Raw genomic sequence first — 57671 nt, 5'->3', positions numbered from 1 at the left:
TTGTACTAGGCTTATATTTACATAAGCAACAAGCGTTTAGGTTGATAATAAAATTTTAAGGCAAGCAAAATGAGTAGCCTTACCTCCACGAGTTAGGGCTATATATCTGAAAGAAAAGCGCAACCGGTTGTATTTTTTAACACAACCGGTTGTGTTAGTTGCGCAACCGGTTGTCTAAAATAAGTTTGATTTTTTCGGAAAAGCAAAATATTAGATGAAATATTTTTCAGAAAGGAATCTTAAATATTAATTATCAAAAAAGATAATATTCAATATAAGTATCTTATATTTATAAATTAAACAAATTAAAAATGTGTTATACTTACAAATTGTCTGTATAAAGTTGATATTATTATAATTATTAAAAGCAATATAATCTTAAATATATGACATAAATATTTAATAGATAGGTGTAAAATCCTAAAATAACTTACTAAGTTTAAAACAACTGTTCAAATTTACTGGCAACGTATATCAATAATTAGCCAATTAGTATTAAAGCAAGTCATTGTTAAATTTAGCATGTGAACACCAATATTGTTATTTTAACAATAAATACTCAGAATAATAAATGGCAATCCTGCTCAGTTTTAAAAAAGCCTTTATTTGATTTAATTATATTGGGCAGGTACCTTTTTTACTGATTTTGGCAGAGTGTTGCCAAGGACTGTAGTTAAGATGATTAAACTTATAACTTTATGCTATTTAGCTTATGCAGAAGGGCAATTCGGGCAAATTCAAATATTGAATTAAATTATTTAAGGGCGGTTCCCTTAAAATATAGGGAGGCGTTTAAAAAAAGCTTAACATATTCAATACCTTCATGTTGCAAGAATCTTCTGACTTAAATAATCAGGAGGTTCTTGCAACATGAAGGATTTTGCATAAAGTGAAAAAGCCTTTCTTAACCGCAAATATTTAAAATATTACTCCAGCCAAACCGGTTGGGTAAAAGCGCCATTGGCCGCGGTATCCCAAACTTCCAGCCGCACCCATTTCCGGTTTTTTAAATCGGCCGAAAAATTAAACTGCTTACTGCCAAAAGCTTGGGTATCTTTTAGGTTAATGGTTTGGCGGTAAACCTGTTTGCCGTCGCCGGAAATTATTTCGGCAAAATTAAGCGGGAAGGTCCAGTTGGCGGTTAAGGAAATGGTGGCTTTGCCATTGCTTGGTAATTGAGCGGTTTCGCCGCTTTTTTGGTTATTTACGGTAAAAGCCGGCAACAACACCTCCCCCGTCGAGACAAAAAATTTACCTTTTTGCAGGGCATCTAACACCGGCTGCCAGCCATCTTTAAACTCCGGCATTTTGTCTAGTTGCAGGTAATTAATGTTCATATGGCCGTACAGTTCGTAATCCGGCTCAATTTTAAATAAATCGGCTTCGCCTAAGAGGTATTTTTTATCGCCAGCATTGGCCATATCGTCCAGCACATCCAGGGCGCGCTTGCCCAATCGGGGCTGCGATAAATCGGCGGGCAAATTTTTCCAGGCTGCACCAAAGAAAGTCTGGTTCTTATAAAAGTTTTCGGTCATGTATTTATCCGGAAACCCTACCGAGCCTTTGGTACGGGCGTGAGCGGTCCAGGCTATACCTTTTTCGGCTTCTAGTAACTGAAGCATATCGGCTTTACTGCCTACCCGGTAAACTTTTCCGTACTCCGGGTGCGGCTCTACAAAAGGCTGGTTTGGTTGCCGTGACTGAATCCAGTAAACCGGCTTGGGAAAAAAATTCATCCAGTGGCCGCCGTAATACACGTTGGCTTCTTCTCCGGGCAACAGCAAAAAATTACCGTTCGATAAGCGCGCGCATTCGTCAAACAACTTTTTAAACTCGGTTAACCGTCTGGGGCCTAAATCTTTGGGATTTCCTGCCAGGTGAAACTCGCCGGTAGCTACAATATTTACCCCGGTATTACGCAGCGCCTGCACAAAGCCCGGAAGTTCCGGTAAAGGTTTATGGGTTAATACATCATCAACGTGCTCCTGGTGAAAATGTGCGGCCAGGGTATAATGCCCATCAACCGCTTGGTAAGCATCGCCGTTGGTGAATTTCTTCACATCTTCCAGCACTTTTCCGTCTTTTTGGGTACTTAATAAACAAAAGAAATTTAACCGCTGCTGCGTTTTAGGCGGCGCATTAAACCATGGTACCCACCGCCGGTCGCCTAATAAATCGTGCCGGATGCCCAGTCCGTAGCCATCTACTAAATCCCGGTAACCGGTACCGTGCCAGACGTATTTTAAATTATAGACATTATCTAAAGGATAAAAATACTGATGCGGTGCCGGAAAAACAGCTAAACTACCGGCTTTTCCCTGCCCAATAATGGTGCGGTACTTAACAGCTAAATCCTGCGCGGCCTGGTTTGCGGCCAAAGCGCTCTGCACGTTGGTGGTTTTGGCATCGGCCCAGAAAACTTTTTCCCAGGTTTTATTTTTACTTACCAAACCCGCATCGTAAATAATAGCCGTAGAATCTGCTTCGGTAGCCAGCACGGCGGCAATATTTAACAAGGGGCTGCCATTATACAAAGTAATTTCCAGGTTACCCGTAAAATTGCCGGCGGTGGCCTGACCAATAATAATATTGGTTTGGCTGCCATCCGAAACTACTTGCACGTTTTTTTTGGTTAGCTTAACCGGAAAAGTTTGGTACGGCAAATAAGCCGTATTATCAAAAAATATATTCCAGCCGTTTTGCTTTACCAGGTCTCTTTTACCTACTGTTAGCAAAAACACCGGGTCTACTTCGGCGGCTATTTCTTTTACCTGCCCTTGTTGCTGTACCTGAATTTTCTGAAAAACCGGGGCATCCGGCTGCAGATTAAGCATTAAGCTACCTTTATCACCGTTACCAGTTGGCCAGGATACTTGCAGGGTATTATTTTGCTGCAGCACCTGCACGCCGCTTTTCTTATTAAACCTGGTGGTATTTACCGGTACCTGACCATAGGCGAAAACATAATTGTAGAGGCAAAAAACTAGTAACAAACAAAAGTGGCGTGGTGAGAGATGGATCATACGAAATATTCTTAAGTTATATGAAATAAGTGTGCGGTAATATATTTCGGTATTGGGCAGGCCTTAGAAGCGGCCCGGGGTTAATTTGGATAAATTATTTCGGCTTTGCTTCTGACCAGAATTGTTAAAAGGGCGTTTTGAGAAGCAAAGATTTTGCGGCAGTTTACTGGAATTGCCAAGATAATTTTCAGCAATAATAAAAGTATTTTCTATTTATAAGGTCAACGGCAGCAAATATTTTTTTTCAGCGTCTTTTTTCAGCAATAATTTTCCGGGCAAATAATTATTCGCATGCAACTGAACTTACCGCATCTATTATAAATTTATTCAGCTTTAATCGGCTTTAAAACGGCGTTATTCGTCAGGAGAAAAACATTTTCCTGAGTTCTGATTAGGTTACCTATTTTCAGACGGATGTTTTCGTTTTTGAGAAAATACCATTAACTATACGCCTCAATTCATTTAAGTACCGGCTGGCGAACCAGGTGAACCGGACAACTTACCAAATTAAAAGAACAAAAATTCATAAGTTTGAAATCGGCAAATTTTAGGAAACAGGAATAATATGGCTGCTACGGACCAATATATTTTAATGCTGGGCTGCTTCGACACCAAAGGCGAAGTTTTTGCTTACCTCCGCGAGTGCTTGCTGGCGCAGGGCGAACAGGTTATTACCCTAAACACCGGCGTAATGGGTACCACCAATTTATTTCCGGTTGATTATGAAGCAGAACAGGTGGCACTGGGTGCCGGCACCACCATTACCGAATTGCGCGAAAAGAAGGATCGGGGTTTTGCCGTGGAGGTGATGGGTAAAGGCGCTGCCCACATTGTAGCAACTTTAAGGCAAACCGGCAATATTAAAGCCATTATTGGTATGGGCGGCGGCGGCGGCACTTACATTGTGCTTTCGGCCATGCAGGCAATTCCGTTGGGCATTCCAAAACTTTGTTTAACCACACTAGCAACTAAAGATTTATCGCAACAAATAGGTATTAAAGATATTACTTTAATGCCCTCGGTGGTAGATTTGGCCGGCTTAAACAGTATGAGCCAGTTATTAATTAGCCAGGCGGCGGCAGCTGTTAGTGCCATGGCCAGGGTACCTGTTCCGTCGCGCAGCACCGCCGGCGGGGCCATAGCCATTAGCATGTTTGGCAATACCACACCATGCGTAGACCGCTGCAGTGCTTTGTTAAAAGAGCAAGGCTACGAGGTTTTCTCTTTTCATGCCACCGGAGTGGGCGGCCGCACCCTAGAAGCTTTAATCCGGGAAAATTATTTTAAAGCGGTGCTGGATATAACTACTACCGAACTGGCCGATGAGTTGTGCGGCGGAATTTTAAGTGCGGGTCCGGAGCGGTTAACCGCTGCCGCCGATATGGGTATTCCGCAAGTAGTGGTGCCGGGCTGTTTAGATATGGTAAATTTTGCCCAGCCAGATACCGTACCGGCGCATTACCAAACCCGAAAATTGTATAGCTGGGCACCCGATGTAACCCTGATGCGAACCAATGCCGAGGAAAACAGCCTATTGGGCGAAATGCTGGTACAAAAACTAAATAAATCTACTAATAAAGTTACCGTTGTTTTACCCTTAAAAGGAATTTCGCAGTTAGATGCCGCCGACGGCTTATTTTATGCACCAGAAGCCAACGAAGCTTTATTTAATTCTATAAAAGAGCACGCCCAGGAACCCATTAAAGTGCTGGAGGTAGATGCCCATATTAATGAAGATAAATTTGCAGAAATATTGGTAAAAGAACTGCTGGAAATACTGGAGAAAAATTCAGTAGCTACCAAATTAATAAATTAACAGAAAGCATGTATAACTGAGATTACGCAAAAAGTTTTTATTAGATAGTTTAAGAAACTCACATTTGTCATTCAGGAGGAAACTTGTTGGCTACTTACTAAATAGTTTCCTCCTGAATGACAGGTGTGAGTTCAAAATACCAAAGTTAGTATTACACATTGCTAAGTAACATCAATACTTAAATTTAAACAGGTAATTAAAACTACAAGCTAATATAATATTATGCCAAACCCATGGACCGGTAAGGGAAACCCTTACACCCGCCAAGAAGTAAGAGACCGTTTACAAGCAACTTTAAACCAGCAAAAAGCCATTATTGCAGCTGGCGCCGGAACTGGCATTAGCGCTAAATTTATTGAGAAAGGCGGCGCCGATTTAATTATTATTTACAACTCCGGTCGTTTCCGGATGGCCGGCCACGGCTCTACTGCCGGCTTAATGGCATACGGCGATGCCAATGCCGTGGCTATGGAAATTGGCGAGTTTGAAGTACTGCCCGTAGTAGAAGAAGTTCCGGTTATTTGCGGCGTACACGGCTCTGACCCCCGCCGCCGCATGTGGCACCATTTACTAAAAGTAAAAGAAATGGGCTTTTCCGGCATCAATAATTTTCCAACGCACTCCATTGTGGATGGGCACTTTCGTCAGGTACTAGAGGAGACCGGCATGGGCTTTATAAAGGAAGTAGAAATGGTGCAACTTGCTTCTAAAATGGATTTATTCTCGATTGTGTACGTAGCCAAACCTGAAGAAGCCCGGCAAATGGCCGAGGCTGGCGCGGATGCCATTATTGCGCACGTGGGTACTACCGTGGGCGGTTCTATTGGGGTGGTAGAGGCTACCTGTACCATGGATGATGCCGTGGAACGTACCCAAAAAATTATTGACGCTGCCGCAGAAGTAAACCCCAATACTTTCTTTCTGACGCACGGCGGCCCGGTTAATACTCCCGATGACGTGCGCGAAATATTAAGTAAAACCAGTGCGCATGGTTTTGTGGGCGCTTCTTCACTCGAACGCATGGGAGTAGAAGCTTCTTTAACCGAACTTACCGTAAAATTCAAATCAATTACTTTACCCGCTAGAAATTAAGAATAAGGTAACTGATACTATTATAAAACGGAACCTGCGCCTAAGTGTACATTATTGGTCATCCTGAGCCTGTCGAAGGATCTAATACAGTTATGGAAAAGGTAGAATTAGCTATTTCGACAAGCTCAACTGACCGCAATAACTTACGTGCCTTAACCAATTGATGATAGTATTATAACGGACTTGGCTAAAAAGCGTTTTTATGCTTTTTAGGTGGTGTTATAGGCAGTGGTTCTTTTTATAATGATTGTTTGTTTAGTTTTAAATACTTAACGTCAATTGCCCCACCGTTTTTGAATATCCTTGCTATTATATACTTCCCGCCTGCTTGTTGTTTGTCAAGAAAAGACCATTGTGCTGTCCGCATAAAAAATGGAATATTGTCACTGTTTGCGATTCCCTTGCCAGTTGTCTTTGCGTCAATAAAGTATTTTGTAGTCGTTAAGTCCTTTTCAAGAACTCTAAAATCATATTCAGATTTGTCTTCCCAAAGCACTCTATTTTCTCCAAATATTTGACAAAGCTGGTGATATAAAAACTCTTCTCCGATATTTCCTAATTCTTCATCAGGGTTGTCTTCTTGTTTGCTATTAAGCCATTCCATAAAATTAGATACTAACTTTGGGTTGTCAGCAATAATTTCTAAATCTTTATCTGACAATGAACTGTTGGCAAGTTTTGCTAATACTTCGCTTTTACCACTTATCTCAATATCAAAAGCATATTCTAATTCTTGTGGTGTTTTTGTATTAAGGTATAATTGCGATTTATTTAGTGAGAAGTATGGAAATAAGTTTATTAATGTTTCCTCTGAAATACCACAAGTAGTATACCAATTAAAAAGGTCTTTAAGTATTAGCAAAAAGTCTTCATCTTGAAAGTTTCCTTCATAATTTCTAAGTTCTTCATCTGTGTCCTTAGCCAATTTCTTAAATTCATAGATATCATCTTCGTCAACAAGGTTATCTATTTGTTCAAAGCCTTTATGAAGTAATACATCACGGCACTCCTTATTTGATAAGGAGTAGTAAATGTCTTTTAGTTTCTCATCATAGCCATCTTTAAGTCCTTTATGATCAATAACATCTAGTTGAATACCTTTTAGAAAGCAAAGTTGATTACTTTGATTTAATATTAGCTTATATTTATCAAGAAGTTTCTCTTCTTCTTGTGCTATAATCAATTTAATAAAATCAATAAGAAATTTAATTGCTTTTGTTTCATTCATTGAGTAGGCGGAGCAAAACTTTTCAAGCGAATCGACATCTTCACATATTTTTTTTGAGAGTTCTTCTAAGTCAAGTTTTTCTCCTGTGAATATTTCAAAATCTAAGGTTTCAAACCAACTTAGAGAATGTTCTCTTTTGGGCAACAAAGTTGGTATGGTTTTAAATGCAAAATTGTAAATATCTGTTGCCAATTCAGCATAATTTTTCGCCCTTTTATCTGCATAAGGAATATATACTTCGCTTAATGAAAGTCTTTTGTTTTCAATATTTAGGGCTTGATCTAATTCGACCATTTTAGTTTTATATAATCCTTCTTTAATTGGCTTGAAAATTGAATTTGTAAACCAATTCTTTATTGAATATTCATTAAATTTTGGATTGTTTAGAAAAGAAATATTAAAGGCATCTGTCCAGTCATATTCTTCAATTATTCCTAATAATCTCAAAAATGCGTCTTTAGCTTCTATTAACCTATCTCTGTTTTCTGTATCATAATCAGAAATTTCAATTCCATCTCGCTCTCTATTTGGTACAAACTTTTCACTGTGAATAACTACTGGGAAATTAAAATCGTCTGTGCCTACCATTGGGAATGCACAAAACAATAAAGGGCAGTTGTCAGGAAATGAAAGCAACTGAAATGTTTCTGCTTCTATGTGTTTGATTGGGAAAGCAATTTCAGTTTCTTCATCAATAATGTTTCCTATTAGTTTGTTTCCAATGTGTTTGCCGTTTTTATGGCAAATTGTTTGTATAATTATGAGGTCTTCAATATCATTTTCTACTTCCTCACGTTTGAACATTAGCTTAGTTGTTGTAGTCCTGTAGTCAATTACTTCAATTTCTGTCAATTGAGGTCTAAATGTCAAAACATATGGTATCAATTCCTTAAAACTTTCAATTCCATCATCAACAATTTCTTGTCCGTTTAAAGAAGAATAGGTATTGTCAACACTATAAGTAAATGAAGTTTGAAATTCATCTTCTGGAAGCTCATCAAGTTTTTCAAGGTTTTCCTTATACTCTGCTTCTGCGTCTTTTATTGATTGAATTAAAAAATCTTTATCGTTTCTTTGACGTCTGTCAAGGTGAAAGTTAAAACTGTAAAGTTGCTCGTCATCTTCAATTATGCCCTCAATTTTAATAATCTTGGAAAGTATATGAGTTGAAATAAAACCAGTTCCAAACTGTCCGATTACACTTTTTTTATGTGTTGCCTCATCATCTTTGGTCGAGTCGGGCATAATGAGATTATATGCTTCGTCCAATGAGAATGGTTTTCCATTGTGGCTGAATTTTAATTTGTCAGGAGTTATTTCAAACCTTGCTTTTACATTGTCGCCTAAATCACTTGCATTTTGAAGTAATTCCCACATCCATCTTTGTCGCAAGTCATTTGATTTGCTAAGGATAGGTTTTAAATGCTCCATTACCCTTTTGGCTGGAATACTATAACTCTTTTGGTCTTTAAGATTTTTGAGTTTATTCTGTATATTCATTTAGTGTAGTATCGTTTTACCATTGCCTATAGCTTTCCAATGGAACGCCACATGGCCAGCTCCTGGCTGAACCGGTTGTTTATTACCTCACATTTGGTATCAATGCGCATGGTGGGTCTGTTTTGCAGATTATAGGCCGGCCAGGCGGGTGCATTTTTCGCGGCGGGTTTACCGGTACGGGCAAAAGTAGTCCATAGCTCGGCAAAGTTACGCGAAGCCACAAATCTTTCGGGTTTATTACCGCCAAAGAAACTCTCTTTTGGTGCAGAACCACCGCGGGGCGGAATTTCATTGTTAAATTTAAAAGAAATATCCATGGCATGGGGCGTACCCATGGGGTAATCCGTGCCCGGAATCTTTTTCTCCGACTTATACCCAAAATTGTATAAATATACCGGCGCACCTTGTTGCTTCACCTTTTTTTCAGCAATCTCCACGGAACCTAATCCCATCATGGTAATAGAAGAAACCGCAATAAAAATATTGGCTGCCGTTGCGTTAGGCCTTGCTTTACGGTAAGTATCGATAATTTTTTTAGTATGCGGGCCGTATTGGGGTTCTAGTTTTTGCTGCAAACCCGCAAAATCAAGCGTAGCAAATTCGGTGTCTTTGCGCTCCCAGGCAAAAAAAGTGTATTCATCTTCGTTCCAGCCTACCAGCAAAGGTTTATTGCGCGATATTTGGGGTGCAGCGGGATCGAAAGGGTGGTGCGGTAATATTTTGCCATCTACCACCGGGCCAAAACCACCGTAGTTGCGGCGCATAAAACCCACACTCTTATTTTTTTCGATAAAAGGCGGCACAAACGGCAACTTGCTTTGCATATTTAATAAATCGGCCGCCGGTACAGCCAGCAATTTTCGCCAGTCTTTGGGGGCAATATTTAATTCTTTAAGCAGCATAGCCGTTGTTTCGGTGGCTATTTCCTTAGGGGTCATGCGTACACCGGGCCCGCTTTCAATAGATGCTTTGTTAAAATAAGGAGCCGCCGCGGGCATGGCATACAAACAAGCGGTTTTGGCTCCCCCACCCGACTCGCCCCAAATCATAACATTGTTGGGGTCGCCGCCAAATTGCGCTATGTTTTCCTGCACCCATTTTAAGCCCGCCACCATGTCCAGCAAACCCATATTACCCGAACCAGCATAATCGGCCCCGGCTATTTCGTCGAGGTACAGAAAGCCCAGTAAGCCTAACCGGTGATTGGTTTCAACCACTACCACATCAAAATTACGCGCCAGGTTGGTTCCATCCTGACTGGCTGAACCTCCCGAGCCAATCACAAAGCCACCGCCATGGTTGTAAAACATCACCGGACGCTTCTTGTTGTCGTTGGCCGGAGTCCAGACGTTCAGGAAAAGGCAATCCTCAGCCGGAGCGGGTTCATTTCGCCGGGGAGGCTGTATGGCAGGGGCGCCTAATTGTAAAGCTTCCCGTACACCCGTCCATGACTGGAGTGGTGCCGGCCGACGAAACCGATGGTCGCCGGAAACGCTGCCGGCATAAGGTATTCCTTTAAAAATATTCACACCCTCGCTCCTCAATCCACGAATTTTTCCGTGCGTAATTTCTACTTCTACAAAGTCGGCTGGCATGGACGATGCGGAAAAAGCATATTGCGGCAGGGAGAATGCGGCTGTAGCCAGCGTTAGTTGCGATAAAAAAGTTCTTCTGTTTATTGGGTTCATGGAACGAGCCTACTTAGCTTAATTTTGCAGCGCCGAAATGGATTATTTAAAAATAAATATACATGAATTTAAATGAGCTGCTTCATTAACCAGTAAAGTTTTTCTGCCGGCGTAATCCAATATATTTAATGGTCTACAATAGGATTTGAGTCTACAATAAGACTTGCATTTTAGGAATGAACCTTTTTAGCGTTCTAACCAATCTTACTTTGCTTCTTGCCCTGTTTACAGATTTTCCGCTCAATATTTCTGATTTCGGAGTGATAACAATAAAGAAAAATACAGCAATAATTTTAAGTAAGATAAAACAACCAGATTTTACTTGTATTAAGATTTAAAATTTTTAAATTTAAAATTTATATTTATATGTAAATTTTATATAAATGATACGGCTGCTCCTTTTGGTACCTATATTTTTATTGCTTTTAGCTTCTTGTCGGCCAATAGCTTTAACTACTTCTCCTGAAAAAGAGGCTTTAGTTATTGTGTTGCCAGAAAAAGCGCCGGTCAGAGTTGCCTTTGGGGCAAATAAATTAAAGGAAGCTTTGGCGAATGCAGGCTATCTGGTAGCAATAGTAACACCGGATAAGCCGCTAAAAAAAGGCTGGAAAATATTGGTGGCATATTCCAACGAAGCCACGCCAGTTAATGCTGCCGCTACCAATAACTTTAATGTTTCAGGCAAAGAAGGGTTTACCATTACTTCCACCGAAAACCTCCTGACCATAAAAGGAGCCGATGCTTCTGGTGCGCTATATGGCTGCCTGGAAGTAGCTGCTCAAGTGAAAAACAGCGGAAAACTTCCGGCAAACCTGCAACTAAGCGATCAGCCGCAGATGGTATTACGCGGCACGGCAATCGGTTTACAGAAACCCTATTACCTGCCCGGCCGCACCGTGTACGAGTACCCTTACACGCCAGAAACCTTCCCCTGGTTTTACGACAAAGCCTTGTGGGTGAAATATTTGGACATGTTAGTAGAAAATCGCTACAACTCGCTCTACCTCTGGAACGGCCACCCATTTGCCTCGCTGGTTAAGCTCCCGGATTACCCTTACGCGGTGGAAGTAGACGAAGCAACTTTTGCAAAGAACGAGGAAATGTTTCGCTTCCTGACCGAAGAAGCCGACAAGCGGGGAATTTGGGTAATTCAGATGTTTTATAATATTATTCTTTCCCAACCATTTGCCGAGAAGCACAACCTTAAAACGCAAGACCGGAATCGGCCTATTACGCACTTATTATCTGATTATACCCGCAAATCAATAGCAGCTTTTGTAGAAAAATACCCGAATGTAGGCTTGCTTATTACACTGGGGGAAGCCATGGAAGGAACCGGTCCGGATGATGTGGAATGGTTTACCAAAACGATTATACCGGGCGTGCAAGACGGATTAAAAGCCCGGGGGCAAACGGTAGAGCCACCCATTGTGCTGCGCGCCCACGATACCGATGCGCCCCGCGTGATGAAAGCCGCTATGCCAATTTATAAGAACTTGTACACCATGGCCAAATACAATGGCGAGGCGCTCACTACCTACACGCCCCGGGGCAAGTGGGCCGAACTGCACCGGAGCCTCAGCCGCATAGGAACTGTGCATTTGCAAAACGTGCATATTCTGGCAAACTTAGAGCCCTTCCGGTACAGTTCGCCGGACTTTATTCAGAAATCGGTTAAGGCCATGCACGAGGTATATGAATCAAACGGGTTGCACTTATTTCCGCAAGCCTCTTACTGGGATTGGCCATTTTCCGCCGATAAAACCCCGGTTCGGCTGTTGCAAATAAACCGCGACGGTATGTGGTACAAAGCCTGGGCGCGCTACGCCTGGAATTACAAAAGAAGCAGAACCGAGGAAGTAACTTATTGGAGCAACCTCTTAGCTGAAGAATTTGGTCTGCCAACCGATAAAGGAGCAGCGGTGCTGGAAGCCCAGGAACAAGCCGGCGAAATATCCCCGAAAATATTACGCCGCTTTGGTATAACTGATGGTAACCGCCAAACCATGACCTTAGGCATGTTAATGACGCAATTCATAAATCCTTTCCGGTACCGGGTATTTACGCTTTTGTACGAGTCGGAAGCACCGGAGGGGGAAATGATTATTCAGTACGCTGAGAAAGAATCTAAAAAAGAAAAGCACCTGGGAGAAACACCTTTACAGGTAGCCGAAGAAATAGTAGTACACGGCCAGCAAGCGGTAGCGGCCATTGAAAAAGCAGCTGGTGCCGTCACTAAAAATAAAAATGAATTTAACAGGCTCCGGAACGACATGTATTGCTACAACGCCATGGCCAGGCATTACTCCGAGAAGGTGAAAGCCGCTATAGCGGTATTGCGTTACAAATATTCTGAAGATATAACCGATTTGGAAAAAGCAGTACCTCACCTGGAAAACAGCGTGCAACACTATCGCGAATTCGTAAATTTAACCAAAGACACTTACCTGTACGCCAACAGCATGCAAACGCCACAACGTAAAATTCCGGTTCCGGCCGTAGATGGAACCTTTAAAACCTGGGCCGAAGTGCTGCCGGTATTTGAAAAAGAGCTCGATACTTTTAAGCAGCGCATCGATTCTCTAAAATCATCCGTTAAGGCAACCCCGGTTAAAATTATTCCTTTCAAAAATGCGCCGGTTACGCTACACTCCCAAACCAAAGGCGTTTATAGTTTGAGCCAAGAACAGCCAATATTTGCGGATACCACGGTACTTATTCAGGTGGTGGCACCGGAACTTAGGGGCCTGAAAGGATTTAAATATAGTAAAGCAGAGCAGGTAGCCAAAGGAACTACAATCCGGTTTACGGCGAGGCAGCCGGTAAAGCTGTTGGTGGGCTATTTTAACAAACAAGCCGGCTTTAGCGCCGACCCAGACCCAAACTTTGCAAAAGCGCCTGAACTGGAAACCGATGCCAGTGCCAGTGATTACGGGCAAAGTGAGATTAAAATTTCTAATGCCCTGGTGGCCGGCAATCTCCCGCCGGTAAATATTCATGCTTATGCTTTTAAAGCTGGTACGCACACCTTAAACCTACCCAAAGGCGCCTTACTATTACTGGGCTTCATCGATGGCACCCAAGAAATCCGGATGCGGGATGCGGGCTTAGCCGTAAGCGCTAAAAATATTGATTGGCTTTTTGAATAAACAATTTTTGAATACAGCTACTCCGGTTTAGCTTAATATTTTTATCAAATTTTATATCTACAAAACGCATTCGGGGCAAAATATTTCTTTAAAGCTTCAGAACTCCCCAAATAGCTCGTACACAAGCACTAACTTGTAGTATGCGCTTTGGCGCAGCTTTTATACCAGTGGGTATAATTATTATAAGTAAAAATTTTATTTCTGCTATATACAATATTTCATCTAATCTTCATTTAAGGACTTTAATTTAACAGCACCAAAACAATTTAGCCGGCCTGCGCCAGAGGTAAATTATGTGGTATTGGCAATGCTGGTATTTATACTTGCGGTTCTTGGCTTAGGTAATATTTGGCACTGAGCAATAAAAAAGCATGCCGCTTTATTATTTATATATGCTGCCAATATTATAAAGGCAGAAATTACAAACGCATTAACATAATAATTAACCTATATATTTGCATTTATATTAACTATAACTAAAACAACGCGTGAAACTTTTAAAATTTAATACCCTTGTTCTTTTATTAGCTCTTTTTGCCTTTGTTGGTTGCGATAAAGATAAAGAAGAAGTTACCCCCCTTAGCCCTGAGAAAGAAGTATTAATCGGTCACTGGAAATTATCTCATATTACGCAGGAAGGTACGCAGTACGAGGCCATAAATGATAGCCGGCTGATAATTGACAGAGGCGGCAGCAATTTAGGTGATGGTACTTACGCACTAAATTTATATTATCGGACAGTAGACACCAGCATTCCATACGGCTACTCAAACGGTGGAACGTGGGCGTTAAAAGATACCGATAAGTTAGTGCTAAACGGAGATGTTGATGCCCAATACAAGGTAAACAGCATAACCACCGACGCCTTAATTATTGAGCGGCACGAAAAAGTAGTTAATGCCAAAGGTCGATTTGTAATGAAACACCGCGAAAATGCCATAAACCCCACCGATAGCGTTAATGTAATGACGCAATCTCCGGTTGTGTACACCTTTGAAAAGAAGAAGTAATAATATTTTTGCCAATAGTTAATATTGGTATAACAATTTTTATTTACTCCTGAAAAGGCGATTTTGAACTGAATATGTTTGATGTATATCCAGTTCAGAATCGCCATTATTTTTTTCCGAATAATTGATACACCCTTGCCGTATCTGCCCGTACCGGACTAGCAGTTTTCCCAAGAGCGTTTATGGTGTATCAGAAACTAGCCTGCATGCGCAGTTGCAGGGTGTTGGCTTTTAAACCGTTGTTAAATAAAGAATAAACATAATTAAACATAACCCTGGTGTTGGAGTTGTAATACCAATTGAGGCCGGCGGTAACGTTGCTGAGGGTGTGTATAGGCTGCCTGGCCTCGCTTAAATCCAGGTAAGAAAACCGAAGCCCGGTTTCCCAGGCACCACTTAAACTACCCGTTCTATGCTTTTGGGTTAGTTTTATTGCCGAAAACCGGTTGCCACGGCTGCTGTAACTGCGGTAACCACCTTTCAGAAAATACGAAGTCATGAGATAAAAGCTTTTATGGAGTTGTGAGTTTTCGCCGTTACCTGCGGCAGCACTTTGGGGTAAATTTACCCTAGAACTAACCCACTCGCTCTGAATAGTTAAAGGACCTTTAGTGTAACCAATTTCGCCGACCAACTGATTTATCTTTCTTACGCCGGCAATCTCATGGGTTGCCATATATTCCGGCTCTGTATTTACTTCATTGTTGGGTTCTATGCTATATATAGAATTAATTGGCGTAAAATTATTGTACGAAAGGCCCAAATGCAGCAACCTGTTGTTACTAGCCACCAAAGGGGTATAAGCCCACCTGCTCGAAAAAGAATGATTGCCTTTGCCCTTCAGGTCATTTCCCAAATCATCGGTAATCCGGAACATACCGGCATAGCCCCGGAGCTTTTTGTTAAAGAACTGTTTTTGCACCATAATACCCGTATTGCGCGAAGGGCCAAAAGCACTGGTTAACGAACGCTCCATAAAAACAATGGCATTGCTGCTGGTCATTTCTTCTAAACCAAATGGTTCCCGAAAATGGCCAATCGTTAACTGTTCCAGGAAAGGAACTTCCAGAAAAGCAAAGTACATATCGGCAAATTCAATGGTTTCACCAAACGTAAATTCAAATTCGTAAGTAAAGGCCTTGTTAAGCGAACCTTCAAAACTTAGCCGGGCGCGCCTTACCTGTACTTTGGCAGAGGGTGTGCCAAATAAACTATCAAGCCCGGCCGATTGCCCCGTAAAGGCAACATCATAGTGCACCCTGCCGCCTACCGAAAAGCGGAACAAGCTATCCTGACTCTGAAAATTTAAGCCATCGTCCCAGTATGCTTGCAAATTAGATTGCGCATACGCACTATTCAGCATTAACACCCAAAAGAGTAGCAGTAATGTTTTTGTCATGATAAAAATTTCTACCCCAACCACTAAGAGCCCTTAGCTTATCTTTTTGCCTTGGCGGTGTATTTAGCCTGGTTGGGTTTGTTAAGCGCGTAAACCATACTAAAGCCAATGCTGCCTTGTGTATAAGCCGGCATAACCATTAGCTGCTTTTCCGCCAGTGCGGGTATGGTGTGCTTTATTTTTTGTTGAACCCACGGATAAACCGCATAAACCGCCTGGGTAGTTAAAATGCCCACGCCGGCTCCGGCCAGCACATCGGATAACCAATGTTTTTTATTCAGCATGCGTAAAGCGCCGGTGGCCGAGGCAAAGGCATAGCCGCCCACGCCATACCAAATGCTTACATCTTTGTACTCCTGCCACAAAATTGTTGCTTTGGAAAAAGCAGAACTTGTATGGCCCGAAGGAAAAGAATCGTCGTTGGAGCCATCGGGGCGATGTTCGCGGGTTAAAGTTTTAATATTGTTGGTAATAATGCCCGAAAGATAATCGGTGGTTAAGGCAATTATAGAAAGTTCTACGAGGTTATGCTTTCCTTTAATACCGGCTAAATTTAAGCCATAAACGGCCACCAGCGGCACTAAGCGGGTATGGTCATCTATAGTGGTCCTAAATCCTGCATGCTCTTCCATGATGTCTTCGTGAATCTCTGCATCATAATCAAAAATATGATTGCGGCCCAGGCCTACAAAACCGATGCCCACCAAAGCTGCCGGCAGCGCAAATCTTTTTACCTGCGGATTAAGTGCGTCGTATTTTTGGTTAACGGTGGCTAGCGGCACGGCTAACCGCTCTAAATTCTGGTTATAAAACAACCGTAAAGCCATTACCTTGCTTTCGAGGTTACCAGGGGTTTCGGGAATAAAAAGATTATTATTTAGTGCTTTACTTTGGGGTTCCGCTAGCGCGGCTTGGTAAAGGCTATCGGCTGTGAGCAGCGGCCGCACAGACAAAGGTGCCAGCGGTTCTGTTTGGGCAACGCTTAAATGAGAAATGAGCAAGAACAATCCTGAAAAGAGGCGGGTAATAATATAAGACATAAGGGTATCGTTTAAGTAATATCTAATCTTAAGTGTCTCGGCATACAGGTGTTTAGGGGCGTAAAGAAAAAATAGAAAAGGCGCACAAAACAGATGCTGCTTGCCTCCTATTTTTAAGTAAATACCATTGCAGCTAAAAATTGTTTAAATAAATAGCTATGGTTGCTAAGGTGTTTACTTATAGGTAACTAATCCTGATATTCAGAATAGTTAAGCATTAATTTTCCAGCTGCAGGAAGTTGCTCTCCTGGCCAAATTTTAATTCCAGTTTGCTGGCCAGTTCTATATCCTGCTGAGAATCATCTTTTTCCCAGCTAGTAATAAAATCAGCAGCATAGTTAGTTTGTACGTATTCTAATATTTTAGTAGGCACCACACTGTCGGGTATTTTATCTGTATGGCCATCTATTTCGGTACAGGCACCATCTTCATTAAAATCTAAAGAAGTACCATTACTTAAAATTACATCGTAGGTTTTTTCCAGAATATCGCTTTCTTTTTCTACGGACGCAATTCCTACACCGGCAAAGTGCGTGGAGATAAAATCTTTGGCGGGTTGGGGCAAATCGTTTTTGCTTATTATTTGCTCTTTCTCGCAGCCAAATAAGAACATGACAGCAAGCATACCCGCGCCTAAAAATATTTTGTTTCTCATACGTATTAATATTAAATTAAAATATATAAACTGCTTATTTGCTCTATTTTAGCCCGGCAAACAGGTTGCCGGCAGCTTCTGTATCTAATATTTTAAAACTTTTTTACGCCACCTTTTTAGCCAAGCGAATGAATATTTACGCAACCACAAGGATTATCAATATTTAAAGTAGCCAGCTCCTGCAAGGGCCACCATTTGTTAATAATGGTGAAAGACCTTCTTTATATTGCTTTTATAGTTGTAATTTTTAAGTACAATCAAAAGTAAAATCTAAAACTGGATAGAATTGGGAATGCTAAAGCAGCCCGAATATTTACCACAATTAATTTAGTTGTTCTAAAAGTGAAGCACCTGTGTAACTACCAACACTTTATATATTATTGACTTTTGCAGATTTGTGAAAATTTCTCTTTTGAGGTGAGAGATTAAAAGATTAAAACAACAACTTTGTAATAGCCCTGTATTATTTAAATAAAATAAATGCAATGGATTATATTCCGGAAAGGCAAAGCAAAAAAGCAATTAACCGTAACCAACTGGTTAATATTACCGCACAAATAATTTGCATTTTTGGCATAAGCCATGTTTTGCTGGGCTTACTCTTGTTTTATATTAATTTGCCCTTATTTCAGAGGTATATTGCTGAAGATGGGTACATCGAATATTTAACCGCTTTTTTCCTGCTATTCACTTCTTTTACCTGCCTCTACAAAGCATTTCATACACGAAACAAAATTGCCGTTGCCTTTTTTTGCCTGGCGGCTTTGCTATTCTTTTTTGGTTTTGGAGAAGAAATTTCCTGGGGACAACGGGTATTAGGTTTTGAAACCCCGGAAAAAATTAAAATGGCTAATTCGCAGCAAGAATTTAATCTGCATAATTTAAAAGTAGGCGAAGTTAAACTGAACAAACTAATTTTTGGGGTATTTATGTATTTTAGTTTGTTTGTTTACTTTCTGGTATTCAATATTTTATATAAAAATATTGCCTGGTTTCGTAAAATAATAAATATTACCGGTTTGCCTTTACCAGCCCCAACTTACAGCATTTGCTTTGTAGTATCTTTTCTGCTAGTGCTGTTAATTCAAAATAGCTGGAAATGGGAGTTAGATGAATTTGCGATGGCCTGCTTTGTTTTCCTGAGCTTTTATCGGCCTTATAACAGAAAGCTTCAACACCCGGAGCCGCTCTAAATATTTATTAAAAACCAGTTGTTCTAATGAGCTTCAGCCGTTTACGATAAGAATAAATAAGGGTAACTTAAAGTTAATCTAAGAGCGGAAAAAATTTGGGTTAAGTGATTTTATTAAGAATATTACTGACACTTTACTTAACGAAGTTGAACTTTTAAAATATTGCCTTTTTCTTTTTTTCCTTCGTTCGAGATATAAAGGTCGCCGGAGGGGCTAAAGGTTAGCCCCTCCGGTTGACCAAAAACAGTTTCGTCTAGCTTGTACCGCAATTTAAGCGAGCCATCGTTGTTTAAAATAAATAGTTGCGGGTTACTGGCTTCAATCAAATAAATCAATCCCGTAACCGGATCTATGGCAATTTCAGCCGGCCGTAGCGCCTTGTTCAGGTTTTCACCTTTATAATTAGCCAGCAAAGAATCGTGCAGATTTATTTTAAATACTGGTTCTGCTACAAACTTTTTTGTTTGCAGGTTAAAAGCGTAAATGCCTTTGTAGTCTTTCGTGCCGGCTTCGGCTCCTTTTATTACCAGCAATAAGCGGTTTTGCTTTTGGTCGTAAGCAATGCCTTCTACGTTGTTCTTCTTAGTTAAACCGGTACTATATTCCCGAATGCGAGGAGGCTTCCGGTCAATATTATCTACTTCAAATATTTTACCTTCGCTGCGCACCACATAAGCGGTTCTGCCCACCATTGCAATTCCTTCGTAGTCGGCGGCAGCGCCAAAAGTAACCTGCTTATCTATTTTGCCGGTACTGGTATTTAAAATAAATATTACGCCCGCCTCGTCCTGAACACAGGCAAATTGATTATTTCCCAAAAAGGCAATGCCCGATACTTCTTTTAGAATAGCCGGCACTTCCCACTTCTGGCGTATTGCTATGTCCGTAGAAGGCGCTTCTTTATTCCAATCGTCTTTTTTCTTTTTCTTCGCTTCCTGCGCCGGCGATTTTTTACCCGCATCAGCGGCTTTATTACCATCGCAGGAAAGTAAAAAAAATGCTAAAAGCATATTTGCGCAAATGCTGCGTATACCAGACATATATTATTCTTTTTAAGTTAAGTCTAATTATACTGGCCCTGGGCTGAGGAAGTTAATTTTAATTAATCCCAGTAAGTAATGGCGGTAGTTGCCTGGCCATCCTCTGCAAATACTTTCTTCAACTCCTGATTATTTTTTTCTAACTGCACCTGGAAAAATATTTTACCGTCTTTCTGTATTTTTTCCGCGTCATCTACCTTGTAATCGGCAAAACTTTTCTGCAGCGTACCCGAAAGCACCGCTGGTATTTCGGTTACCGGAATATCTTGTTTGTACATAACAATGTTACCGGAAGCATCTATTAAGGCCGTAAATTCGGTTTGGTTTACATCATAATCTGCTTCGTACAAATTTTTCTTTTTCTCCCATTCAATATCTACGGCATTGGGAAATTTAGCCATTAAAGCATTATTTACGAGTGCCGGTACCCGCTTGGCATTAATATCCTGGCTACAAGCTGCAAACCCACTACTTAGTAAAAGGCCTAAAAAAATAATAAACCGCATAGCTTTAAATTTTAAGTTTTAAATAAATTTTAATCAAAGCTCGGGCACAAAACCGGAAAAAAATGGGAATAGCCAGCAAAACAACTGTATTCCTTTATTTAAAAATCAATAGTTAATATTTACGGTCCGAAATGATTAACCTATAAAAAGTCTATTCTCATAAATAAACAGGTTACTAATAAATTTTTACGCTCCTACTTAATGGTTTCATTATCAGGATAGCTTATAAAATTTTTGTTGTGCTTTTAGTATTGATTTTTAGTACAACTAGAAGGAAATTTTGTAATGCCTTGCCACCATAATATTATATTTAAAAAATATTACAGATATTTAAAGTTCTCTTATCCTAAATTAATTTTATGAATAACAATAAAAAAGTTCTGATTATAACTGGTGATGCGGGTGAAAGTTTTGAAATCCTGTATGCCTCGCACCGGCTGCTGGAAGCCGGCTACCAACCTGTAATTGCCGCACCCGCTGTAAAACGAATGAACCTGGTGATGCACGATTTTGAACCGGGTTGGGATACCTATATAGAACGCCAAGGTTACCTGATAGAATCTGACCTTTCGTTTGACGATGTAAATCCGGCTGACTACCATTGCTTACTTATTCCGGGTGGCAGAGCGCCCGAGTTTTTACGCAATGATCAACGGGTACTTAATATTGTTAAAGCGTTTTATAACAGCAATAAATACATATTTGCTATTTGTCATGGCGTTCAGATATTGGTAACCGCTGGACTCGTAGATGGCCGTAAGATTGCTTGTTACGAACATGTAAAATTTGAAGTTGAATCTTGCGGTGGTATTTATGAGAATGTAGAACAGGCCGTTCAGGACGGAAGAATTGTTACTGGCAAAACCTGGCAGTCGCAGCCTGAATTTTACAAACTTGTATTTAACTGTCTTGAAAAAGCAAAAGAAACAGAACCGGAAACTCAGGTGGTTTTAAATTAACCATCGCGAGTGTTTGTTTGTAAGTAATAAAACCTCTAATCATTTACACCCATAATAAAGGGCTGCATGTTCCTGAATAAGTAAATTATTTAAACAGGCAGAAATTGCTAAGCGGGCATATACAATAAAAACTAAGGTCTATAAAAGAAATTTTATAAGGTAAATTTTACCGGGAAAAGATAAATATTTATTGCTGAATAATACCAAATAGTAAAAAGCAGTTTCCATAGCAGAAAAGAATAAATTATCTCACTTATCTGGGTCATTCTGGAAGAATTTTCTGATTAGATAACGCAGAAGATTCTTCTGGAATGGGCGAGTTAAACAGGACGCAAAAATAGCCTTCATCTATAGCAGGTTGTTCATGCTACTTGGAGTAGGATAATAGCAACTAGTTTAAATAATTTGCTCACTTAAAAAGCGATGCTGGTAAACTATGAGTTTAAATGCCCGATTTAGCGGAGCAAGCAAAACAAAAAAGCCTTTGAATGTATAATTCAAAGGCTTTTTTTTAATAAGTACTATCAGCAGAGAGGATGGGATTCGAACCATCTTCCCAAAGCCTTAATAATCAATAATTTACATTCTATCTATAATTCCTACTCCACGAATCACGCAAGAAAATTGACTGTACTCCTTTAATGGAATAAAATTACCACTATTTAGTATCTAACCAAAAGATTTACCTTTAAAAAAGCTATTCAAAATAAAAACTCTGTTTAGAAGAAAGGATTTCTCTCCATTTAAAGGGTATAATACTCCGGCAAAATTATACCACGAAATAAGTTTAGGAGTAATAACCTAAAAGAGTGGTAAAGATGAAAAAAGTAAGGAGAAAATTACAGTTGCATTCAAAGCCTAGGTAGTGCTAAAAGCATTAAAAAGTGCGGGAGACGTTAGCCGCCTTTTCATTTTGAAATATACCCGAATCAGATATCACATTGGAAGCAGGAGTTTGTTTTGAACTCCCAAGTAGTGTTCTCCTGGACAGTAGGAAAAGAACAAGAAAAAGAGATAAATCTAGAAGTGCTGTATGCTAAATTGGGTAGTTGGAGATGGAGCGGGATTAGACCCGAAGCTGACACACGTCTGCAGGTCAAAAAACGCTTGAATAAGAACGGACTATACCTGAGCACAAGTTAGTGATATGCCCGCACCATAATTTGAGCATTCGCCAACAATGCAATCTGCTCCCCCTTTGCAGGCAGGGCCGTTAAGTTCTAATTTTAGAGCCTAAATTGATTTAAATTTTTAGAAAATTAGAGTATGTTTTTTATCTAATTTTTAAATTTTTATTCAATTCCATAATAGCTCTTGAAATGAAAATTTCTCATACAATTAGAACTTAACAGCCCTGCCACTTTGCAGGGCTTTCTATTATGTGCCCGAGCAAGAGTATGCCAATAACCTCCGCATTTGCAATTGATGGATGCTCATATACAGTCGAGGTGCTGACGATGCAATCCAGGCTAGCATATTAGGGTCTTAAAGGGGGTACGAGCGGGTAAGAAGGCTAATGTGCTTGGCTACCATACGACCTATTTACCCCAGAAAGCATTTGACCCCACTGGGCGATAAGCAGTACATCTACCCTTATTTGCTTAGGAACCTGAAAGGGATATTCTTTCAGCCATTAAACAGATGAAAGCATCCGCTAGCGCCAAATTTTATCGGGCCATCAACAGTTTATTACTCGAAAGCTGTTGGCAGATAGGAAAGCTCATTTTGCAAGACGGACAACAGGGCACTTCCAGGGCAAGCTTTTGGAGAAAAGATATTAAAGAACCTGGCTCATGCGCACACTCAGAAATTCGGAAAGGGATTCAACGTCTGTAACCTAAATAACATGCGGGCATTTTTCTTGGCTTTTTCAATTTGGAACGCACTGCGGTCCAAATTGAGTTGGACACATTACCGCTCCTTTGCCGGCTAGAAGCAGAATAAAAGCGCCTCTACTATATCAGGTATTCGGTTGAAAACGGCTGAAATAATCGGGAACTGGAACGCAATATCTACACCTTGTACTTTGAGCGGAGCCTAGCAGAAAAGTCAGGGTAAAAGGAAAAAGAGCCAACAGCAGAGAAGATTGGAAAAACAGGAAAATAGCTCATCAAAGCCCCTTTGCTTTTTGAGTTTTTAGGGGTACTTGCAGGGGAAAAATTAACCGATAAAGTTATAGAAAACGCTCTTATACCCATCGAATCGGTCAACGACTTTTTGAAAAATATCTGCCAGATTGAGCATATCCGATACTGCTCTAAAACCAACTGGCTGGTTAATTTTAACCTCGGTTTAATCGTGTACTCCTTTTTGCCCAACAAACGAAAGCTCAAGTTTTAGCCTAAAATGCTTGATCTAATAATTAGAGTAGTATTAAATCGAACTCTTTTTAATTAAATAAATTAACTAGTGAGTTTCCTGAGATTTCTGCTGCTTGCTTTTGGTAGTTTTCTTTACAGAATAAGGTTTTGAAGGTAAGGCGAGTAACGGTATCTGGCTGCGATAAACCAATTGTTCCGATACGCTATTGTGGAAAATTCTCTCCAGCATATCTGGTTCATAAACAGATAATGCCAAGATATCAATTTGGTTTTCCCGCACAAAAGTTTCTATTCCGGCAATTATATCATTTTCTTTTATTTGCGAAAAGCTAAAGTTATTCTCTGGAAAATCTCTCTTTATTTTACGCAAAATTTGCTGGTCGCTCACCAAGTCGAGTTGATTTTCGCTTTTAATATTAAAGATGGCTATTGAGGAGCCAAGCGGTTCAGCAAATTTCACAAGCTGTTTCAAGTACATTGTTTCTTGGCTTTCAAAATTAGAAGCATAAGCTATAGTCTTTATAAATTTAAGCTGTACACCTGACGGAATTGCCAGAACTGGGCTAACCGCTTGTTTAATAAAGCTAGCGGTATTGGTACCAAAAATTTTATCGAGCCAATCATGCGCACCTTTTGTGCCCATTACAACCAAGTCAACTTGCTTGCTATAAACCAAATCGTTTAAAGGTTTGAGGAAAGGACCTGGCACACATATGGTTTCCACCTCTAAATTACTATCGAACCGTAAACGGATGTATTTAGCCAGATTTTGGAGCTTGTCTTGGTAATATGCTACCAATCTATTATCGGTTCTGCGGATGAAAGGATTACCAGGAAACTCTACTACATCTGGCTCTATGGCGTGCATTAGAATTAGTTTACTATTGGTAGATACGGCTATTCCAGCAGCGTAATTAATGGCATTAGCAGCATTAGTAGAAAAATCAGTGGGAACAAGAATCGTTTTCATGGTATTAGAAAGTTATAGTTCATATTTTTAAATCAAGGTAGCAGTTGTTTTCAAACAGGTTAGTATTCTGTCAACACCTGAAATTACAAAGGCTATAACCTATTTGTAATGATTTTAGTTAGTAAGTTGAGTGATACTAATCATCATTCCCTTTATTAAAAGAAATTAACCCCCATTTTTTTCAACTTAGCCTGTTTAAAATTAGCCATGTTTTCTTTTCTCGTTAAATCACCAATTAGGCATTAGCTTTCACTAATGAATAGAATGGAAGAAAAACAAGTGCTTTATTCCTGAAAAATGACAATATTTTTTTTCTGTACTTCTAACCTCAAGCCCCTCTTGCTACAGGCATGCCCATTACTACAGGCTATTATTTTACTAGGCCTATCCTACTCTAACAAAGCCCAGCCGGAAGCTTCTTTGAATTTTGATAGGCGGATGAAACAACTGAAAACCGGCTATGCCACCGTGCTGGCCATTTGGGCCGGGTTGAACCTTGTAACCGGGGGAATACTGATGTTTATTGCGACGGAGGACCAACTTTCTTATTTTTCTGCCATGAACAGTAGTTGGGGGGTGGTAAACTTGGGAGTCGCCTGGTTCCTCTATTCCCACCACAATGAGGTATTTAACCAGTCCCAGACAATCCTGCAACAAATGGATCACCAGCGGCACGCTGAAAAAATGATACTGTTCAGCATTGGCTTGAATTTAGCTTTTATTGCCAGTGGCTTTGCTTTACAGCTGCTTGGGCACACGTAAGATTGAGATGCTCTAATAAATACGGACAGTTGATTTGCTTACCTTAGCAAATCAAGATGAAAGAAAAAGCAGTAACAAAGAAGCGTCGTAAGTACGATGCTGGTTTCAAAGAAGAGGTTCTTAGAATGGTATCCAGTGGCCGTCCTGTGAACGAGATAGCTCAGAGTTTGGGCATAGGGGAAAACCTGATTTACAAGTGGAAGAGCCGGTATGTGCATATGGCTCATCAGCCTGAAGAATTGAAAGGAATAGATTTTGCGCAAGTGGAGGGACTTAATCGACGTATTCGGGAGTTAGAGACCGAGCGGGATATTTTAAAAAAAGCCTTGGCCATTTTCAGCCGGCAGACCTGAGTAAAACTTATGGTTTCATTAAAAGCCATAGTGGCAGTTGGCCGGTGCACACGCTTTGCCTGGTGTTGCGGGTGAGCCGCAGCGCCTACTACCGTTGGCTCACGACAGGTGATAAAGTAGACAAAAGGGAAGAAGAAATGGAAAGACTTATTCAGCAAACGTTTCTGGAACACCGCAGACGTTACGGAGTTCGTCGTTTAGTGGCTGAGTTACAGGATAAGGGCTTGGAGATAGGAGCTTATAAAGTGCGGCTGGTGTTACAAAAATATGGACTCAAGGCTATCCAGCCCCGCAGTTTTGTTCCCCGAACCACCAACAGCCGTCATCCTTACCCGATAAGTCCGAATCTGCTGTTGGACCTTGCTTTTCCCACGGCTCCAAACCAGGTGTAGGTAGGAGATATCACCTACATTCCCTTGGCCGGCGGCGGATTTCTCTATTTAGCTGTGTGGATGGACTTGTACTCAAGAAGAATTGTGGGCTGGAAATTGGAAGCGCAGATGCAGGAGGAGTTGGTGATAGCGGCCTTGAGGCAGGCGCTCGCCATCCGAATCATTGCCGAAGGAATGGTGCTGCACTCGGACCGGGGCGGACAGTACGCTGGTAAGGTGTTCAGGAAGTTGTTGGACCAGCATCAGATACGCTAGCGTATGAGCCGGGCCGACAATGCTTACGATAATGCTTTTATGGAGTCCTGCTTCAGCCGATTCAAAACAGAGCTGCTCGAAGACGGGGCTTTTGAAAATAAACAGGATGCCCAGACCGAGATCATTGAGTACATTGAAATGTACTACAACACCAAAAGAAGGCATTCGGCTTTAGGCTATAGGAGTCCTTTGAATTATGAAAACATACACTAACTTTATAACGCTTAAGCAAATTTACTGTCCGTCTTTTTCGACACACCTCAGTGAATGTCCTGGAACATGTCCTTACCATCAAGCAAGGTTTCTAACCTGCGAATCCTAAAAGTCAGAGAAATTTTTGGTTCGCTTGATGTTGGCTTAATTTCCCTTATTGGAATTGTTTTCATTTCCGTCTTGGTAACAAGAAATCCTGCAGGTATGAGACCTTAGCAGTGCGGGTAATGGGTTAAATGTATTCAACCAGGTTCAGCTGCTCTTTTAATAACTGGTACCGGGGGTCGTCCGACGCTACTTTGAACAGCGGGTGCTCAATAATAATGGCTACCGGCCCCATCCTTTTTTCAACACACAGAAATAAATAATAAAAAGCTTTATCTTTTTCGCCTAAGGACCACCAAATCATGGCTAAGTCGGCATCCAAAACCACTCCGGGTTCTTCCGCTTGCCGTCGCTCTATCTTACTAATACAGGCTAATGCTTTTTCGGTTTCTCCTAATTTTCCATAAGCACACCCTAATGATGTAAGCCCTTTTAAGGGATGCTTTGTTAATCGGTGGACTTCTTCAAATATTTCGGCAGCCTGCTGCCAATCTCCTTTATGGCCGGCACACCAGCCTTTTAATTCTAAAGCTACCGGCAGCTGCGGATGCAGGTCTAACAACCATTCAACTTGTTTTGATGCCTCATCCGTTCTTCCCGCATGGTTGTAAGCATCTACCAGGGACTTGTTAACTAGCAGCGACAAGGGGTCTACCTGCAAGGCTTTTTCCATAATAGTCACCGCTTCTTGCTTTTGCCCGATAATCATATAATAGAAAGAAAGCATCTGGTGAGCACCCGTGGTAGCCGGATTAAGTTCTATTGCTTTTAATAATGCATCATAGCCCTGTTGCCATTGCCAATCGTATAACAAATAAGCCGAACCCTTAGCCGCATATCCCATTGCCAGGGAATTATCCAGTTGTAATGCTTTATCACTATACAGATGTACCAATGCAAAAGCTTCCTTAGGTTGCATTTGGCCGGTTGCTCCCAGAAAAGTATAACCTGCTGCCGCCATAGCATAAGCCTGGGCATAATCTGGTTCAAGGGTAATGGCTTTTTCAAAACAGGCTATTGCTTTTTTTACATCCATGGGCGTTATTTTATTATGATAATGTAAGCCCTGCAAGAAAAGGGTATAAGCCTCCAGATTTTGGGTGGGTACCTTTACCAGTGTTTCCTCATGTTCTTTCGCCGTCAAATTCTCCCGCAGCTTATTGGCGATAATACTGCTAATCTCATCCTGCACCTGGAATATATCAGTTAGGTTCCGGTCATAATTTTCACTCCAGATATGATAACCGTCCGCGGCATTTATTAGCTGCGCGGTAATGCGTACCCGGTTTCCCGCTTTCCGCACACTTCCTTCCAATATTTTGTCTACGTTTAGCTGGATGCCAATTTCCCGTATATCCGTGTTCTTTCCTTTAAAAGCAAAAGCCGAGGTTCTGGAGGTTACCTGAAGACCATTAACTTTAGTTAGTGCATTGAGTAACTCTTCTGTAATACCGTCACTGAAGTATTCATTTTCAGCATCGGCACTCAGGTTTACAAAAGGCAGTACTGCCAAGCGATTAGTGGGCTCTTTGGTTTTTCCTCTTAGGACATCACGGGTGGGAACGACCAGACCTTTGTTATCGATAGCAAAAATGCGGACAGGCCTTATTATGTTCTTGAATTCAAAGTAGCCCATTTCCCGAGCGGAAAGGGTTTCCTGGTTTTTTATTTCGTCAAAAACCTTTTCTGAAATGAAAATAGAGCCCGGTACAGCAAGAGATTCAACCCTGGATGCCAGGTTAACGCCATCGCCATAAATAGTTTCTTCTTCTATGGAAATATCGCCCGAATGTATACCTATTCGCAAATCTACTTTAGGTTCCTGCCGTAAGGTTTGTTGTATAAGCAGGGCACATTTAACGCTATCAACTGCGCTGTTAAAAATGCTTAAAGCACCATCGCCATAGTATTGCAGAATTTTTCCATTATGTCCAGAGACAGAAGTTTCCAAAACTTGCTTTAGTCTGCGCCGCTTTTCTTTGGCTGATTGCTCGTTTTGTTGCATCAGAGCAGTATAACCAACCATGTCGGAAAACATTATGGCAGCAAGTTGACGCATACCTGAATTAGTTAAGATAAAGTTGAGTACTATTGCAGGTACGTCTTTCTACTTTATAGCCTATGTGGGTGTAGAACACCTACAAAAACTATTTAGAAATAATATATGAGTTAGAAAGTCCCATGCTTGGTTTCATTCCTATAAGATGATGTTGACGCTTATCCTTATTCTTCAGGATAAGTGCAAAGTCCAACAGTTATCGGGGTCAGGGTGAATATAATTAAATTTTTGGTTTTAAACAATTTTGAACCAGAATAGAATATATTAGAATTTTCTTACTTTAATCTAATATTTTATATCACTTGCTTTACCTGTCTTATTCTAGAGATTTTCTCTAAAAAGAACCTAATTATGATAAAGAAAAAGGCCTGGGCGTACCAGGTATTTTTTGCTGAATATCTAAATTAAAAAAGCAACTCGCGAAAAGCAACTCGCAAATCAAATTATTTTTGTGATTTTAAGACCGCATCCGAAAGATAAAACAAACCAGAGAACTCAAGTATAGTAGCAAGCAGCAGCATCTATTTTATAGTTTTCCATGTTCCGGAAAACTATAAAAAATCCAGAGAACAGCGCCAATTTAACATAAAACTTGTTATAAGCTTGTTGCCATTGCCCTTGGAAAAGGGTTGCTGTAATTAGTAAATATAGGTGGAAGTTCTTCCAAGAATTCGGTATGAATTAAACACCTGGGGTTTCCTTTTACCAAAAGGGGCTTTAGTTATGCTGCTTAACGAGAGCTATTAGATGGCTTAACGGATTAGAAAACCTTTTTATTATGCCCAAAATGGTTGGTAAGAGTTAAAGAAGACGGCCCGTTTAGCGGCGACTCTCTGAAATTACTAATTTTAAGGAAAATAATGCGGCAGTACCAAACAGGGTTTCTTGGGCGATAAACTTATCGTAATCATATGATAACTTAAAAATAACCTCCTAAAAAGGGTATCTGCGATTTACCTTCGTAAATTTAGATATGCAAGACCAAAAAATAATCTCTCTAGGATTTGAAACCAACCCAGGCTCTTGGAATGTGAGAGCTTCCCTTTTTGACTTAGATTTGACAAATAAATTTGAGCCCTATTTCAAAGAAGGTTATTCCGTAAAATCAATTACCCATCTTCAAACGATAGACCTGCCGGATAAACAAATTATTCAGATAGTAGTCCATTTAGATAAAAGGTAACCTGCTCCGTAAAGCTACCGCCTTACCATCACAGTACATCGTAAAACCCTTATTATGCTTCTGACAGGTGATGGATTGTAAATTCTAAAAGGTTACACTACCTTCTGAAACAAGTATCAACCGACACCTTATCTAGAATGCTTCGCTTTCCAGTCGATAAAGCTTTTATACCAGTACCAGATTAGCAAAGAAAAAGTAATTACTAACACCCCAAAATTAGCAACAGCAACCAAGTCTCCTTTCTGCTCCCTGGCCCAAGGCAGGATTATCCAGTTCAGGTGTAAAATAAGCCCTGCTATAAGGCTTACGCAAGAAAGAAGAGGAGTTGTTTTACTATCCATTACTTGGTTTGCTTCATTTATTTCCTCCCAAAGCAGCAAGCCCAATACTGCTACTAGTAAAATTAATATTAGGGCACTATGAATAAAGATTAGCTTTTCCATAAAAAATTTGCTATTTATAACAAAAAATAAAGCCGGTTGAAAACCGGCCTTATTAAATGATCAACAAACATGAAATAATTTCTAAGCTACTTATGAAACTACAGGTACAAATTAAGCTTGTTTACTTTAACGCTACGTAACCATAATATTAAGTAAGTATTAAATTATATTGCACCAAATAAGGCAGAAAAGAAAATAATTGAATTTAGAGATTTTATAATTATAAAATGCTAACCTTTACCAGTGCATATTTTATGTACTTTAAACGGTTAAAGAATCAGAAAATACCTGGCCAAACCGATCGGTAACTTCTATTTTTATTTCTTTTGCCTGACTAGATGGTTTGGCAAAGAATAGGTGGTCAGTTAAAGTAGGGTCCACAAATTTATGTTTTTGGGGTAACGCTGCTCCTGCATGTAATTCTACCGAAAGTGGATCAAGCCCCACCTCCCTTTTCATTTCTCCTTTATTATTGCCGTTTTCAAACCAGGTTACTTTCCATTCAGGGTCCCAATTCCAAACATTTACCACAATTTCGTCGGGCCGGTCAGGCACACTGCCTTTGGGATAAATCCGGAACTGATGGTTTTTATCTTTACCTACTGATTTATAATACCACTTTAAATCACTACCGTTTACCTCGTAAACGCCGTAGCCGCTGGGAGTGCCATCGGTACATATTGGTCCGGTCCACCAGGCCCCACAAACGGCACCGTGCGTGTGCTCAATAGTATTTTCTTCTAAAACTTTCTCGCACACATGTGTATGGCCCGACATGATGTGTGCTTTATAAGACTTTAAAATCCGGTATAACTCTGCCCTATTTGAAACCACACCACCAATGGCATCTTCCTTTAAATTATTCCGTCTTTTATTGCCACTGTTTACCGGGATGTGCAACGAAACCACTACGGTGGTGCCGGGCTTCACATAACTTAAATCCTGCTCCAGCCATTGCAATTGCTTTTCGGTGAGGTAACCAATATATTTCTTGGCGGTGCCGATAAAAAATACATCGTCTAGCACGACATAATGGATTTCACCCCGGTTAAAAGAATAATAACTTGGGCCAAACAAACTCTTAAAAGTTTGGGCCGAACCATCATCCGTTCGGGCTTTGATATCCATATCATGGTTACCAATTACCTGGAAGAAAGGAACACCAGTTACTTCCACAGCTTTCTTGTAATCATCGAACAGCTCAAATTTATCCCAAACCAGGTCGCCGCAGCCAATGGCGTGCATTAAGGTATTACTGCCATATTGCGCTACTAAGTTTTTCAAGTCCGGAGCCGAAACAGTTATTAATTGCTCAGCATCGCTTTTATCTATTATCTGCGGGTCAGCCCAAACCACAAAATTATGCTTAGTATCATCGGTAGTTAATTGTTGTAGTTCAAAATCGGTGGTAATGGCCGTGTTGCCGGCTTTGATGGGCTTAAAGAACTGGGTAATGCCTTTTTCCTGCGGAAAAGCATAACCCCGGGGAATAGATATATATACGAATTCGGAGGTAGCATTGCTGTTTAAAGCATACCGGCCAGCTTTATCAGTTAAAACAATATTTAGGCCATCGGTAACTGCCACGCCCGCAATGCCTTTGCCATTCTGATGAACCTTACCTTTTAAAGAAATAGGCGTTAGGTTGTATTTCTGCTCGTAACGGTTAGCTACTTGCTGCGCCTGAACGGTCGAAACAGGTAAACCTAATCCCAAACCAATAGTACCCAGGCTTTGTAAAAATTTTCTCCTAAACATGGTTTTATATTATTTATTTTTTGGCTTTAATCATTGAATAAGACATGTTTAACCTTAATGGTTATTAAGGATAAATTATTTATAAACTTATTGAAAAAGATTTTCACCTTTTTATAATTGCTTAATCATTGATTTAAGAGAAGCAAAGATATTTTAATGATGTTATGGTATGGTTAAGGATGTTTTACTGAATTGTAATGCTTTGTTATTAAGGTAAAATACCTCAGAAGAAGGATTTTTGAAATAGAAGGCTGGAGTGAAAGACATTACAATTTTAAATCCCATTTAAAAGTAAGAATATCATTTAACTTTATTAATTCTTCCTTATTTAATTAATTGAATTCGTTGCAGCATATACAAAGCGAAATACGTGTTAGTGGTTGCTTAACAAATTCTTGATAGAAGCTTAACTTCCAAAATGTATATTCCTGAGGGGTTTAGACTAAGTTTGTAATGCTTTGATGAGGGGCTTACAATTATTTGGTTGATAAAATCAAGAATATAAATGGACGGATTACTATTTACTATTTTAGAAAAACTGGTGGTATCAACCCTTAGTTACGAAGATAGTATAAATTGTCTTTACTATGTTGATACATTGATAGACAAAGATGAAAGTCCGGTGAGTTATATTAGATACCAACTTATTAAGATTAAGATTGAACTCCGATTAAGAGAAATAAAAAGAAGAAATCAGAGTGGTCAGCACTGTTAAGTAATTATTTTCCTTTTTACCCCGCAGTTCAGGCTTACTTAAAGAGCTATATTATTATCATTAAGGTACTTTCATAGTAAATAATTAACTACACTTTTCGTCTTATTTCATCCAAAATAATAGCTGCCGCCTTATCTACCTCATCTCTGGAGTAATCGGGGAAAAAATCAATAACACAAACAGAAAGGCGAAGGTCCAGCATGTGCGCGTAATGGATGCTAAAAAGTTGGTCTTTTTCGTTTACGTAATACTCCACTTTTTCTAACCCTGGCGATAAGGCACAACGCTCTAAAGTATGACAATAAAAAGTTTTCTCTTCTGTGACATACCCGCTTGTTATTACTTCTACCTGTTGCATGCTGGGCTTCATGTCACTAAAGAGCGTATTGAATTTTATAACTGCCATGATTTTCTGATTTAAGATTTTGATAAAGATACCCTACAGATTTCCTTCTCGCTGTTAAGAAATTGTTATCATTCACTGAGGCTCAGAATCCTAGATTTGTGAATGGTCCTGTTTAGCTATTCATAGAAGGGATTTTTGCCATCTGCTCGCTTTCTCTGATCCGGACTAACTCCTCTATCCGTTCCCAGGTGTTTTTTCAATTTTTCCGGTCGGTGTATGAGCTAATTCAACTTTATTATAATTAAAAACTTATACAATAATCAAATAAGTGCAAAATATAGAATCCCATAATAAAGATAGGAGACCTTTTCAGCTGAGAAGGCCTTCTTAAAATTTCCATTTCTATTTATAATTATTTTGCTACAGCTCTTAATACCGTTGGATTGGAAGTTGCAGCTGAATTTAAAGAAACACCTAGAAGCTGGCAAACTATGGGGGCAATGTCTTCCAGCCCCATCAGCGATAAAGTAGTTTTGGTCTTAAAACCAGACCCATAACCGATGAACCCAGTTTGTATTTCTTTAAAATCCGGAAAGTAACCATGGGTGCCCCCTTTCGCTGCTTTTAAAATTTCACCATCGGTAGCAGCACTCATGGTTACGCCAGGTACGGGCGCTAAAGCTAATTCAGCATTAGGGTCAGCGCCAATTTTAGCTAGTTCCGCCCGTTCTACTACCCGAAAAAGCTTTTTCTGTGATTCAGGTAATTCTGAAAGTATTTTTTTGACTTTGTTAAACGTTTTAATATCTTTTTTATCTTTCAGATATAAAAAGGCGGCAGCTCCGGAGGTATGAAATTTAGTTTTCCATTCTCCTTTTCCAATACCTATTAAGCCATTTCTAGCCAAGGCAATATTCGGCGAAAAGCTTTGATTAATATCCACAAAGCCATGGTCGCCGGTAACAATTACCGCGGTACTTTCTCTAATACCTGCCTTTTCAATGGCTTCTAAAATATTGCCCACCGCTCTATCAGCAGTAGCCACCGCTTTTCGTACGTGTTCGCCTTCCCGTCCTTCCACATGAGCTGCATGGTCTACGGTAAAAATATGAAAGGTTAATAGATTGGGTTTGTAGGTTTCGATTAGATAAGCTGCCATCCGGCTGCCGTTTTCGTCGGCAATCATGTAATCGCTGTTTAAATCTTTTTCCTGGAGTTTACCCGTGGCATTTTGCTCAATCTCCTCAAACAAGCCCTTTGGGAAAGCTCCTTTGCGAATGGGAGATACCCGGTCTACAGTTTTATCTATCGACCATACTTCCGGAATGTTATAATCTACGGGAGCCCCCGCAGATACAGGCCAGAAAACAGAGGCTGACTTTAAGCCGGCTTTATGCACGGCATCCCATAAAGTTTCGGTTTTAATTAAGTTTTCTTCCCAGTACCAACGTCCGGTTGGGCCATCTGGCTCAAATGGGGCATTGTAGTAAATTCCGTGTTGAGCGGGCATAACCCCGGTAAGAATGGTGGTATGAGATGGATAGGTTACACTTGGAAAAACACCACGCACACCATTTGCCTGCACGCCACTCATGGCCATTTGACGTAGGTTAGGCGCGGCCCAGGAATTATCTTGATAAAATTCTGGGCGGAATCCATCGATACTGATGATTATTACGTGCTTGGCCAATTGGCTAAATGCCTGACCAGAAATAAAAAGGCTCAGGCATATAAATGATAGTAAATGTTTTATGGTTAAGCGATACATGTTAGCGTAGGTATTAATAAGTTTTATGCTGACCAGCAATTTTTTAAATAATTGGCTTTGAATAGTGCCTTAAGGTTTTGGTTTAAAAATAAAGAGAGCTTCTTTTGTGGCTCTCTTTATTTTTAGTTGTTATGGTATTAGAAAGAATACCGGGCACCTAATTGAATCTGGTAAGGGTTACCGTTGAGGCCGGATACCCCACTGGCCCGGTTCACGTTGTAAACAAATCGTTGGGTTGCCTGATCGAAGCTTCTGATGGAGTACAGGTTTTGCTTGCCCAGATTGTGGCCAATGCCCCAGTCCCGGTTAAATAGATTTCCTACGTTGAAAATATCAACCGAAGCTTCCAGGCCGTGATTGTTAAATAACTTAAACCGTTTGGCAAGCCTAACATCGAATACGCCGTAAAAATCATTAATACCGCCGTTGCGCTCCGCCACTTGACCTAGATTCTGACGAATGTAATTTTTAATGCTTTCTTCCGCATCTGGGTTGTCCAGAATGGCCTGAATGCCCGTGCGCAGATATTCCGGCACTTCATTATTATTAGGGTCGTAGATGAAAGCCAGGTCGTTTGAAGAAACAAAATCACCGTTAGTGTTGCCGCTTACCGCCAAAGAATAGCGCGTGCCGCCAATACCCGAGTAACGCACGCTGAACGTGGTTCCCCAAACACTTGGCGCTGTGCCATAAAATACCACCTTGTTCCGGAACTGATTATCTGCATAACTCATCCGGCTTAGGTCTCTGGGGTCATCTTCTACCATTAAAGCCAAAGTAGCGGTGTTGGCCACGTTACCGTTGTAAGAAGTATTGTCTTTAGAGTCGTTCCAGGTGTACGAAGCTGTAATTTGTCCGTCCCGGAAATACCGATAAGTTCCGTCTATTACTACGGCATATTGGTCTTTTCTACCTTTGCTGTTTAACTCAAGCACCCGACCTACCTGGGTGGTTTTTCGGCTGTTTACCCAGTTAACGATGCCTTTATCCGTAATGGTCGAGGCCGGTACATAAACACCCCGGTTTCCTTCTGGTACTATCCGGAAGTAGGGTTCTTCCACCATATTGCGGTCAACGTACATATAGTTGTTACGTGCCCAAGAAGCATAGCCGCTCACCCCCATGCGTAACCGGTCGCTGAAAAAGTGGTTAAGCGAGAAATTGGTTTTATAAACAACCGGCACTTTAGCATCTTTGCTGTTGGTGTTAATCGTTAATAACCTATCTATGCTGGGATTGCTAAAAAGCTCAGTTCCTGGGGCAGTGGCTGGGTTTTCGCGGTAGCCCGGAAAGTTGGGCTGTGGTACTAAATCTCCCTGAATTTCCACCGAAGCTACCCTGGTTCCGTCGAACAACATGTTGTTGATCATGGAATACGGGTTTAAAGCCGAACCAAAAACACCGGCTCCAAAACGGATAATATCCCTGCTTTGCTCATTCACGTCCCAGGTAAACTGTACGCGGGGCTGCAACTGGGTCGTATTAATTACATTATCGGTACGCAAACCCAGTTTATTAAATACCAGCGGGCTAATATTGGCTTTGTTCAGGTAGCGGGTATTATCCAGTCGCAAACCCGCCATCACATCCAGCCCAGGGGCTAGAGTAGTTTCCATTTGCGCGTAAGCGCCAGTAGCTAAAGAATTCACCACGTTGCTGGGGTCGGCCAGCAAATTAATTTCCCGGGCGTACCGGTATGGCGTCTGGTTTCTAAAGTTTTCCAGACCGTTAAAGTAAAAACGACCGTTCATTTCACTGCCATACAAGGAATGCATCCGGTTGTACATCAGGTCTAAGCCAAAAGTATAATTGATTTTGCCGGTATTGTAATAGAAATTATCTACTAGCTGCACCACATTGCCCTTAAACCATTCCGGCGAAAAACGCTGTCCGCCAATCTGAATAGAATTAAAGTAGGTGTTGGTTCCGGAAACTGATTCTACGTTTTCAACGATGGCCCGTGGTATTCCATCCGAAGGAAGTTCCGGACTCGGAATAACGGCTTCGTCCTGGAAGAAATGCTGTACTTTAAATTCGTTGGTTATTTTGGGGGTCAGGCTTGACCGTAGCGAAAGCATTAAACTGTTGTCTAATTTCTTCCGGTCGATGTACGATTCCAGGGCATTAATACCGGAGTTGTCGCCTTCTGATAAAAGGTCGTTTTCGCGCACGAGGTTGTTGCGCAAGGTTAAAAGATGCTTGTTATTTAACTGCCAGTCAATCCGGGCAAAAACAGCGTCGGTTCCTTTGGTTTTGCCAAATGCGCCAAACTGCGGATTGTTCGAAACCCCGTATTTATCGCGGGCAATATCCAGGAAGTTATCGAGCGTTTCCTGGGTTACCCGGTTGGCGGCTTCGTCGGCGGCCGACTGGATGTTGGCAATAAACAGCGGGCGGGAATCGGCCTGGTGGTCCCAGGCAACAAAGAAGTGCGCTTTGTCTTTTAAAATGGGCCCACCTAAGGAGAATCCATACTGATTCGTGGAGAAGTCCTGGGTTCTTCTGTTTCCTCTTGGGTCATAGGGGCTCGAAAGCCAATCGGTCCGCGTGAAGTTAAAGGCACTACCCGACAGCTTGTTCGTACCGGATTTGGTTACTGTGCTAATGGTACCGCCACCACTACGGCCCATGGTTACATCGTATTCATTGGTTACTACTTTAAATTCGCGAATTGCTTCCATTGAAATGGAATAAGCACTGGACGTAGAACCACCGGCAATGGTACCGCGCGAAGTCATTCCATCCACAGTAAAGTTGGTAGAGGAAGCAAGCTGCCCGCCCAAACTCGTACCGTTACTTAAAGGCGAAAGATCTATTAAAGAAGTAAAATTACGGCCATTTACCGGCAATTTGGCAATATCTTTGGCAGTAACAGGTGTAGAAGCTCCCAAGTTTGGAACGGTGCTTTTTAGCGTATTAGCAGCTATAATTTCAACCGCCTGCAGTTCGGTGGCGCTGGGTGCTATTTGGAAATTCAGCCGCAACTGGTCCCCCTGGCTAAGGGCGTAACCGGTTTTCTTTTGTTGGCTAAAACCAATATAAGATACCGTAACCGAATAGGGCGACCCCAGAGGCAATTGTTTAATAATGTAGTCGCCATTTAGGTCGGTTACGGTTCCGGCCTGAAACCCGGTAGATTCATTTCTGACCAATACCGTAGCTCCGATTATGGGGCCGGAATTTACTTCAGTTACTTTCCCAATAATAGTTGCTTCATTACCTTGCCCAAACAAAGGTACGTACGAAGAAAATAAGATGGTAAGCAATACCATACATCCTGTAAATAGTTGTTTCATTTTTGTTGATTTAAGGAGTGATAATTGTAGTAAAATCAGGTTAAATCTTTCCTTTAATACCTTCGAGAGTGTGGTGCAGCAGTTTTGGGAGGGTAGGATTAATTAATTCATAATAAAGCTCCAATGCTTCAACACCACCCAATGGCCATATTTTGAAATGTTCTGGTAAGCGTTATTGGATATTGGTCAGAGATGTTTTTAGATTGATTAAACCTGTTTTTATGCTCGTAAAAGTAGGTCGGCAATGTTAAGGCTGTATTAACCGATAATTATAAAACTATTAAATAACCTAATGTTTCATTTCAGCCATGCTTTTCGTCATGGCGGGTTTTGTAGGGTTGACCGGTGCGGAGGAGTAAGGGATTGTTCAGGTTGAAACAGCTGGAGAATATGACAATCCTCTTTTGCAGGCCTGAAGTTTCGCTAGCAGAGGTGATACACTAAGATTAAATACCATTATTCATTAAAGCTACCGTCCTAGAAAACCTCTTGGCAGTTTCTAGTCCTAAAACAAGTTGACAGAACTTTCTCAAAAAAGGACGGAATTATGCGATTGAAAAAGACCTCGTTCTAGCAAATCTTTTTGCTGTAAACTAATTTCATAAAGCCATCTCAAAAAGGAGCGCGGAATTATAATTCGTGAGATGAATGAGCTGAGACAAACAAGTAGGAGTAATTTCTAACAATAAACAGGTAGTTAGTCCTTAAGGTCCAACGCACTTTTCCTTCCATTTAGGAATATGCTATCGCAGAGAAAGCACCAAGAAACCCTTTAATTTAGGCTCGAATCACCGTAATCACAATTAGCGGCTTCGTTGAAGGTCCAGAACTGCTGTACCTCTACGACAGCCTGATACTTATTCTTCAGCTTATTTACAGTTTCATCAAATATAGCTCGGTTGCTTTCATCCTGGTAGATAACACGGGCTACTTTCTTCAAGCAAGAGGCGGCGCCTGCGGGTTCCGTAAAATTGTACATTGGTTTCCCAAAACAATTAATTTAACACCAATGTTCTAAGTAAAGCGCCAACTTTGTAGTTAGGTGACAAATTAAATATTGTTTTATGCAGGATACTTCTAGCAGCTTTCATACAGAAGAAGGTTTAAAAAGAGAAATAGGACTTTGGGGGCTGACTTCAAATATTATAAATGTTGTCATTGGCTCCGGCATATTTGTTTTGCCAGCTGTAGTTAGCCAGGGACTGGGAGCCGCTGGAATACTGGCTTACCTGTTTTGTGGATTCCTCATAACCATAATCATGCTTTGCTTTGCCGAGGTAGGAAGTAAAGTAACCATGACGGGAGGTGCTTACGCTTACATTGAAGCAGCCTTTGGGAAATACTTTGGCTTTCTAACCGCAAACCTATTTATTTTTGGGGCTTCCTTGATGGCAACGGCGGCGGTTGCCAATGCACTTGCTGATACTTTGTCTTACTTGATGCCAGTATTTGGAAATAAACTATTTAGAGCAGGTTTTTTTATCTTCATGTTTTCGGGTTTAACAATCATAAATGTACTCGGAGTAAAGCAAGGGATTACCCTGGTAAAACTTACAACTATTGCCAAATTGACACCGTTATTACTATTGATTATTTGGGGAACAACAGAAGTCTCTGTGCAGAACCTAAAATGGGATAGAGCACCATCAATAAATGATTTTGGCACCATTTCACTTATTTTATTTTTTGCCTTTCAGGGAGCAGAAAATGGTTTAAGCGTCAGTGGGGAGGTTAAAAACCCTAAAAAAACAATCCCTAACGGAATCTTTCTGAGTTTATCCGTTATTCTTTTACTTTATATGGCAGTGCAACTGGTTTCTCAGGGAATTCTGGGTGACTCATTTCCCGATTATAAAGCGGCTCCCTTAGCTGAGGTGGCCAAAAGAATAATAGGTCCTTTCGGAGTGACATTAATGATAATTGGGGCTTCCATCTCAATGTTTGGTTATTTAAGTGGCGACCTATTAAATATGCCTAGGGTGTTATTCCGTTCTGCCAAAGACGGGGTAATTCCTATAAGACCATTAGCGCTTATACATCCGAAATTTGCTACTCCCTATGTTTCTGTAATATCATTTACAGCTTTAGGCTGTTTTCTGGCTATTACGGGTGAATTCAAACAGTTAGCAATCTTATCCTCCTCGTCTGTGCTTTTAATATATTTAGGTGTTGCCTTAGCGGTAATTAAGTTAAGGATAAAGAATAAGGCTGACCCCTCATCCTTTCAAATTTATGGGGGATATACTGTTCCAATTCTGGCAGTTGTAACAATTATCTGGTTCCTATCAAACCTTACAAAATCGGAAATGATTGGAATATTTATTACCCCTGTAGTATTAAGTTTATTGTTCTACCTACTAAAGTATTTCAAAACTCGTCGTTCCAGAATTTACGTGTAAAAAGTAAATAATTGTTTTGTTTTTGAAATCAATTCAAAAGAAAGGGTTAGGAGTTACAGGTCTCTCTTTAACCCTTAACCGTGTAGGTACGCCTGAAAACAGAACAGTTTAATAGGAGAGAACACCTTGGTTTTAGAACATAGAAGGAAAACAGCCATACTGATTTTGTTTAGCATAACTGGACTTATATGGCAGCTACCGTCTTGCATATTTTTGAAGTTGTGCAACTCATTTAATAAAATATGAATAATGAAAGCTTCAACTATAAGAAGTCAATTGCTGTTCTTATTCCTTATATCTCTATTGTTTATAAGCTGCCAGAAAGATGATATTAAGGCAGCTTTCAAGGGTTATTTAGTTTTCGGACACTTTTATGGCGAGTGTGCCGGAGGAGAGAATTGTGTTGAGAATTATAAACTGGACCAAAATCAGTTATTGCAAGACACGAAAGACCTTTATCCCTCTTTTTCTAAATTTTACGAAGGTAATTATGTAAAATTAAGGCTGTCGCAGTTTAATATTGCAAAAGATTTAATCCATAACTTTCCCCGTGATTTATGCAAAGAGTCCGATAAAGTGATTGGGCAACCGGATGCGGGTGACTGGGGCGGACTTTACCTTGAGTTCAAACACAAGGGAAAAAGAAAGTTCTGGTTGTTAGACAGAAAAAAAGTAATGTTCCAACTAAGTATCATGAATTCATTGATGAAGTGGTTGAAACCATTAACAATATTCAATAATCCCTTAGTTTAACATCCTATGTATGTCCGGAATCGGCAAAGGTTCTTTTCTCCCTTTTATAAAGTTAATTAAGCAGCTAGTTCAAACCCGAAAACACTTCTGGTATAAAACGGCACCCAGTACATAAGGGCAGTAGGGAAGAAATAAAACTGCTACCTGGTCCTTTTTTTCCTACTACCCAAACCTAAGTGCTGTTTCTTTCGTTCCAGAACCTGGTGCTGCAACTGTCCGATTTGTTGCTTCTACTCTATTTGATTGATTGCTTTGGTTTTGCCACCTTATTCTTCAGCTGGAGGGTTTAACCGGTTTTGAGCTTCTTCTATGGATTTGTGCAACTTGGCCCGGAGCCAATCCAGGGGCGGCAGTTCCGTTAAATAAGTGGCTACGTGAATACCGGACTTATCTAATTTCAAGAGCTCAATCATTTCGTCGCTTTTTTCGGCACATAAAAGCAATCCTAATGGTGGGTTCTCTCCCTCCTGCCGTTCGTATTTGTTTAACCAGCGCAGATAAAGCTCTAACTGGCTTTTGTATTCCGGTTTGAATTTTCCCAACTTTAATTCAATGGCTACTAACCGCTTCAATTTGCGGTGATAAAACAGCAGGTCCATGTAATAATCTTCTTGGTCGATAGTAATTCTTTTTTGCCGGGCCAGGACGGCAAAATCGCTGCCGAACTCTAAGATAAAATGCTGCAGTTTCACCAGTATAGCCGTCTCTAAATCTTTCTCGGCAAAAGTATTTTCCAGTCCCAGGAAGTCGAGCATATAGGGGTCTTTGAGAAATAAATCTACACTCATCACTCTCGCTTCCCGCAGATGCTTTAAGTCGTGGTAAATGGTATCCGCTGGCTTTTTGCTAATGGCGGTCTGTTCGAAAAGCAGGCTGTTTATCCGTCTGCCCAATTCGCGCACACTCCAACCTTTGTTGGCGTACATGGTGAGGTAGAATTCTCTCTTCAGGGCATCTTTGAGTTTAATGATTTCCACCAGGTGCGACCAGGATAATTTTGACGACAGTGTCGTCAAAATGTGTTCGTCCGGAAAAGGTAAACTCCTGAAATAGTTTTACACCAAATGTATAACACCATAAATGTGCTTGTAGAGTTAATTACAAATCAACATGCCGGATAGTAAACAACGGCCCGCTACCAAGATGCTAGTAAAAAGGGGTGTATTCGGGAGAAATTTCCCAGCTCTTTTTCCCTGATTTTACCTTTCTTTTAATACAGGATTAAACTTGGGGCTCTCCGGTACTCCAAGGATTGAAAATTTAATTGTTTGATTGTTTGCAAAGAGGTCTAGCCTATCCAGACCTTTTTGCTTCATTATTATCCTGTAACTAAAGCCTTCCAGTAGTTTATCCTTAGCAAAATCGGTAATTTTTTACTTGCTAGTTCTGCTTACTTCAGAATTTTGCAACAAGCGAGCTGTTCAATGAGAGTAGTAATTAGCTTAGAAAGCACAGAATAGGGGCCTATTTGTAATGCAGGTATAAGTTATATAAAATTTGTAGTAATAATCAAGTCAGTATATAAATATCAGACTTCATCATCAAAATTCTTTAGGCTTTCTTATTTATAATTAATCTAAATAAAATTTGCTCTTTTCCATTTACCTCCTACATTTGCAATAATTTAAAATTATTCTAAATAAAAGAAGCTTTGACTCAACATACCAATTTCATCAAGGCCCTGTTACTAATTCTGACGTTCATTAGCTTACCTAAGACTGGCTGGGCTCAAGGCCAAGACAAAGCCACCGTTTTCGGTAAAGTAAGTTCCGCTACCGGCGAGGTTCTGATTGGGGTTAGCGTAGCGTTGAAAGATGCGAATATAGGCACTACAACGGATGAAAAAGGCCAGTTCAGAATTTCAGGAATTTCAGCCGGCAATTACGTCTTAACCCTCAGCTACATCGGATTTGAAACGCAGGAGCAGCCCATACAACTAGGAGAATCCCAAAACCTGGAGCTAAACCTCAGGCTTATAAACAAGGCTTTCGTAATGAATAGCGTTGAGATTGTGGGCAAAACAGCTACCAAGGAAATCAACGAACAGCCCTATGCCGTGACGGCTATCTCGGTAAAGGAATTACAAAACAGCTCTTCGGACGCCAAAGAGGTATTGAACCGGGTTTCCGGGGTGAAGGTATTGGAGGAAGGCGGCCTGGGTTCTAACTTAAGTTTTACCCTAAATGGTTTTTCCGGTGACCAGGTAAAGTTCTTCCTGGATGGCATTCCAATGGATAATTTCTCTTCTTCTTTGAGCCTGAGCGATATTCCGGTTAACACCATAGACCGGCTGGAGGTTTACAAAGGCGTGGTGCCGGTTTGGTTAGGCACCGATGCCCTGGGCGGAGCCGTTAATATTATTACCAATAAAAAGAATAACTTCCTGGATGCTTCGTATTCGGTTGGCTCTTTCAATACCCATCGTCTTTCTATAAACGGGGCTTATACCAACCCCACCAGCGGTTTTACTCTCCGGGGAACTGCCAACTATAATTATTCCGACAACAACTACAAGGTTTGGGTACCCATTAAAAAAGGCAACAACGTGATAGATTCGGCGGAGGTAAAACGCTTCCACGACCGCTACCGCTCCGGCACCTTGAAGTTAGAAACAGGTTGGGTGGACCAGAAGTTTGCGGATAACTTCTTGTTTGGAATTATTGCCACCGGCAACGACAAACAGGTGCAAACAGGTGCTACCATGAGCAGCGTTTATGGCGGCATCACCCGCAACAGCCAATCCATCGTACCTACCTTAAAATACAGCAAAGAAAATCTTTTTCTTAAAGGATTAAATGTTAGTTTTTCCAGCGCTTTTAATAGGACCAAAAGCGAGGTAATTGATACCCTGCGCGGCGTGCAGTATAACTGGTTAGGTGAAGCCACTTATACGCCCGGCTCTACCGATGGGGAATTAAACCGCACCTTTACTACCCTAACCGACAACGACTTTAATAGTCAGTTTAATACCAGTTACGCATTTGGCCCTAAAGTATCGTTAGCTTTCAATTATGCCTTATCTTATTTCGCCCGCGAAAGTTTTGATACCGAAAACCCGGACCGGATTGAGAATAAATTTCCGAAATCGCTAACCAAACAATTGGCGGGACTTGCGTTTAAGTTCGACCCTACTGAAAAATGGAGCACCACCGTTTTCGGCAAGTTTTACTACTTAAACGCCAAAACCAGCAAGCAGTATGATTTTGCGCAAGATAACCAACGCATAGATGCTTTCGAGTCTCAGAAGGAAAACATTGGCTACGGGATTGCCTCTACCTATTTTTTGCTGCCAAAACTACAGCTAAAGGCTTCCTATGAACACACTTACCGGATGCCCTGGGCCACTGAAATATTCGGCGATGGCTTGTTCACCACCCCTAACCCTGATTTAGGTCCAGAGCAAAGCAATAACGTTAACGCCGGGGCCGCTTACGGCTTCAATCTAGGCCCGGATCACCAGTTTAACCTAGAAAGCAGCTTTATATACCGCGCCGCAAACGACCTAATCTACCAGGTAGTAAAAGTAGCCAGCCCGGAAACCTATTACGATAACCTTAGCAAAACTCGTACGGTGGGGATAGAAGGTGGCCTACGCTACCGCTGGCGCGAAACTTTTAACATGGGCGGCAGCATGACTTTTCAGGATATTACTGACCAGGCTGATTTTGTTTTTAATGAGTCTTACACCAATACGGGCTACCAAAAGAATTTCCAGAAAGATTTCCGGGTTCCCAATATTCCCTACTTGTTCGGCAACGCTAATGCCGGCCTGACTTTCAAAAACGTGCTTACCGAAAAATCAGTATGGGGCATTAATTACTACTTTAATTTTGTGGAGCAGTATTTCCTGAGCTGGGCCGAGTTGGGCTCCAGAGACTTCAAAAAAGTAATTCCCAGGCAATATTCCCATAACCTGGAGCTTTCCTATAGCCTGAAGCAGGGGAAATATAATATTACGGCCGAATGCCGCAATTTAACCGATGCCCTCCTCTACGATAAGTATTACCTCCAGAAACCGGGCCGGGCCTTTTACTTAAAATTACGATACGTTCTTTAACCTTAACTAACCTTTAACTACCATTAATTAAAATATATGTTCTCTATTACACAAGTAAAAAAGCTGGCTTTGCCGATGCTGAGCCTCGGGGCCGCGCTTACCTTTACCTCTTGCAGCGAAGATGATGATACTAAAAATGCCGGTACGCAGGGCGACCAGTTTGTAATGTCACTGGCTATTCAGGGTAGCAATAATACTTTTACGTATTACACCGTACCGTTTGCCGATGTTATGACGGGTTCCCTATCGGCGCAGGGGAAAGGCATTGAGCAACCTGGTTATTTCGATTTTACCCAAATAGGTAATACCATTTACAGCATTGGCGGCCTGGATGATGTGAATGTAGTAGGCATTACCAAAACGGCAACCGGCGAACTGCAACAGTTAGGCAATATTTCGTTTGCCAACAGCCTCTCTGATATTATACAGGCTGATGCCAATACACTGGTAGCCGTGGAAATGAGTTCAAACTCTAACATGGTAAAATTTCACACCATCAATGCCAATACCGTAACGGTTACCAGCACCAAGCAGCACCCGGTTTCTAACCTGACCAATCTTTCGGCACCGTCTTATTCCGGTATGCGCATTAGCGGTAACCAGCTTTTCCTGAGCTATTACATTAGCGACCCAACCACTTTTGCCACGCCGCATACTAACGAAGCGCAGGTAGCGGTTTATTCTTATCCGGCCTTGGAGTTCCAGAAAGTTATTTCCGATACGCGCACCGGACCAGCGGGCGGTTTTAACACCAAAACTGGTCTGATAAAAGACGAGCAAGGCAATATTTACGCCTTATCTAACTCGAACCCGGCCAACGGCTACAGCCAAACCACCAAAAAAGGCGGTATTCTGCGCATTGCCAGCGGCCAAACCACCTTCGACCAGAATTACTTCTTTGATGTGGAAGCCGTTACCGGCGGTAAAAATATTTCACACTTAAAGTATTTGGGCAACGGGAAAGCCTTAGCCGAAATCAACGCGGAAGCAAACGCGAACCAAGCCAGATGGTCGGATGGCCCGCTGAAAACCGCCATTGTTGACCTGAACGCCAAAATCGTAACCTATATTAATGGTTTGCCCCAACATGCTGGTAACGGTCGCCGTTTGGCCGCCTTGCAGGATGGCAATGCCGTGTATATGGCCATTCCGGAAGGAAACGGCATTTATGTGTACAAAATAGATACGCAAAACCACACGGCTACCAAAGGCGCTGAAGTACAGGCCAACTTTGTAGCCGGATTCTCCAAGCTTTAAGATTAACGAATTATACCAGCTTTAATATCCATCATTAAGGCTGGTATTTTCTTTTACTTTTTCTAATTGTAGTGCAACATGATAAGCAAAAAAACGAACAACCCGGGTGTATTCAGACGCTTAAATGATTGGCTCCACCTCTGGCTGGGCTTGATTTCAGGTATTGTGGTGTTTATTGTGAGCATTACGGGTTGTTTTTACGCTTTTCAGCAAGAAATTAAAGATGCCTTAGAGCCCTGGCGGTTTGTAGAGGTGCAGGAAAAAAGTTTTGTGCCGCCCAGTCAGTTGCTCGATACCGCTATGGCTTACATGCCCGGCAGCAAACCCACCGGCCTTACCTATAGCAACCGGGAGGGCGCCGCCGCCGTTGGGTTCAGCAGCTTTGAAAATGGGGAACGTAGTTTTACGGCTATTTTCCTAAATCCTTATACCGGCGAATTTTTGCAGAAACAACAATCCATAGGCAAAGGGGAATTCGACTTTTTCCGGTTCATTATTGATGGGCACCGTGCCCTTTGGCTGCCCTGCGAGATTGGCCGTCCAATTGTAGGGATTTGTACGCTTATTTTCCTTGTGTTGCTGATTACCGGCCTGGTGATGTGGTGGCCAAAGCGTTGGAATAAATCCAATATTGATAAGAGTTTAAAAATCAGGTGGAATGGTAGCTTTAAACGGGTAAACTACGATTTGCACAATGTAGTTGGTTTTTACAGCCTGCTACTGGCTTTTGTGCTGGGCGTAACCGGATTGGTTTGGAGCTTTAAGTGGTTTGAAGATGGCCTGTACTACGTAACTTCCGGCGGACAGGAGAAGCCAGGGCACCACCATCCGCATTCCGATGTTACCAAAACTGGCTTACTGGCCAACAATACAGTTTCGGTGCTCGACCAGGCGTGGTATAAAACCTTAGCGGTAGAACCAAACGTGCAGGGCATGTACATGACCCCGATTCTGGAAGACAAGGAAGATGCCATTGAAATTATTGCCTACCAGGCTCACGGCTCCTGGTACAACCGGAACGAATATTACTACGACCAGTACACGCTGGAGCTTTTCCGTGTGCAAGGCGACCGTTATGCAGAAGCGGGCTTTGCCGACCAATTATCCATGCTTAACTACGACATCCACATTGGGGCCGTATGGGGATTACCGGGCAAAATTCTGGCTTTCTGCATTAGCTTAATTTGTGCCAGCTTACCCATTACCGGGTTTTTGGTGTGGTGGAATAAAAAGAAGAAGCCCAAGAAAAAAGTTAATCCACTTAAAAGTTCTGAGAATATTAAAGCAAGAAATCCCAACGTCGCCACAGTTTAAAAGCTTTCGTTAACAAATATTATTTGCTTATCATTTCACTTTCAGTCAAGAGCAGTAAGGCAGTCTTACTAAATAATCAGCTCCATCAGGTTCAAATGCGCCTAAATTAGAGGAAAATAATGATGTGTCAGGTTAAACGCTTATATCAAAATAAATTCGGGGAGATAACCCAATGTGCTTGTTCTGCCCGCATTCAGCTCAGTTTTGGCAATTTTGTTTTAGGATTATCCGAGTCCGAACTGGAGGTGCTACAAGTGTATATACCTCCATTATATGAACAGGAAAAGCAGTCAGGACTGCCAGCAAATGAACGAAATATATTTCTTTCCCCTTCTGTTCATCACCTCATGCTGGCTTTTAGCTTAGAAGAACTCGCTGGATTAATGGATTTAATCCATCAAGCATCACTTGTTCTTCAAATAAAAAATATATTGAAAGAGAGCTAAGGTAAAACCAGGCCTTAAGCCAAGGATATTGGTATTTTTATATGTTACTTAAAACTACTTATAAACCAATACTATTAAATTGCCAGTAAGTAATGGGTTACAAAAAAACAATCTTATCTTTGTCCTAGGTTTAGAACACCTGTGCTTTGGAATTAAGTGTACCGGTTTAAAAATTATATCACCATTTTTCTGTTACTGCTGTTTATGCGGATATTAACTCCGGACGCAGCCGTTCTGGCGTTGCATGCCCACGAACATACCGAGGATGTGCACGAGAAAATGGACAATGGCTTTAAACTGGATAAAAAGCACACCCACTGTCATACCGATAATCTTTTCAATTCGCCTTATTCTCCTGAATGGGCCACAAAAATAGCGGCTCCAATTATTACCATTACTGATACCTATTCGGCCAACCATTCCTACATCTGGAAATTTACTTTCCCGAACAATACCGATTTACGCGGTCCCCCAGTAGCCTAACCTATCTTTTTTTCTTGTCCGGAACTACTATGAATACTGGTAGTCGCTTAAGGTTATATTTAGTTTAACCCCACTACTTCTTTTTTAAATTTCCCCGGACCAGGAAAACCACTCATTCTTTCATTTTTATTAAGTCCTGACTTTTTGCTGTATAGCAGAAAGCAGTGTGTTGTTTTACTATTCTCAGAATGGTGCTAAAAAACCTTTTTGCAGGACTGCTATGGCTGTCCCAAATTCCTGTTGTTGCCCAAAAATTGCCGGCAAGTAATAACTGCGGTTTAACCTTAGCGGGCAAAATAACTAACCAGCACCGGGACGAACCTTTGCCGGCGGCAACTATTATACTGGAAGAACTAAACCAGGCCATCCAAACTGATATGGCAGGTAATTACCATTTTCATGATTTATGCCCGGGCGTATATCACATAAAAACAACTTACGTAGGTTTTGACCCCATCCGCCTGGAAGTACGTTTAGCCGCGCCAGCCATCCGGAACTTAAAGTTACACCCGAATACAACCGAATTAGGTACCGTACAAATATCCGGGAACCGGGTGGCACCGCCACCTACCCAGGCAACCGGCATAATAACTGGCGAAGCTTTAGAAAGTACGCGGGGCGAATCGTTGGGCCGAGTATTGGAGCAAGTGGCCGGAGTAACTACCCTTAATACCGGGCCAAGCATTTCTAAACCTATCATTCACGGGTTGCATAGTAACCGGGTGCTGCTGCTGAATAATGGCGTACGGCAGGAAGGGCAGCAATGGGGTGCGGAGCACGCGCCGGAAATTGACCCGAATATTGTCTCAACCCTAACGGTGGTAAAAGGCGCCGCAGGTGTCCGGTTTGGTTCTGATGCCATTGGCGGGGTAGTATTGGTAGAACCCGCTCCCTTGCGCGATTCGGTAGGTACAGATGCAACCATAAACCTGGTGGGCAGGAGCAATAGCCGCATGGGCAATATGGGCGCTACGGTTAATCATAATTCTGCCAAACTACCGGCTTTAAGTTGGCGGCTGCAAGGAACGTTAAAGAAAGGCGGCAATGCTAAAACGCCGGATTACTATTTAAAAAATACCGGCTTTTCCGAACACAACTTTTCGGCAACAATAGGCTACCGACAGGGAAGGTATGGCTTAGAATTATATTACAGCCAGTTTAATACCCGGTTAGGCATTTTATCGGCAGCCCATATTGGCAACCCAACTGATTTGTTGCGGGCTATTGAAAGTCCGGTACCACTGGAAACCTCCAACTTTAGCTATAAAATTAACCGTCCTTACCAGCAAGTAAACCACGATTTGCTGAAGCTTTCCGGTTATATCCGCACGGGAGAAGCAGGGCGCTTGACCTGGGTCTCTTCTTTTCAGGATAATAAAAGAGCCGAATACGACAAACACCTGCCGCGCAACAATGAATTGGCCGCCTTAAACCGGCCCGAATTAAGTTTACAATTACAAACTTTTTCGAATGAACTGGCTTGGGAACATCGCCCTTATAAAAACATAACCGGCACCATTGGGCTTTCCGGCATGGTGCAGCGCAACCAATATCAAGGCCGGTTTTTTATTCCGAATTACTACAATTATACCAGTGGCCTATTCTGGCTGGAACGGTGGCGGAAAGCGAAATGGCAATTGGAAGCCGGCACCCGTTACGATTACCGCTTACTGGATGTGGTGCTTTATGAAAAAAATATCCGGACAGAACCGCAATTTACCTATCATAATTTTTCCGGCACGCTGGGCGGAATTTACGAGCTAAATCATTATGTAACTTTTAGTTTGAATGCTGGTACGGCGTTTCGGGCCCCAAGCGCGAACGAGCTTTTCAGTAGGGGGCGGCATCACGCTACTATTGAAATCGGAGACCGCAATTTGAAGTCGGAAAACGCTTATAAATTAGTAGCCACCGCCACGTACAGGAGCGAAAAAAAGTTAAACGGCGAATTAAGCTTTTACCATAGTTATATCCGGAATTATATTTTCCTGGAACCGGTATTTCCGCCTGAGTTAACCGTAGCGGGGACTTTCCTGGCGTTCCGGCATACCCAAACCAATGCCACCTTTAAAGGGGCCGACTTAAGCCTATCGTATGGGTTTACCGATGCCTTTTCGGCTCAGGTCAAGGCTTCTCTGGTTTGGGCTTATAACTTTAAAAAAGACGACTATTTAATTTTTACGCCCGCTAACCGTTTAGATGCGCACCTGCGCTACGAGCCGGTTCAGGCGAAAGGTACTTTTTTGCAGGTTGGGGGCTTGCTGGTAGCGCGTCAAAACCGGGTGCCGGCAGATTTGGAACCAAACTTAACCCCAGGTGAAGATGCCGCAACACTATTTATGCCGAAAAATGGCGACTTCATACCGCCTCCGCCCGGGTACTTTCTATTGCAGGCCAGCTTGGGAACTACTATTAATATCAAAAATCAGCCCGTAGAAATAAGCTTTACCGGCCATAATTTATTAAACCAATCTTACCGCGAATACCTGAACCGCTTCCGCTACTTCGCCGATGAAATGGGCCGCAATGTAGTGCTGCGGGTGCGGGTGCCTTTAAACTTTAATTCAAAATAATTTCACTTAACCTTTAAATTTTAAAACCATGTTAACCAATCAATTTAACATTCAGAAGAAACATTTAGTTAAACCTGCCTTTGTGCTGCTCCTGGCCGCCGGAATACTCAGCAGTTGCCAAAACAACGACGAAGACCAAGCGCCGCTAAATGAATCGGAGCTTATTACCACAGTTACTTTAACCATGCAGGAAGTGGGCACCAGTAATACGGTAACCGCTACTTTCCGCGACCCGGACGGCGAAGGCGGCAATGCCCCTACCAAGTTTGATGAGATTGTACTAAAGCCCAATGCCGTTTACAATACGGCTATTACTTTGAAAAATGAATCGGTTACGCCGGCCGAAGATATAACCAGCGAAATTGAAGAAGAAGCTGATGACCACCAGTTTTTTTATACCCCTACTGCCGGTTTAAATGTAACGGTTGCATACGAAGACAAAGACAGTAAAAATTTACCTATCGGGTTAAAAACCAAAATTACCACAGGTGCCGCCAGCACTGGCAAATTAAAAGTTACTCTGAAACACCAGGCCGGCACTAAGAACAACGCCATTACTACCGGCGAAACCGATGTGGAACTGGATTTTACCACCAAAGTGCAGTAAGCAAAACCGCTAATTACCTTTTATTTCAATTAATACAATTTCCATTTTTTCACTTTAAACCTTAAAATTTTATGAAACAAAACTTGAGCAAAACTATTTTATGCGCTTTAGCAGTAGCCTTATTCGCTTCCTGCGAAAAAGATGAGCACGACCATAACCACCAACCCGATGTGGCAAATAAAGAATTTGAATTTGTGCGATTGCTCACGGCCGATGGCGCTTCTACCAAAATAACCCAGGTAAAACCGGCCGATGGCACCACACTTGCGTTTGATGCCAAATACCCCAATGCGAATTTATATACCACGGCTTCGGGCCGGTACACCGCCTTGCTATTTGGTAATCTGAACTTGGTAGAATTCTTCGACAGCGGTCTGGAATTACACGCTGACCACGTTGATATGAAAGGCACGCCTAAGTTTGCAGCTATTAGCGGCGAAGGCCTAAAACCTACGCATTTTAAATCGAAAGGCAACGAAGCGATTGTTTTTAACGATGGCGACGGTACTTTAAGCATTGCTAAAGAAGCCAACTTTCATACGCCGGGCGCTAAAATGCAGGTAATAAATGCTGGCTTACAACCGCACCACGGCGCTATGGTTAAGTTTAACAATGGCAACTATGGCGTTACTATTACCGATAATGCTTCTACTTTGTCCGGACCGCACGGGGTAAAAATTATTAACGCCACAGGTGCCGAAGTGGCTGCATCTACCTTGCCAACCAGCCGGATTCATGGCAATGCTACCGATGGCGCTAACGCGGTATTCGGGGCCGATGGAGGTGCTTTGGTCTTAACGCAAACCGGTCAACAGCGACTTATTTCTAATCCGGCTGGTTTTGGTACGGTGCGGGTAGGAACGGTCTTGTACGCCGAAGCAGCCAAGAAATTTATTGGCTATACCAATCTGAAAGGAATTTATTTTATTGATATCACGGCCAACCAGTTTACACCTATTTTTGAAAGCACCAATATTATGCAGTGTAAGCTGGATAAAGCGGGCAAAAACCTGTTGGTATTGCTTTTAGATGGTACATTAAAAGTTTATGATTTAGCCACTGGTAATCTCAAAAAAGAAGGCATGGTTATTCCGGCTACAACTGCTACCGAAACACTTAAACCGGTTCTGGAAGCTACTGAAAAATTTGCCTATATCGCTATGCCGGCTTTAGGCGAAGTACACCAGATTTTATTAGCTGATTTTTCGAAGGTTACTAAAATTAAAGTTTCGGCCCAGCCTACTAAACTGGTTATTATGGGATACGAATCCAATGAATCACACTAAATATTAATTTAAAACTTAGTGTAAATCATTTATAATTCATTTTAAGAATATTCCTTGAATCGTTTTAAGAAGCCAGTTTCTTACGTGTTGTTGCTCCTGTTTATCCGGATTATGCTGCCGGAAAAGACGGTATTGCAATTACACCGCCACGCACATACGGAGGATAGGCACGTCAGAAACGATTATGGGTTTAAACTGGATACTAAACATACCCACTGTCATATTGACGAATTGTATAATGCAGGCTTTGTGCCGGAAATATTTCCAGCAATCCAAGCTCCTGCTTTAATTTTTGCTGATACTTATTCCGCTAATCTTTCCTACCGCTGTAAATATATTTTCCCCGATAACACCTACCTGAGAGGGCCACCTATCAGCCAGGTCCGATAATAATCCGGCTATTCCGTTCAGAGTAGTAGCGTGTTCCTAAATATTACTTAAAAACTAATTTTTACTTTTTCACTTATCCGCCACCAACTTTTCATCCAATCCGGGTGAGCTTGCTATTAGTATGCCCTTTAAAACAAGATAAAGCGAGCATTTTCAGGTGCAAGGCTTTATTTATATTTTTTAAAATCAAATGAGAAAACTGCTTTTTTATATAACCCTTTTATTAGTTACCGCAACTAGCTTGCACGCGAAACCTAAACCATTCTTATTTAACCAAAAACAAATTAAGCCGGGTACAAAGCAAGCCTTTTTATTGCCGGTAATTACCGCTACCGATAGTACTTTCATTCCGGTAACGGTATTTCATGGCATTAAATCAGGTCCGGTATTAGGTATAACGGCTGGGGTACACGGTTTAGAATATGCCCCCATTATGGCCGCTCAGGCATTAAACCAGGAACTGGACCCAACTAAAATGAGCGGTACAGTAATATTAGTGCAATTGGCCAACGTGCCGGGCTTTCTGAACCGCAGTTTGCGCGTAAACCCATTGGATAATAAAAACCTGAACCGCGTTTTTCCGGGAAAAGCTAATAGCACCAGTACCGATAAAATAGCCTGGATTATATCAAACCAAATTATCGCCCGCTGCAACTATTTTTTAGACGTGCACGATGGCGATGCCAACGGCGATTTAAGGCCCTATTCAGGTTATTATAATTACTTTGATAAACCAGCGGTATCAGAAAAAGCGAAGCAAATGGCCCTGGCTTTGGGCTTCGATTTTATAGTTCAGTTTGGCAATGAACAAAGTTTAACCGAAGCCAGCATTTACTGTTCCCGCGAAGCTACCAAGCGTAATATTCCGGCCGCCGATATAGAATGTGGCGGCAAAGGCCGGGTAGATGAAAAAAACGTGTTGCAGATTCAGGCAGCTATTAAAAGTTTAATGCGCCACCTGGGTATTTTGGAAGGCCAGCCTAACGCTGTACAAAACCCGGCATTCATAGCCAAGCGCACCACAGTTAATAGCGAACATACCGGCATTTTCTACAGCGATTTTACCAGTGGCGATTACGTAAAAAAAGGCATGCAACTTGGCTTTACCACCGATTTTTTCGGGAATAAAATAGGCTATGTTACCTGCCCGATAGATGGCATTATTCTTTACAAAACCTTTAACCCCCCCATTAAAAAAGGCGATGGCTTATTTAACATCGGGCACATTCAATAATCTTTTTTATCAAAAAAGACTCTATATTGTCTTGAAATATGATTGGGTTAACTTCAATAGGGATTAAAACAATCGGTCAATGTTTTTCAGGCAGAGGCATTGACCAAAATGACGGAAAAATGATACTGAAAAAGACCTGGTGTTGCAGGTCTTTTTTGTTGAATTTATATCTTAATAACACATCTCAAAAATCATCCTTTTTTTGAATTCTGAGAAGAGTAGGTGGGACTTTACATAATCGGACTTATTGGCCATTTATCGAAATCTTTTACAACTTGGAAAGACTACATTCAGCATTTGTCTATTTTACTCCAACTCAAATGAAAGAAATACTAAGATATCAACCCTTAGCAGTTTATTATTTTGTCCGTCTTGAGGTACAAGTCCAATAGACTGGTATTTATTACTGTTTTTTTGTAAATTACCCCCATGGTAGCAATAGAAACCCTCAACCAGAACCACCAAGTTAGGCACCACAATGCCATTACCAATGCGAGGCATGAGCTTTCCGCAGTTCAGTTAGATATCTACTTTATGCTTCTCTCCAAGCTGAAGCCAGGAGTTACTAGTGGAACAAAGTACAATATTGATGTAAATGAAATGGAAAGGCTTGTTGGGCGCCAGTGGGATGAGGATGACCTTCAGGAAGCAACAGATGACCTAATCGAACAAGTATTTAAAATAGAAGAAGCGGATGGATTGTTGTATGTACCCCTAATCAGTAGGGCGGAATACTTGCCCGAACAGGGCCAGATACAACTTTCTATAAACGAACCAATAAAGCCTTTTTTAGTGGATCTAAGAGGTAACTTTACCAGCTTTTCCTTGGTTTGCGCCCTGCGGATGACTGCTGCCGATGCCAAATGGCTCTACGTGCAGTTTTCAAAGTGGAAAGGTTTTGGTTTCGTTTCTTATGAGGTAAAGGAGTTAATAGAAATATTAAACCTGGAGTACCCGGACGATACCAGTCCGGACCAGGATGAGTATTGGGAGCAGTTTAATGAAAATAGTTTGGAACCAGCCCTCCGGCAAATAAACGAACAAGCTGACCTTCGGATTAGCTACGCCACCGAAAAGGAGGGCAAAGCTGTTAAGAAGCTAAATTTTACCATTAAGCAGGCAGTACCTTCTTAGATTATTTTGCTTCTAAAAGCAGGAGCGTATGACCGGTAGGAAATGCTTTCTTGCGGGATATTTTCGCAGCACCTGGGCTACTATTAATATTAGGTTTTTACTACCTCTTACACTCCCCCTCAAATATTAAAAAAGCCAGGAACCTACTCTTATTTTACCTCCAGGTTTGTCTGGCGTTGACCAAGGTTCTTTTTCTCCCCTTTGTAAAGTTGCAGCAGAAGTTAACGAAAACCGGAATACAGCCCAGTTTTCAAATCCGGTACCCCTTGCATTCGGGCAGTAGGGATTAAATTGAACAGCTACCTAGTCCTTTTTTCCCCCACCGCCCAATACTTCCATTCCGGCGTTGGGGCTCTACCCTGGCCCAATCCCGCTCTCGGATGGCGGCTACGCTGGCGTTCTTGACAACATGGCCATAAACAAAACTTTCTTACTGCTTGGTTGCCCGTTTAAAGTCAATCAGGTGGTTAAATGCCTGATGAGATGTTGAATTTGTTTTTAATGCTCCCCTCCTATTAACTGTTTCACAATTATCATCTCCCCCCTATTCTACACTAATAGAATCAAAAAATTAAAGAATTTTAATTGCTCTGTTATTTAGGAAAAGCAATAAGGATATGCATAGAAATACTAAAATGCTTTTAAGGAAGTCCAAAGATTTAGCAGAAATTCTTTAATCATATTTTAATATACATTTAACAGCAAGTTAATTTCGATATAACATTTTACAGCCGAGCCTTAATGCTGTAGAGTGTACAACCATTGCCAGCACCATTGGGCTTAAGTTAAGATAAATGATAAACGACCAGAAAGTACCTGAAAAAGTCAATCATAGTAACTTTTATGTCCTTTAAAGTAGGCAAATGAAATTAAAAGATAAAATTGAGCTCGTCCGCAACCAACTCCCTTTGCCCTCTGAAGTAGCGGCAGAAGAGATTGTTTACACTTTGAAACACCACCAGTTTATTAATAGCATCAAACCGCATTATCCACAAATGGTACTTACCTGCGAAACGCAACTCACCTTTAAAAAGGAGTACGTAGCCGATATGGCCATTGGATGGAACTTTGTAAAACGGGTGGATTAGACATATCTTTTAATTATATGGGGTGTTGCTTTACCTAGCAATTAAAAGATTCGAATCATCATTAAATATCTTAAGCTAAGCCATGCCATTCCAGCCCTAGGATAAACTTAGTCCTTTCGGATAATTCGTCCGGAAGAACTTGGCTAGGGTAATTATTTACGACAGCTGTTTTCCTATCTTTTATTACTCATTTAATAGAATCAAAGAAATAGTAGATTCCTCAAAACCACCATTAGCCCCTACCCTGTGGCTCGGAAATAATGCTGTTCAATTTTGGAAAATACGCTTTCTTTAACATGAACTGTGTTAAAAGTCAAGCTTCTTAGGCGGAAATAGTAGTAAAATCAGGGCGGTAGGGAATACCAGATTTTACAATGGCAAAAGCTTGTTTGAGCAGCTTGTTGCAGACCGCA

General features: G+C 41.3%; 43 protein-coding genes and 2 pseudogenes. 27 read left to right on the top strand and 18 right to left on the bottom strand.

The annotated features are described in order from the left end of the window. Positions 1-926: 926 nt before the first annotated feature. Positions 927-3023, bottom strand: a complete 2097-nt coding sequence (locus F0145_RS20230; protein WP_223816171.1) for a hypothetical protein — start codon at positions 3021-3023, stop codon at positions 927-929. A 565-nt stretch (positions 3024-3588) separates the two neighbouring features. Here F0145_RS20230 and F0145_RS20225 point away from each other — a divergent pair. Next, positions 3589-4839 (top strand): Tm-1-like ATP-binding domain-containing protein, encoded by a 1251-nt coding sequence (locus F0145_RS20225; RefSeq protein ID WP_150091340.1) that lies wholly within the window; start codon positions 3589-3591, stop codon positions 4837-4839. Positions 4840-5061: 222 nt separating this feature from the next. Further along, a complete protein-coding gene (locus F0145_RS20220; protein WP_150091338.1) occupies positions 5062-5931 on the top strand; it encodes a phosphoenolpyruvate hydrolase family protein in 870 nt (289 codons plus the stop codon). Between the two features lie 238 nt (positions 5932-6169). On the opposite strand, the gene F0145_RS20215 is transcribed toward F0145_RS20220, so the two are convergent. Both F0145_RS20215 and F0145_RS20210 read right to left on the bottom strand, forming a co-directional pair. Beyond that, positions 6170-8659 (bottom strand): sacsin N-terminal ATP-binding-like domain-containing protein, encoded by a 2490-nt coding sequence (locus F0145_RS20215; protein WP_150091336.1) that lies wholly within the window; start codon positions 8657-8659, stop codon positions 6170-6172. Between the two features lie 26 nt (positions 8660-8685). Beyond that, a complete protein-coding gene (locus F0145_RS20210) occupies positions 8686-10347 on the bottom strand; it encodes a carboxylesterase/lipase family protein (RefSeq protein ID WP_150091334.1) in 1662 nt (553 codons plus the stop codon). Positions 10348-10730: 383 nt separating this feature from the next. Here F0145_RS20210 and F0145_RS20205 point away from each other — a divergent pair, with 383 nt between their 5' ends. Both F0145_RS20205 and F0145_RS20200 read left to right on the top strand, forming a co-directional pair. Further along, on the top strand, positions 10731-13496 hold the full coding sequence (locus F0145_RS20205; RefSeq protein ID WP_223816170.1) for an alpha-d-galacturonidase: 2766 nt from the start codon (positions 10731-10733) through the stop codon (positions 13494-13496). Between the two features lie 488 nt (positions 13497-13984). Next, positions 13985-14506: a lipocalin family protein gene (locus F0145_RS20200; protein ID WP_150091332.1), complete on the top strand. Its 522-nt coding sequence runs from the start codon at positions 13985-13987 to the stop codon at positions 14504-14506. A 190-nt stretch (positions 14507-14696) separates the two neighbouring features. Here F0145_RS20200 and F0145_RS20195 read toward each other — a convergent pair whose 3' ends face one another. The 3 genes from F0145_RS20195 to F0145_RS20185 all read right to left on the bottom strand — a co-directional run bounded on the left by F0145_RS20195 (position 14697) and on the right by F0145_RS20185 (position 17600). After that, entirely contained in the window at positions 14697-15905 is a 1209-nt protein-coding gene (locus tag F0145_RS20195) for an OprO/OprP family phosphate-selective porin (RefSeq protein WP_150091330.1), read from the bottom strand. A 38-nt stretch (positions 15906-15943) separates the two neighbouring features. Next, positions 15944-16945, bottom strand: coding sequence for a phosphatase PAP2 family protein (locus F0145_RS20190; RefSeq protein WP_150091328.1), 1002 nt, complete (start codon positions 16943-16945; stop codon positions 15944-15946). A gap of 217 nt (positions 16946-17162) precedes the next feature. Next, entirely contained in the window at positions 17163-17600 is a 438-nt protein-coding gene (locus F0145_RS20185) for a PepSY-like domain-containing protein (RefSeq protein WP_150091326.1), read from the bottom strand. 485 nt (positions 17601-18085) lie between these two features. Here F0145_RS20185 and F0145_RS20180 point away from each other — a divergent pair, with 485 nt between their 5' ends. Further along, positions 18086-18793: a hypothetical protein gene (locus F0145_RS20180; protein WP_150091324.1), complete on the top strand. Its 708-nt coding sequence runs from the start codon at positions 18086-18088 to the stop codon at positions 18791-18793. 137 nt (positions 18794-18930) lie between these two features. Here F0145_RS20180 and F0145_RS20175 read toward each other — a convergent pair whose 3' ends face one another. Together F0145_RS20175 and F0145_RS20170 are read right to left on the bottom strand one after the other, a co-directional pair. After that, positions 18931-19803, bottom strand: a complete 873-nt coding sequence (locus F0145_RS20175) for an SdiA-regulated domain-containing protein (protein ID WP_190277602.1) — start codon at positions 19801-19803, stop codon at positions 18931-18933. Positions 19804-19895: 92 nt separating this feature from the next. Continuing rightward, complete coding sequence (locus tag F0145_RS20170) at positions 19896-20339, bottom strand: hypothetical protein (protein WP_150091320.1); 444 nt, start codon at positions 20337-20339, stop codon at positions 19896-19898. A 359-nt stretch (positions 20340-20698) separates the two neighbouring features. Here F0145_RS20170 and F0145_RS20165 point away from each other — a divergent pair, with 359 nt between their 5' ends. Both F0145_RS20165 and F0145_RS27060 read left to right on the top strand, forming a co-directional pair. After that, a complete protein-coding gene (locus tag F0145_RS20165; RefSeq protein ID WP_150091317.1) occupies positions 20699-21298 on the top strand; it encodes a DJ-1/PfpI family protein in 600 nt (199 codons plus the stop codon). 1768 nt (positions 21299-23066) lie between these two features. Then, positions 23067-23231: pseudogene (locus tag F0145_RS27060) on the top strand (DUF1016 N-terminal domain-containing protein); the annotation flags it as partial. A gap of 473 nt (positions 23232-23704) precedes the next feature. Here the strand turns inward: F0145_RS27060 and F0145_RS20150 are convergent. Continuing rightward, positions 23705-24589: a universal stress protein gene (locus F0145_RS20150; RefSeq protein WP_150091315.1), complete on the bottom strand. Its 885-nt coding sequence runs from the start codon at positions 24587-24589 to the stop codon at positions 23705-23707. A gap of 297 nt (positions 24590-24886) precedes the next feature. On the opposite strand from F0145_RS20150, the gene F0145_RS20145 reads away from it, so the two are divergent. The 5 genes from F0145_RS20145 to F0145_RS27050 all read left to right on the top strand — a co-directional run bounded on the left by F0145_RS20145 (position 24887) and on the right by F0145_RS27050 (position 26564). Next, positions 24887-25351 carry a DUF6992 family protein gene (locus F0145_RS20145; protein ID WP_223816169.1) on the top strand — a complete coding sequence of 155 codons (465 nt, stop codon included), beginning with the start codon at positions 24887-24889 and terminating at the stop codon, positions 25349-25351. Between the two features lie 56 nt (positions 25352-25407). Continuing rightward, a complete protein-coding gene (locus F0145_RS20140; RefSeq protein WP_150091311.1) occupies positions 25408-25704 on the top strand; it encodes a transposase in 297 nt (98 codons plus the stop codon). A 137-nt stretch (positions 25705-25841) separates the two neighbouring features. Beyond that, positions 25842-26096 carry an IS3 family transposase gene (locus F0145_RS20135; protein ID WP_150091308.1) on the top strand — a complete coding sequence of 85 codons (255 nt, stop codon included), beginning with the start codon at positions 25842-25844 and terminating at the stop codon, positions 26094-26096. A 60-nt stretch (positions 26097-26156) separates the two neighbouring features. After that, complete coding sequence (locus F0145_RS27055; protein WP_394349599.1) at positions 26157-26351, top strand: DDE-type integrase/transposase/recombinase; 195 nt, start codon at positions 26157-26159, stop codon at positions 26349-26351. A 3-nt stretch (positions 26352-26354) separates the two neighbouring features. Next, positions 26355-26564, top strand: coding sequence for an integrase core domain-containing protein (locus F0145_RS27050; RefSeq protein WP_150091306.1), 210 nt, complete (start codon positions 26355-26357; stop codon positions 26562-26564). Positions 26565-26796: 232 nt separating this feature from the next. Here F0145_RS27050 and F0145_RS20120 read toward each other — a convergent pair whose 3' ends face one another. Beyond that, a complete protein-coding gene (locus F0145_RS20120) occupies positions 26797-28728 on the bottom strand; it encodes an adenylate/guanylate cyclase domain-containing protein (protein WP_150091304.1) in 1932 nt (643 codons plus the stop codon). Between the two features lie 973 nt (positions 28729-29701). Here F0145_RS20120 and F0145_RS20115 point away from each other — a divergent pair. Then, positions 29702-29911 carry a hypothetical protein gene (locus F0145_RS20115; protein ID WP_150091302.1) on the top strand — a complete coding sequence of 70 codons (210 nt, stop codon included), beginning with the start codon at positions 29702-29704 and terminating at the stop codon, positions 29909-29911. Positions 29912-30039: 128 nt separating this feature from the next. Here F0145_RS20115 and F0145_RS20110 read toward each other — a convergent pair whose 3' ends face one another. The 6 genes from F0145_RS20110 to F0145_RS20085 all read right to left on the bottom strand — a co-directional run bounded on the left by F0145_RS20110 (position 30040) and on the right by F0145_RS20085 (position 39216). After that, positions 30040-30354: a hypothetical protein gene (locus F0145_RS20110; RefSeq protein WP_150091300.1), complete on the bottom strand. Its 315-nt coding sequence runs from the start codon at positions 30352-30354 to the stop codon at positions 30040-30042. 261 nt (positions 30355-30615) lie between these two features. After that, positions 30616-32112, bottom strand: coding sequence for a calcineurin-like phosphoesterase C-terminal domain-containing protein (locus F0145_RS20105; RefSeq protein WP_150091298.1), 1497 nt, complete (start codon positions 32110-32112; stop codon positions 30616-30618). Between the two features lie 803 nt (positions 32113-32915). Beyond that, entirely contained in the window at positions 32916-33197 is a 282-nt protein-coding gene (locus F0145_RS20100; protein ID WP_150091296.1) for a hypothetical protein, read from the bottom strand. A 388-nt stretch (positions 33198-33585) separates the two neighbouring features. Next, the gene (locus tag F0145_RS20095) at positions 33586-34941 is read right to left on the bottom strand and encodes an alkaline phosphatase family protein (protein WP_150091294.1); all 1356 of its coding nucleotides are present in this window, start codon (positions 34939-34941) and stop codon (positions 33586-33588) included. 137 nt (positions 34942-35078) lie between these two features. Next, positions 35079-38237: a TonB-dependent receptor gene (locus F0145_RS20090; protein WP_150091292.1), complete on the bottom strand. Its 3159-nt coding sequence runs from the start codon at positions 38235-38237 to the stop codon at positions 35079-35081. Positions 38238-39009: 772 nt separating this feature from the next. Further along, complete coding sequence (locus F0145_RS20085; RefSeq protein WP_150091290.1) at positions 39010-39216, bottom strand: hypothetical protein; 207 nt, start codon at positions 39214-39216, stop codon at positions 39010-39012. 85 nt (positions 39217-39301) lie between these two features. Here F0145_RS20085 and F0145_RS20080 point away from each other — a divergent pair, with 85 nt between their 5' ends. Together F0145_RS20080 and F0145_RS20075 are read left to right on the top strand one after the other, a co-directional pair. Beyond that, complete coding sequence (locus F0145_RS20080; RefSeq protein ID WP_150091288.1) at positions 39302-40636, top strand: APC family permease; 1335 nt, start codon at positions 39302-39304, stop codon at positions 40634-40636. A 249-nt stretch (positions 40637-40885) separates the two neighbouring features. After that, on the top strand, positions 40886-41389 hold the full coding sequence (locus F0145_RS20075; RefSeq protein ID WP_150091286.1) for a hypothetical protein: 504 nt from the start codon (positions 40886-40888) through the stop codon (positions 41387-41389). A gap of 266 nt (positions 41390-41655) precedes the next feature. Here F0145_RS20075 and F0145_RS20070 read toward each other — a convergent pair whose 3' ends face one another. Beyond that, the gene (locus F0145_RS20070) at positions 41656-42282 is read right to left on the bottom strand and encodes a PDDEXK nuclease domain-containing protein (RefSeq protein WP_394349598.1); all 627 of its coding nucleotides are present in this window, start codon (positions 42280-42282) and stop codon (positions 41656-41658) included. Then, positions 42259-42411: pseudogene (locus tag F0145_RS26895) on the bottom strand (DUF1016 N-terminal domain-containing protein); the annotation flags it as partial. The gene F0145_RS20070 and the pseudogene F0145_RS26895, both read right to left, overlap by 24 nt. Before the next feature lie 629 nt (positions 42412-43040). Here F0145_RS26895 and F0145_RS26890 point away from each other — a divergent pair. From F0145_RS26890 to F0145_RS20010, 12 genes are all read left to right on the top strand, one after another. Beyond that, positions 43041-45446, top strand: a complete 2406-nt coding sequence (locus F0145_RS26890) for a TonB-dependent receptor (protein ID WP_150091282.1) — start codon at positions 43041-43043, stop codon at positions 45444-45446. Positions 45447-45482: 36 nt separating this feature from the next. Beyond that, a complete protein-coding gene (locus tag F0145_RS20060) occupies positions 45483-46703 on the top strand; it encodes a DUF4374 domain-containing protein (protein WP_150091281.1) in 1221 nt (406 codons plus the stop codon). Between the two features lie 78 nt (positions 46704-46781). Beyond that, entirely contained in the window at positions 46782-48017 is a 1236-nt protein-coding gene (locus F0145_RS20055) for a PepSY-associated TM helix domain-containing protein (RefSeq protein WP_150091279.1), read from the top strand. A 119-nt stretch (positions 48018-48136) separates the two neighbouring features. Further along, complete coding sequence (locus tag F0145_RS20050; protein WP_150091277.1) at positions 48137-48463, top strand: DUF6686 family protein; 327 nt, start codon at positions 48137-48139, stop codon at positions 48461-48463. A 204-nt stretch (positions 48464-48667) separates the two neighbouring features. Next, positions 48668-48946 carry a hypothetical protein gene (locus F0145_RS20045; RefSeq protein WP_150091275.1) on the top strand — a complete coding sequence of 93 codons (279 nt, stop codon included), beginning with the start codon at positions 48668-48670 and terminating at the stop codon, positions 48944-48946. 254 nt (positions 48947-49200) lie between these two features. Beyond that, positions 49201-51519 (top strand): TonB-dependent receptor, encoded by a 2319-nt coding sequence (locus tag F0145_RS20040; RefSeq protein WP_223816168.1) that lies wholly within the window; start codon positions 49201-49203, stop codon positions 51517-51519. A 28-nt stretch (positions 51520-51547) separates the two neighbouring features. After that, positions 51548-52126 (top strand): hypothetical protein, encoded by a 579-nt coding sequence (locus tag F0145_RS20035; RefSeq protein WP_150091271.1) that lies wholly within the window; start codon positions 51548-51550, stop codon positions 52124-52126. 71 nt (positions 52127-52197) lie between these two features. After that, complete coding sequence (locus tag F0145_RS20030) at positions 52198-53412, top strand: hypothetical protein (protein WP_150091269.1); 1215 nt, start codon at positions 52198-52200, stop codon at positions 53410-53412. A 54-nt stretch (positions 53413-53466) separates the two neighbouring features. Continuing rightward, positions 53467-53802: a hypothetical protein gene (locus F0145_RS20025; protein ID WP_150091267.1), complete on the top strand. Its 336-nt coding sequence runs from the start codon at positions 53467-53469 to the stop codon at positions 53800-53802. Positions 53803-53992: 190 nt separating this feature from the next. After that, positions 53993-55036, top strand: a complete 1044-nt coding sequence (locus F0145_RS20020; protein ID WP_150091265.1) for a succinylglutamate desuccinylase/aspartoacylase family protein — start codon at positions 53993-53995, stop codon at positions 55034-55036. A 429-nt stretch (positions 55037-55465) separates the two neighbouring features. Continuing rightward, the gene (locus F0145_RS20015; protein ID WP_150091263.1) at positions 55466-56170 is read left to right on the top strand and encodes a replication initiation protein; all 705 of its coding nucleotides are present in this window, start codon (positions 55466-55468) and stop codon (positions 56168-56170) included. Positions 56171-57033: 863 nt separating this feature from the next. After that, on the top strand, positions 57034-57258 hold the full coding sequence (locus F0145_RS20010; RefSeq protein ID WP_150091261.1) for a hypothetical protein: 225 nt from the start codon (positions 57034-57036) through the stop codon (positions 57256-57258). The last annotated feature ends 413 nt before the right edge of the window (positions 57259-57671 follow it).

The sequence above is a fragment of the Adhaeribacter rhizoryzae genome, from assembly GCF_008629685.1.
GTDB classification, from domain to species: Bacteria; Bacteroidota; Bacteroidia; order Cytophagales; family Hymenobacteraceae; genus Adhaeribacter; species Adhaeribacter rhizoryzae.
Note: the sequence above shows the minus strand (reverse complement) of the source record. Positions and strands in the feature narration are given on the sequence as shown.

What these genes read in the sequence shown, in the direction of transcription:
- F0145_RS20230 (WP_223816171.1), bottom strand. Translation starts at nt 3,023, where the DNA reads ATGATCCATCTCTCACCACGCCACTTTTGTTTGTTACTAGTTTTTTGC.
- F0145_RS20225 (WP_150091340.1), top strand. Translation starts at nt 3,589, where the DNA reads ATGGCTGCTACGGACCAATATATTTTAATGCTGGGCTGCTTCGACACC.
- F0145_RS20220 (WP_150091338.1), top strand. Translation starts at nt 5,062, where the DNA reads ATGCCAAACCCATGGACCGGTAAGGGAAACCCTTACACCCGCCAAGAA.
- F0145_RS20215 (WP_150091336.1), bottom strand. Translation starts at nt 8,659, where the DNA reads ATGAATATACAGAATAAACTCAAAAATCTTAAAGACCAAAAGAGTTAT.
- F0145_RS20210 (WP_150091334.1), bottom strand. Translation starts at nt 10,347, where the DNA reads ATGAACCCAATAAACAGAAGAACTTTTTTATCGCAACTAACGCTGGCT.
- F0145_RS20205 (WP_223816170.1), top strand. Translation starts at nt 10,731, where the DNA reads ATGATACGGCTGCTCCTTTTGGTACCTATATTTTTATTGCTTTTAGCT.
- F0145_RS20195 (WP_150091330.1), bottom strand. Translation starts at nt 15,905, where the DNA reads ATGACAAAAACATTACTGCTACTCTTTTGGGTGTTAATGCTGAATAGT.
- F0145_RS20190 (WP_150091328.1), bottom strand. Translation starts at nt 16,945, where the DNA reads ATGTCTTATATTATTACCCGCCTCTTTTCAGGATTGTTCTTGCTCATT.
- F0145_RS20185 (WP_150091326.1), bottom strand. Translation starts at nt 17,600, where the DNA reads ATGAGAAACAAAATATTTTTAGGCGCGGGTATGCTTGCTGTCATGTTC.
- F0145_RS20180 (WP_150091324.1), top strand. Translation starts at nt 18,086, where the DNA reads ATGGATTATATTCCGGAAAGGCAAAGCAAAAAAGCAATTAACCGTAAC.
- F0145_RS20175 (WP_190277602.1), bottom strand. Translation starts at nt 19,803, where the DNA reads ATGCTTTTAGCATTTTTTTTACTTTCCTGCGATGGTAATAAAGCCGCT.
- F0145_RS20170 (WP_150091320.1), bottom strand. Translation starts at nt 20,339, where the DNA reads ATGCGGTTTATTATTTTTTTAGGCCTTTTACTAAGTAGTGGGTTTGCA.
- F0145_RS20165 (WP_150091317.1), top strand. Translation starts at nt 20,699, where the DNA reads ATGAATAACAATAAAAAAGTTCTGATTATAACTGGTGATGCGGGTGAA.
- F0145_RS20150 (WP_150091315.1), bottom strand. Translation starts at nt 24,589, where the DNA reads ATGAAAACGATTCTTGTTCCCACTGATTTTTCTACTAATGCTGCTAAT.
- F0145_RS20145 (WP_223816169.1), top strand. Translation starts at nt 24,887, where the DNA reads ATGACAATATTTTTTTTCTGTACTTCTAACCTCAAGCCCCTCTTGCTA.
- F0145_RS20140 (WP_150091311.1), top strand. Translation starts at nt 25,408, where the DNA reads ATGAAAGAAAAAGCAGTAACAAAGAAGCGTCGTAAGTACGATGCTGGT.
- F0145_RS20135 (WP_150091308.1), top strand. Translation starts at nt 25,842, where the DNA reads ATGGAAAGACTTATTCAGCAAACGTTTCTGGAACACCGCAGACGTTAC.
- F0145_RS27055 (WP_394349599.1), top strand. Translation starts at nt 26,157, where the DNA reads ATGGACTTGTACTCAAGAAGAATTGTGGGCTGGAAATTGGAAGCGCAG.
- F0145_RS27050 (WP_150091306.1), top strand. Translation starts at nt 26,355, where the DNA reads ATGAGCCGGGCCGACAATGCTTACGATAATGCTTTTATGGAGTCCTGC.
- F0145_RS20120 (WP_150091304.1), bottom strand. Translation starts at nt 28,728, where the DNA reads ATGCGTCAACTTGCTGCCATAATGTTTTCCGACATGGTTGGTTATACT.
- F0145_RS20115 (WP_150091302.1), top strand. Translation starts at nt 29,702, where the DNA reads ATGCAAGACCAAAAAATAATCTCTCTAGGATTTGAAACCAACCCAGGC.
- F0145_RS20110 (WP_150091300.1), bottom strand. Translation starts at nt 30,354, where the DNA reads ATGGAAAAGCTAATCTTTATTCATAGTGCCCTAATATTAATTTTACTA.
- F0145_RS20105 (WP_150091298.1), bottom strand. Translation starts at nt 32,112, where the DNA reads ATGTTTAGGAGAAAATTTTTACAAAGCCTGGGTACTATTGGTTTGGGA.
- F0145_RS20100 (WP_150091296.1), bottom strand. Translation starts at nt 33,197, where the DNA reads ATGAAGCCCAGCATGCAACAGGTAGAAGTAATAACAAGCGGGTATGTC.
- F0145_RS20095 (WP_150091294.1), bottom strand. Translation starts at nt 34,941, where the DNA reads ATGTATCGCTTAACCATAAAACATTTACTATCATTTATATGCCTGAGC.
- F0145_RS20090 (WP_150091292.1), bottom strand. Translation starts at nt 38,237, where the DNA reads ATGAAACAACTATTTACAGGATGTATGGTATTGCTTACCATCTTATTT.
- F0145_RS20085 (WP_150091290.1), bottom strand. Translation starts at nt 39,216, where the DNA reads ATGTACAATTTTACGGAACCCGCAGGCGCCGCCTCTTGCTTGAAGAAA.
- F0145_RS20080 (WP_150091288.1), top strand. Translation starts at nt 39,302, where the DNA reads ATGCAGGATACTTCTAGCAGCTTTCATACAGAAGAAGGTTTAAAAAGA.
- F0145_RS20075 (WP_150091286.1), top strand. Translation starts at nt 40,886, where the DNA reads ATGAAAGCTTCAACTATAAGAAGTCAATTGCTGTTCTTATTCCTTATA.
- F0145_RS20060 (WP_150091281.1), top strand. Translation starts at nt 45,483, where the DNA reads ATGTTCTCTATTACACAAGTAAAAAAGCTGGCTTTGCCGATGCTGAGC.
- F0145_RS20055 (WP_150091279.1), top strand. Translation starts at nt 46,782, where the DNA reads ATGATAAGCAAAAAAACGAACAACCCGGGTGTATTCAGACGCTTAAAT.
- F0145_RS20050 (WP_150091277.1), top strand. Translation starts at nt 48,137, where the DNA reads ATGATGTGTCAGGTTAAACGCTTATATCAAAATAAATTCGGGGAGATA.
- F0145_RS20045 (WP_150091275.1), top strand. Translation starts at nt 48,668, where the DNA reads ATGCGGATATTAACTCCGGACGCAGCCGTTCTGGCGTTGCATGCCCAC.
- F0145_RS20035 (WP_150091271.1), top strand. Translation starts at nt 51,548, where the DNA reads ATGTTAACCAATCAATTTAACATTCAGAAGAAACATTTAGTTAAACCT.
- F0145_RS20030 (WP_150091269.1), top strand. Translation starts at nt 52,198, where the DNA reads ATGAAACAAAACTTGAGCAAAACTATTTTATGCGCTTTAGCAGTAGCC.
- F0145_RS20020 (WP_150091265.1), top strand. Translation starts at nt 53,993, where the DNA reads ATGAGAAAACTGCTTTTTTATATAACCCTTTTATTAGTTACCGCAACT.
- F0145_RS20015 (WP_150091263.1), top strand. Translation starts at nt 55,466, where the DNA reads ATGGTAGCAATAGAAACCCTCAACCAGAACCACCAAGTTAGGCACCAC.
- F0145_RS20010 (WP_150091261.1), top strand. Translation starts at nt 57,034, where the DNA reads ATGAAATTAAAAGATAAAATTGAGCTCGTCCGCAACCAACTCCCTTTG.